58 protein-coding genes and 1 tRNA gene are annotated in these 57,671 nt (G+C 43.8%); 21 read left to right on the plus strand and 38 right to left on the minus strand.

Annotation, left to right across the window (positions count from 1 at the left end; all coding sequences use genetic code 11):
- Positions 1-216: 216 nt before the first annotated feature.
- From QHH00_04460 to QHH00_04490, 7 genes are all read right to left on the minus strand, one after another.
- Positions 217-1,329 (minus strand): SPFH domain-containing protein, encoded by a 1,113-nt coding sequence (locus QHH00_04460; GenBank protein ID MDH7508635.1) that lies wholly within the window; start codon positions 1,327-1,329, stop codon positions 217-219.
- Between the two features lie 41 nt (positions 1,330-1,370).
- Complete coding sequence (locus QHH00_04465; GenBank protein ID MDH7508636.1) at positions 1,371-1,862, minus strand: NfeD family protein; 492 nt, start codon at positions 1,860-1,862, stop codon at positions 1,371-1,373.
- Between the two features lie 115 nt (positions 1,863-1,977).
- Complete coding sequence (locus QHH00_04470) at positions 1,978-2,565, minus strand: hypothetical protein (GenBank protein MDH7508637.1); 588 nt, start codon at positions 2,563-2,565, stop codon at positions 1,978-1,980.
- Positions 2,562-3,563 carry a hypothetical protein gene (locus tag QHH00_04475; protein MDH7508638.1) on the minus strand — a complete coding sequence of 334 codons (1,002 nt, stop codon included), beginning with the start codon at positions 3,561-3,563 and terminating at the stop codon, positions 2,562-2,564. Before QHH00_04475 ends, QHH00_04470 begins: the two co-directional genes overlap by 4 nt.
- A gap of 2 nt (positions 3,564-3,565) precedes the next feature.
- Complete coding sequence (locus QHH00_04480; GenBank protein MDH7508639.1) at positions 3,566-4,309, minus strand: zinc ribbon domain-containing protein; 744 nt, start codon at positions 4,307-4,309, stop codon at positions 3,566-3,568.
- Between the two features lie 25 nt (positions 4,310-4,334).
- Complete coding sequence (locus QHH00_04485) at positions 4,335-5,447, minus strand: SPFH domain-containing protein (GenBank protein ID MDH7508640.1); 1,113 nt, start codon at positions 5,445-5,447, stop codon at positions 4,335-4,337.
- Positions 5,448-5,450: 3 nt separating this feature from the next.
- Positions 5,451-5,981 carry a hypothetical protein gene (locus QHH00_04490; protein MDH7508641.1) on the minus strand — a complete coding sequence of 177 codons (531 nt, stop codon included), beginning with the start codon at positions 5,979-5,981 and terminating at the stop codon, positions 5,451-5,453.
- 286 nt (positions 5,982-6,267) lie between these two features.
- On the opposite strand from QHH00_04490, the gene QHH00_04495 reads away from it, so the two are divergent.
- A complete protein-coding gene (locus QHH00_04495; protein ID MDH7508642.1) occupies positions 6,268-7,197 on the plus strand; it encodes a radical SAM protein in 930 nt (309 codons plus the stop codon).
- On the opposite strand, the gene QHH00_04500 is transcribed toward QHH00_04495, so the two are convergent.
- A complete protein-coding gene (locus QHH00_04500) occupies positions 7,157-8,125 on the minus strand; it encodes a prenyltransferase (GenBank protein MDH7508643.1) in 969 nt (322 codons plus the stop codon). The genes QHH00_04495 and QHH00_04500 overlap by 41 nt on opposite strands.
- A gap of 483 nt (positions 8,126-8,608) precedes the next feature.
- On the minus strand, positions 8,609-9,424 hold the full coding sequence (locus QHH00_04505) for a DNA methyltransferase (protein ID MDH7508644.1): 816 nt from the start codon (positions 9,422-9,424) through the stop codon (positions 8,609-8,611).
- A gap of 320 nt (positions 9,425-9,744) precedes the next feature.
- On the opposite strand from QHH00_04505, the gene QHH00_04510 reads away from it, so the two are divergent.
- The 7 genes from QHH00_04510 (at position 9,745) to QHH00_04540 (ending at position 16,768) form a co-directional block, all read left to right on the plus strand.
- Entirely contained in the window at positions 9,745-11,412 is a 1,668-nt protein-coding gene (locus QHH00_04510; protein MDH7508645.1) for a glutamate synthase-related protein, read from the plus strand.
- 333 nt (positions 11,413-11,745) lie between these two features.
- Positions 11,746-12,261, plus strand: coding sequence for a nitroreductase family protein (locus tag QHH00_04515; GenBank protein MDH7508646.1), 516 nt, complete (start codon positions 11,746-11,748; stop codon positions 12,259-12,261).
- Positions 12,262-12,403: 142 nt separating this feature from the next.
- Complete coding sequence (locus QHH00_04520) at positions 12,404-12,664, plus strand: sulfurtransferase TusA family protein (protein ID MDH7508647.1); 261 nt, start codon at positions 12,404-12,406, stop codon at positions 12,662-12,664.
- Between the two features lie 15 nt (positions 12,665-12,679).
- Entirely contained in the window at positions 12,680-13,048 is a 369-nt protein-coding gene (locus tag QHH00_04525; protein ID MDH7508648.1) for a DsrE family protein, read from the plus strand.
- Positions 13,049-13,066: 18 nt separating this feature from the next.
- A complete protein-coding gene (locus QHH00_04530; GenBank protein ID MDH7508649.1) occupies positions 13,067-14,233 on the plus strand; it encodes a cysteine desulfurase family protein in 1,167 nt (388 codons plus the stop codon).
- Positions 14,230-14,673, plus strand: coding sequence for a Fe-S cluster assembly scaffold protein NifU (gene nifU / locus QHH00_04535; GenBank protein MDH7508650.1), 444 nt, complete (start codon positions 14,230-14,232; stop codon positions 14,671-14,673). The genes QHH00_04530 and nifU overlap by 4 nt, the downstream gene beginning before the upstream one ends.
- Entirely contained in the window at positions 14,648-16,768 is a 2,121-nt protein-coding gene (locus QHH00_04540) for a thioredoxin domain-containing protein (protein MDH7508651.1), read from the plus strand. Before nifU ends, QHH00_04540 begins: the two co-directional genes overlap by 26 nt.
- A gap of 89 nt (positions 16,769-16,857) precedes the next feature.
- Here QHH00_04540 and QHH00_04545 read toward each other — a convergent pair whose 3' ends face one another.
- The 7 genes from QHH00_04545 to QHH00_04575 form a co-directional block, all read right to left on the minus strand.
- The gene (locus QHH00_04545) at positions 16,858-17,628 is read right to left on the minus strand and encodes an ECF transporter S component (protein ID MDH7508652.1); all 771 of its coding nucleotides are present in this window, start codon (positions 17,626-17,628) and stop codon (positions 16,858-16,860) included.
- Complete coding sequence (locus QHH00_04550; GenBank protein MDH7508653.1) at positions 17,625-19,094, minus strand: energy-coupling factor transporter ATPase; 1,470 nt, start codon at positions 19,092-19,094, stop codon at positions 17,625-17,627. Before QHH00_04550 ends, QHH00_04545 begins: the two co-directional genes overlap by 4 nt.
- The gene (locus QHH00_04555; GenBank protein ID MDH7508654.1) at positions 19,091-19,969 is read right to left on the minus strand and encodes an energy-coupling factor transporter transmembrane component T; all 879 of its coding nucleotides are present in this window, start codon (positions 19,967-19,969) and stop codon (positions 19,091-19,093) included. Before QHH00_04555 ends, QHH00_04550 begins: the two co-directional genes overlap by 4 nt.
- On the minus strand, positions 19,963-20,457 hold the full coding sequence (locus QHH00_04560; GenBank protein MDH7508655.1) for a DUF4430 domain-containing protein: 495 nt from the start codon (positions 20,455-20,457) through the stop codon (positions 19,963-19,965). Before QHH00_04560 ends, QHH00_04555 begins: the two co-directional genes overlap by 7 nt.
- Before the next feature lie 14 nt (positions 20,458-20,471).
- The gene (locus QHH00_04565) at positions 20,472-22,112 is read right to left on the minus strand and encodes a PQQ-binding-like beta-propeller repeat protein (GenBank protein ID MDH7508656.1); all 1,641 of its coding nucleotides are present in this window, start codon (positions 22,110-22,112) and stop codon (positions 20,472-20,474) included.
- Positions 22,113-22,244: 132 nt separating this feature from the next.
- On the minus strand, positions 22,245-22,829 hold the full coding sequence (locus QHH00_04570) for a hypothetical protein (protein MDH7508657.1): 585 nt from the start codon (positions 22,827-22,829) through the stop codon (positions 22,245-22,247).
- Positions 22,830-22,832: 3 nt separating this feature from the next.
- On the minus strand, positions 22,833-24,029 hold the full coding sequence (locus QHH00_04575; GenBank protein MDH7508658.1) for a methionine adenosyltransferase: 1,197 nt from the start codon (positions 24,027-24,029) through the stop codon (positions 22,833-22,835).
- A 152-nt stretch (positions 24,030-24,181) separates the two neighbouring features.
- Between QHH00_04575 and QHH00_04580 the strand changes: the two genes are divergently transcribed.
- Entirely contained in the window at positions 24,182-24,745 is a 564-nt protein-coding gene (locus QHH00_04580; GenBank protein MDH7508659.1) for a CBS domain-containing protein, read from the plus strand.
- A gap of 9 nt (positions 24,746-24,754) precedes the next feature.
- Here QHH00_04580 and QHH00_04585 read toward each other — a convergent pair whose 3' ends face one another.
- The 4 genes from QHH00_04585 to QHH00_04600 all read right to left on the minus strand — a co-directional run bounded on the left by QHH00_04585 (position 24,755) and on the right by QHH00_04600 (position 28,375).
- Positions 24,755-25,894 (minus strand): uroporphyrinogen decarboxylase family protein, encoded by a 1,140-nt coding sequence (locus tag QHH00_04585; GenBank protein MDH7508660.1) that lies wholly within the window; start codon positions 25,892-25,894, stop codon positions 24,755-24,757.
- Positions 25,895-26,078: 184 nt separating this feature from the next.
- Positions 26,079-26,990 carry a ribonuclease Z gene (gene rnz / locus QHH00_04590; GenBank protein MDH7508661.1) on the minus strand — a complete coding sequence of 304 codons (912 nt, stop codon included), beginning with the start codon at positions 26,988-26,990 and terminating at the stop codon, positions 26,079-26,081.
- A 25-nt stretch (positions 26,991-27,015) separates the two neighbouring features.
- Entirely contained in the window at positions 27,016-28,077 is a 1,062-nt protein-coding gene (locus QHH00_04595) for an MFS transporter (protein MDH7508662.1), read from the minus strand.
- Between the two features lie 82 nt (positions 28,078-28,159).
- Positions 28,160-28,375, minus strand: a complete 216-nt coding sequence (locus QHH00_04600; protein MDH7508663.1) for a hypothetical protein — start codon at positions 28,373-28,375, stop codon at positions 28,160-28,162.
- 84 nt (positions 28,376-28,459) lie between these two features.
- Between QHH00_04600 and rpe the strand changes: the two genes are divergently transcribed.
- The 4 genes from rpe (at position 28,460) to ileS (ending at position 35,110) form a co-directional block, all read left to right on the plus strand.
- A complete protein-coding gene (rpe, locus tag QHH00_04605) occupies positions 28,460-29,116 on the plus strand; it encodes a ribulose-phosphate 3-epimerase (protein ID MDH7508664.1) in 657 nt (218 codons plus the stop codon).
- An 86-nt stretch (positions 29,117-29,202) separates the two neighbouring features.
- A complete protein-coding gene (locus tag QHH00_04610; protein MDH7508665.1) occupies positions 29,203-29,382 on the plus strand; it encodes a hypothetical protein in 180 nt (59 codons plus the stop codon).
- A gap of 313 nt (positions 29,383-29,695) precedes the next feature.
- A complete protein-coding gene (gene fen / locus QHH00_04615) occupies positions 29,696-30,748 on the plus strand; it encodes a flap endonuclease-1 (GenBank protein MDH7508666.1) in 1,053 nt (350 codons plus the stop codon).
- Positions 30,749-30,862: 114 nt separating this feature from the next.
- Entirely contained in the window at positions 30,863-35,110 is a 4,248-nt protein-coding gene (gene ileS / locus QHH00_04620; GenBank protein ID MDH7508667.1) for an isoleucine--tRNA ligase, read from the plus strand.
- On the opposite strand, the gene QHH00_04625 is transcribed toward ileS, so the two are convergent.
- The 3 genes from QHH00_04625 to QHH00_04635 all read right to left on the minus strand — a co-directional run bounded on the left by QHH00_04625 (position 35,107) and on the right by QHH00_04635 (position 37,285).
- Positions 35,107-35,925, minus strand: a complete 819-nt coding sequence (locus QHH00_04625; GenBank protein ID MDH7508668.1) for a DUF126 domain-containing protein — start codon at positions 35,923-35,925, stop codon at positions 35,107-35,109. The genes ileS and QHH00_04625 overlap by 4 nt on opposite strands.
- Positions 35,922-37,091, minus strand: a complete 1,170-nt coding sequence (locus QHH00_04630; protein ID MDH7508669.1) for an aconitase X catalytic domain-containing protein — start codon at positions 37,089-37,091, stop codon at positions 35,922-35,924. Before QHH00_04630 ends, QHH00_04625 begins: the two co-directional genes overlap by 4 nt.
- A 75-nt stretch (positions 37,092-37,166) precedes the next feature.
- Positions 37,167-37,285, minus strand: a tRNA-Arg gene (locus QHH00_04635).
- 173 nt (positions 37,286-37,458) lie between these two features.
- Between QHH00_04635 and QHH00_04640 the strand changes: the two genes are divergently transcribed.
- A complete protein-coding gene (locus QHH00_04640; GenBank protein ID MDH7508670.1) occupies positions 37,459-39,060 on the plus strand; it encodes a hypothetical protein in 1,602 nt (533 codons plus the stop codon).
- Positions 39,061-39,144: 84 nt separating this feature from the next.
- On the opposite strand, the gene QHH00_04645 is transcribed toward QHH00_04640, so the two are convergent.
- The 8 genes from QHH00_04645 to QHH00_04680 all read right to left on the minus strand — a co-directional run bounded on the left by QHH00_04645 (position 39,145) and on the right by QHH00_04680 (position 44,841).
- Entirely contained in the window at positions 39,145-39,297 is a 153-nt protein-coding gene (locus tag QHH00_04645; GenBank protein MDH7508671.1) for a 30S ribosomal protein S27ae, read from the minus strand.
- A gap of 12 nt (positions 39,298-39,309) precedes the next feature.
- Positions 39,310-39,648 carry a 30S ribosomal protein S24e gene (locus QHH00_04650; GenBank protein ID MDH7508672.1) on the minus strand — a complete coding sequence of 113 codons (339 nt, stop codon included), beginning with the start codon at positions 39,646-39,648 and terminating at the stop codon, positions 39,310-39,312.
- Positions 39,645-40,139: a GTP-dependent dephospho-CoA kinase family protein gene (locus tag QHH00_04655; protein ID MDH7508673.1), complete on the minus strand. Its 495-nt coding sequence runs from the start codon at positions 40,137-40,139 to the stop codon at positions 39,645-39,647. The genes QHH00_04650 and QHH00_04655 overlap by 4 nt, the downstream gene beginning before the upstream one ends.
- Before the next feature lie 28 nt (positions 40,140-40,167).
- The gene (gene spt4, locus QHH00_04660; protein MDH7508674.1) at positions 40,168-40,353 is read right to left on the minus strand and encodes a transcription elongation factor subunit Spt4; all 186 of its coding nucleotides are present in this window, start codon (positions 40,351-40,353) and stop codon (positions 40,168-40,170) included.
- Positions 40,350-40,913: a DNA-directed RNA polymerase gene (locus QHH00_04665; GenBank protein MDH7508675.1), complete on the minus strand. Its 564-nt coding sequence runs from the start codon at positions 40,911-40,913 to the stop codon at positions 40,350-40,352. Before QHH00_04665 ends, spt4 begins: the two co-directional genes overlap by 4 nt.
- Before the next feature lie 117 nt (positions 40,914-41,030).
- Positions 41,031-43,169 carry a sodium-translocating pyrophosphatase gene (locus tag QHH00_04670; protein MDH7508676.1) on the minus strand — a complete coding sequence of 713 codons (2,139 nt, stop codon included), beginning with the start codon at positions 43,167-43,169 and terminating at the stop codon, positions 41,031-41,033.
- A 246-nt stretch (positions 43,170-43,415) separates the two neighbouring features.
- The gene (locus tag QHH00_04675) at positions 43,416-44,126 is read right to left on the minus strand and encodes an ATPase domain-containing protein (protein ID MDH7508677.1); all 711 of its coding nucleotides are present in this window, start codon (positions 44,124-44,126) and stop codon (positions 43,416-43,418) included.
- 1 nt (position 44,127) lies between these two features.
- Positions 44,128-44,841 carry a hypothetical protein gene (locus QHH00_04680; GenBank protein MDH7508678.1) on the minus strand — a complete coding sequence of 238 codons (714 nt, stop codon included), beginning with the start codon at positions 44,839-44,841 and terminating at the stop codon, positions 44,128-44,130.
- Between the two features lie 202 nt (positions 44,842-45,043).
- Between QHH00_04680 and QHH00_04685 the strand changes: the two genes are divergently transcribed.
- Positions 45,044-45,748, plus strand: coding sequence for a hypothetical protein (locus tag QHH00_04685; GenBank protein MDH7508679.1), 705 nt, complete (start codon positions 45,044-45,046; stop codon positions 45,746-45,748).
- 3 nt (positions 45,749-45,751) lie between these two features.
- Complete coding sequence (locus tag QHH00_04690; protein ID MDH7508680.1) at positions 45,752-46,342, plus strand: hypothetical protein; 591 nt, start codon at positions 45,752-45,754, stop codon at positions 46,340-46,342.
- Here the strand turns inward: QHH00_04690 and QHH00_04695 are convergent.
- Positions 46,296-47,486: an MFS transporter gene (locus QHH00_04695; GenBank protein MDH7508681.1), complete on the minus strand. Its 1,191-nt coding sequence runs from the start codon at positions 47,484-47,486 to the stop codon at positions 46,296-46,298. The genes QHH00_04690 and QHH00_04695 overlap by 47 nt on opposite strands.
- Before the next feature lie 157 nt (positions 47,487-47,643).
- Entirely contained in the window at positions 47,644-48,537 is an 894-nt protein-coding gene (locus QHH00_04700; protein MDH7508682.1) for a cation diffusion facilitator family transporter, read from the minus strand.
- Positions 48,538-48,737: 200 nt separating this feature from the next.
- Between QHH00_04700 and QHH00_04705 the strand changes: the two genes are divergently transcribed.
- Both QHH00_04705 and QHH00_04710 read left to right on the plus strand, forming a co-directional pair.
- On the plus strand, positions 48,738-49,676 hold the full coding sequence (locus QHH00_04705; GenBank protein MDH7508683.1) for a deoxyhypusine synthase: 939 nt from the start codon (positions 48,738-48,740) through the stop codon (positions 49,674-49,676).
- A complete protein-coding gene (locus tag QHH00_04710) occupies positions 49,673-50,671 on the plus strand; it encodes an isocitrate/isopropylmalate dehydrogenase family protein (protein MDH7508684.1) in 999 nt (332 codons plus the stop codon). The genes QHH00_04705 and QHH00_04710 overlap by 4 nt, the downstream gene beginning before the upstream one ends.
- Here QHH00_04710 and QHH00_04715 read toward each other — a convergent pair.
- Complete coding sequence (locus QHH00_04715) at positions 50,649-51,203, minus strand: hypothetical protein (protein ID MDH7508685.1); 555 nt, start codon at positions 51,201-51,203, stop codon at positions 50,649-50,651. The two genes, QHH00_04710 and QHH00_04715, sit on opposite strands and share 23 nt — an antisense overlap.
- Before the next feature lie 232 nt (positions 51,204-51,435).
- Positions 51,436-51,732: a PF20097 family protein gene (locus QHH00_04720; GenBank protein MDH7508686.1), complete on the minus strand. Its 297-nt coding sequence runs from the start codon at positions 51,730-51,732 to the stop codon at positions 51,436-51,438.
- A 183-nt stretch (positions 51,733-51,915) separates the two neighbouring features.
- On the opposite strand from QHH00_04720, the gene QHH00_04725 reads away from it, so the two are divergent.
- Positions 51,916-53,049 carry a DUF2117 domain-containing protein gene (locus QHH00_04725; GenBank protein ID MDH7508687.1) on the plus strand — a complete coding sequence of 378 codons (1,134 nt, stop codon included), beginning with the start codon at positions 51,916-51,918 and terminating at the stop codon, positions 53,047-53,049.
- Between the two features lie 107 nt (positions 53,050-53,156).
- Here the strand turns inward: QHH00_04725 and QHH00_04730 are convergent, their stop codons facing one another.
- Together QHH00_04730 and QHH00_04735 are read right to left on the minus strand one after the other, a co-directional pair.
- Entirely contained in the window at positions 53,157-53,609 is a 453-nt protein-coding gene (locus tag QHH00_04730) for a (2Fe-2S)-binding protein (protein MDH7508688.1), read from the minus strand.
- Positions 53,610-54,349: 740 nt separating this feature from the next.
- A complete protein-coding gene (locus tag QHH00_04735) occupies positions 54,350-54,742 on the minus strand; it encodes a DUF2127 domain-containing protein (GenBank protein ID MDH7508689.1) in 393 nt (130 codons plus the stop codon).
- A gap of 903 nt (positions 54,743-55,645) precedes the next feature.
- Here QHH00_04735 and QHH00_04740 point away from each other — a divergent pair.
- Positions 55,646-56,260: a GyrI-like domain-containing protein gene (locus tag QHH00_04740; GenBank protein MDH7508690.1), complete on the plus strand. Its 615-nt coding sequence runs from the start codon at positions 55,646-55,648 to the stop codon at positions 56,258-56,260.
- Between the two features lie 9 nt (positions 56,261-56,269).
- Positions 56,270-56,956: a DNA alkylation repair protein gene (locus QHH00_04745; protein MDH7508691.1), complete on the plus strand. Its 687-nt coding sequence runs from the start codon at positions 56,270-56,272 to the stop codon at positions 56,954-56,956.
- A gap of 355 nt (positions 56,957-57,311) precedes the next feature.
- Here QHH00_04745 and QHH00_04750 read toward each other — a convergent pair whose 3' ends face one another.
- Positions 57,312-57,605, minus strand: coding sequence for a YdhR family protein (locus QHH00_04750; GenBank protein MDH7508692.1), 294 nt, complete (start codon positions 57,603-57,605; stop codon positions 57,312-57,314).
- Positions 57,606-57,671: the final 66 nt, after the last annotated feature.

Consider the following 57,671-nt stretch of genomic DNA (forward strand, 5'->3'; position numbering starts at 1 on the left):
AAGATCTCACGAACGAGATTGGCGATGCACCCCACGATGAGGATGTTCTTGAACGTTTTCCTATTGTGGGCACATTAAAGGAAGACTGATCATATCTGCGGACTTTCGGAAATGAAGATGTCGAAGTCGCCATATCTAAAAGGAGAATTTCCAATGATTAATCGAGAACTAATCAACTCAAATGAGGGGAATTTCCCCTTCATTCCCTATCAGATTTTAATCGATCTGAATGCTTCGACCTTTGTCCTTTTTAGTGGCCTCTGCAATTGATTCGACTTCTTTTTTCTCCTTTTCCATCGCCTCTTCAAGTGATCTCAATTCCTTTTTGAGTTCCTCTGGTGTCGGTATCGGACCGAGGATATCGTCCACTCTTCCGACAGCTCTCTCTATGTCCTCAATCCTGCTCGCATCTCGCGGTGGCGTTTGTCTTGCCATACCTAGGTACTCAGATGCGCCCTCAACAAGTCTCGTTAGCTCAAACGGCAGGACGAACTTCGTCGCGGGACCGCTTCCGAGCTCTTTCAATGTATCGAGAGAAAGAACTGTCAACGCTTTTGAATCGAGCGGTGTTGCTCCTAGGGACAGAATCCTAAGCTTCTGGGCCTCTCCCTGGCTTCGCAGAATCGTAGCGAGCCTCTCTCCTTCTGCCTCAAGAATCTTTGCCTGTCTGATACCTTCGGCCTGGAGAATCCTTGCCCGTTTCTCTCCTTCGGCATTGAGGATCGCTGCTTTTTTCTGACCATCTGCTTTTAAAATAGCGGCTCGTCTCAGTCTCTCGGCCGACGTCTGCTCTTCCATCGCCTCTTTGACTTTACCAGCCGGATCGACCTCCCTGATCTCGACTGCCTCGACTTTTACCCCCCATTTGTCCGTTGCTTCATCGAGGACATCTCTCAGGTGGAGATTGATCTTCTCTCTGTTCGAAAGTATCTCGTCGAGCTCCATGTCCCCAATGATCGATCTTAGTGTTGTCTGTGCGAGATAGATCGTCGCCATTCGGTAATTAGTCACCTGGAAGAATGCCTTGGTAGGATCAATGACCTTGATATAAATGATGGCATCGACATTCGTAGGGGAGTTATCCTTTGTAATAACCTCTTGCCTAGGGACATCCAACACTTGTGTTCTCAGATCGATCTTGACAACCTCATTGATTAGCGGGGTTACATAATTGAAGCCTTGGTTGAGAACTCTTACAAACCTGCCCAGCCTCATGTAAATGGCCTGTTCATAAGGCCTCACGATTTTAATACCGCTCGCAAGGATCCCTATTGCTGTAAAAATCGCAAGTAACAAAAGCGATAATATGACCGCACTCATTACATCCATTCTATTTGCCCCCAGTTCCCAAATTTCTCAAAAATCTCCAATCAATTCACCTTCTCTTTTGTCTCATTCATCGACACCTTTTCATTGGCCAATTCCTCAACAAATACATGAACTCCCTCACTATTCTTAACAACGACGCGCGCTCCAACAGGTATGATTTTTGACGCAGTCGCGCTCCAGATATCGTTCTGGATGCGTACTTTTCCTCGAAGATCGTATGGTGTCACCTCACGGACGACAATGCCGGTTGAACCAATTAATGAAGTTGCGACCGTTGTTTCAGGGGGTGCTGGGGGGGCCAGCTTCTGATAGAGCTTGATTGTAACAAGCGTCGTTGGGATGAGAACGATGACGGCCGCAACAGGTGCCCACCAGCTCAGTAGCCATTCCGGGGACACTAAACCGATCCCGCCGAGAACAATTAAGACAGTAGCTGGAACGAGGATAAAAGACCCTGGTGACGCCGCCTCAGCGATTAGCATAATAATGCCAATAACGATGAATGCAAGTGCCAGTATCGTACCTAGAGACATCGTTATTTTAATTGAGGTTGTGGTATTTAGACCTATGTTCCGTAATCTTTTCAAAGCTCAACTCAGACAGCCTTGATCAAGTCTCAGAGTTCATTTCCTGCATTTGTATCTCATTTCAAACGGCGAGGACGGGGCCAGAAGGAGTCTTGATAAATGGAAGATAAATGATTTTTTCATCTTTCACAATAAGAGAATAATCGAGATACTGGAGGACTCCTGGTTTTTCAGCTTCTATCGTCACGACGACAAAATCAGCAAGTTCCTGGGCTTCCTCTTTTGTCAACAGAACAGGCATTCGTGGAACACCGCCGAAATTCATTGTCGTATGATAGTGAGGCGGATTTAGTGTCAGGCGTGTAGAGAGTATTTTGAAGTCTTCTAAACTGACGTCGAAGGCGGGAATGAATACAAAGAGCATCCCAGAATCTCTATCGCCCTTGATCCACTGAGATAGGCGGAAAAAAGAGCCTCGCTCGACATTTTTTGATCTGATGGAGAAGTCGCAATAAAGTCGCCAAAAGGGCATATACATTCTTTCACCTGCAGTACCTGGAGCAAAGTCCGCAATCTCATAATCAATGCTCTCGATGCCATGATTTCTCGTATGCATCATCTTACAGTTATCGCAGAGAAAGATGCGCTCCTTGTTTTTCATGCGGATCGGCGTTCCGCACGACGGACACTTGATCTGCACAATTTTCATCTATACACCCTCTGAAACTTCCGCGTTACCTCTGAAATCTCCTTCAAAATCTCTCCTGGTGAATGTGACCTCTCGCTAAAGTCCCCGACAATGATCTCGGAGCCTCGCCTAAAGAATCGGTAGAAAACATAAAGAATGGCAACGCCTGCTCCGATTGCAGCTAGCGCTATGCCGGGGTCTGCCTGTGATATTAAGATCCCTGCAGCCGCGATCAAACCTCCTATAGATGCACCAGCGGTAACGGCGAGACTTTGAAATATGGGATCTCCTGGTGCTCTGCCAGAAATGATCTTACCAGTCACACCGTCGATCGTACAGACGTACATGCGATCTCGGTACTCGTAGCGAACGACCCAAATCGGATAATACGCGAGAAAAATTCTCCTGGGAAGAACGTGAAGTCGCTCAAAAGTGATTTCTGTCAATCGAGTGCTGTCACGCGCTCGAGAGAAAGCATCATCCTTTGCATGCTGCAGTGCATCATCCCTACTCGTTGTTGATTCGAAAGTTGGTATCATTTCGAAATCTTCAAAACTTGTCTCACCGGATAAGTTTCTCAAATTCCGTATGCCTAAATCTCCTGGATCGCAAGCGATCTCGGTGAAAACATATTCCTTCATGATCATGATTTCCTTTGGAATCCGCTCTTTGCGCATGTTTCCCTTTGAATCGGTATGAATGTGTTCCTCATATCCACAGATCCATCCTGCGACTTTCAGATCAATATTCCAAAAAGGAAGATAGATTGGGTAACACTCGACAACCTTGCCCGATCTCTTGAGATCTCTTGCCTTAAATCCTTCGGACCACCAGCGTTTCGATTCTAGGACAACGGAGTCCTTTGTGATTTTATTTTTAAAGGCTATTGTGTATACACCGCTATCCCCCTCGATAAAGAGCGCTGAATCACAGTAATCACAAATCACAACATTTTCGCCTTCGCTGGCGTTGATCGTTCCGCCACAGGCTGGACAATTGAGGCTAATCGTGATATCCATGTTCACATTCTCCTTGCCACCACTAGTGCCGTAAGAAATACACTGATAAGGGTTACTCCCATCAACATGAGTGCAACCGGAAGATTGAATACCGCAAGAAGCCCCTCAGCGACGAATGCAATAAACCCTACTGTTGCAACAAGCATATAACCCATCGAACTTCGAGCAGGAAAACTCGAGGAGAAGACCTCACCCGATGAGCCATCTATTACTACATCATACTTCTTTCCATCAAAAATGTAATCGATTCTCCATATCGGAAAGAAAACTAGCGCTTGTTCCACACGCTCCCCAGGGAGGCTATTGAGATACGACAACATCTCAATATCTAGATTAACCAATTCTGCCCCTTGCTTATCGAAAGAGGAGTCGAAAATTCTTAGGTCCCCCGCGGGGATTTTCAGGCGATGCAATCCTGGCAATGTCGTGGATGCAGCAGGTTCAACGAAGACTTGTTCTTTGCCATTAACTCTCCTCTTGAACATATAAACGGGGAAGTATGCGTTCTTGACTAATGCGATCTCCGCTTTTTTGTCGAGGTCCTTGGCTCTTGATGGTCCAGCTGCCCACCGTCTAAAAATGCCAATTGCATCATTTTCCCTGACCGCGAAGGGAATAATGTAATAGAACCCAGCGCCAGACTTGTCGATATATATTTCAGTCCTACAAAAAGCACATTTTGTGAACTTCGTCCCAGCGTCGATGAGAACTGCAGCGCCACATTTCGGACACTTGATTGATGCCATCGATGTCCCTTTGTTTTCTAACCAATCACAGTGGCTTTCCGCATTCTGGACAGAATTTCGAAGTTGCAGGAACTTCGGCACCGCAATTTCCGCATTTTTTCATCGAAGAAATGTTAACGCCACACGACGGACAGAACTTGGAACGGGGTGGTACGTCAGCTCCACAATTAGGACACTTTGAGGTTTGAGTCGACGTCAAGGGCGATCCACACTCCGCGCAGAATTTGTTAGTGGCGAGGTTCTGAGTACCACATTTCGGACATCGAATCGCAGCTTGTGGCGGTGCAGCAGGTGGAACCTGCTGCGACTGGCGCATCGAATCAAGCATCGTCCATCCCATACCAATTCCAGCACCTACACCTACTCCGGCTCCCGCCGCGCCGCCAGATGGATTCTGTGCAGCGTCCCGCATCGCCTGTCCGGTCTGATATTGGATATAATTGGCACCGAGCACCTGCATGGAGGATCTCGTATCGACGGCCTTTTGTACTTCTTCTGGAAGCGAAATATAAAGCCCCGATATTTTATCGATGAGAACGCCATAGAGGTCGAAATGATCTTTCGATCTCGAAAGGATGACTTGCTCAATTGTCGTCAGGTTGCTTGCAATATCGGCGACGCCTAACCCCTGGTTTTTCATGTCCCCTAGAACGTCATATACAAGGACGACGACTTGCTCCCTGATTCTCTCCTCAACTTCAGCGCTCGTTGCAAAGTTGAGTGTGCCTATAAATTGATTCACAAAATTCGCGGGAGATGATATCTTGTAACGAAATTCACCAAAAGCTCTCAGATTGACAAGACCGAATTCTTTATCTCTGAACGGGTACGGCTGCTTGCTTCCGAATTTACCATCGAAAACTCTCTTCTGAAGATAAATGACTTCAGCCTGCTGCTGCACGCCTGAAAGAAATTTCACAATCGGTCCGACGATAGGGGCGTTAATGGACGTAAGGGCGTACCTATCAGGGCGATCAATATACGCGAGTACTTTACCATCTCGGAAGAAAACCGCTATTTCATCTTCTCTCACAACAATATTATCGTTAAATCGGATGTTCCTTGGCATCCTGAACATAATGTTGTTTCTCTTGTCAGCATCTTCCCATTTGAATGTCTCAGCGCCAATGATACTCATTGATCACACCTCGGTACCTTCAACAACTCTCAGGCGGCTGCGAAATTGATCTTCAAAATCGGCAGCTTTGCTCTTAATATCCGTGATCATTCTTTCAACCTTCTTCATCTCCACATTCATCGTATCTCTTTTCAAATCATCAATGTCACTAGATATCGATGATTGTAGTTCCAGCATTCTCAAATCGTATTCGTAAAGCGTATTGAGCTCTTCTTCATGAATTGTTATATCTGATACCAGACCTGAATATCCCGTTTCCGCGTAAGAAACCAATCCTTCAAGCTTCTTGAACTGGTTAATAAGGCCCCCGATCGCATCAAGTATCTCAAAGGATTGGTGTTGCGCCAGAAAAGATCTACATTCCTCGAGCTCTTTGCGCTGCTTTGCAAGCTTATCGGCCAGCTGTCCTCTTAACATTCTGTCTGCATCTCTCAGATCTTCTCGAAACCTATAACCCCTAAAACCTGGGATATAGCTTTGAATTCTCTTGAGGAGACCACGGTCTTCCTCAACTCTCCTCCGGATGTCTGTCATCTCTTTTTCTCCTGAATGTTACACAAACTATTGAGGTTGTAGCTTAAATACATTGTTAAAGGCACTTTATAGCGCCTCAAGCGATCCCTGATGTTTCTGATATCACTGTTTGCATCTTGGCTAGGTATTTAATGTAATATCGATGTGATCGATAAAGTGATTCACGTGATGTTCTCAGCAAGGCGGTATGGAATTGATCACCAATTTAGGAAATTGTTATGGTTTTAGGAGATAAGGGGGATTACACTGGAGAGATTAAATAGATTTTAGAGATTAGGTAGGTGTGATGAATCGTGTCGGGAAGCTCCGCCAAGTAGCCTACTATGGATTATGGTTCTTGAAGTCAAAACTGGGATCAAGAAAACCACTCGTCAATACAATGATCATCAATTATGAGTGCAATCTTCGATGTAAACACTGCAGTATAGTTGCTCACGCTGAAGAACTGCCTGGACCAAAATCAATGAGCTATGAACTTGCAGTAAAAGAGATGAAAGAACACTTTGAGAATGGTGCCAGAATACTGTTTTTTGAAGGAGGGGAACCAACATTATGGCGTGATGGCCGTAAAGGACTAAAAGACCTTATCATCGCAGGAAAAGAAATTGGTTATTTTGTCGTCGGCTATACCACCAACGGGACGCGTGAGATTGATGAAACGAGTGACGTGATTTCGGTCAGTCTTGATGGGCCTAAACCGGTTCACGAAGAGATTCGTGGACATGGGACATTTGATTCCCTCATGAAGAATCTGGAAAGAACGAATCATTCGAACATTTTCGCCAACATGGTCGTTACGAAGATGAATATGAATTTTGTGAAAGAAACGGTTGAGGTGGTCTCGGAAAACCACAAGATACGGGGTATCATGATTAATTTTCTCACTCCGCCACCGTACTCCATTGCCCTCGACATTCAGGAGAAGCGGAAGATAGTCGATCTCGCTTTAACGATGAAAAGACAGGGGTACCCAATCCTCAACACTGATAGGGCTTTGAAGGAATTGCTGGAGGAGAATTACTCGCAGAAATGTCCCTATTGGGTATCAGCATTCGTTCTGCCTGATGGTTCCAAGTATTTTGGATGCCCGCTCCAGAACACGAGTTCATGTGAGCAGTGTGGCTTTAACGCCGTGAGGGAGTACCGACTGATCACTGTTGGCAATCTGCAGACCATTACCCAGATGTCACGTAGATTCGCAATATCGAAGCAATGATTATCAACAACTGGAATGAGAAAGAGAGCATGAACGCGAGAGGTGCGGGTCTTACATATCTGAAACGGTCACTTTCATTGAAAAGCGTTCTCGAGATCTTGTATGAAAAGGGGATTGAGAGGAATACCAGTAGGTAGAAAATGCTTGATATTGCAATATTGATCACCGATATCAGATAAATGAGAAACATAATGATGACTACTAACTTCGACGCGTTTCTCAGGCCAAGGCGAACACAGAGGTCCTTCTCTCCTGCCTCGAGATGCGCTTCATACCCTGACATCTCGTCGACCAACCGCATATTCATGACAAGGAGGCCGACTGAAAGTGCGACCAAGAACGCGTCATAGCTAAAGAACCCGGTGGTGACAAAAAAAGAAAAGAAAGAAATCATAAAGAAAGAGAGGAAGACGTCGAACTCACCAAGGCCGCGTGCTCCAAGGTTCATGGGTGGGGCTGTATAAAAGTAACTTAGGAAGAATGCGATGAGGCCGAGAAGGATGACAATAATACCTCCGTGGATGACTATTGGAATTGAGAGAAGGATTGCTAAACCCGCCAGAAGAGCCATGAGTGTTTTGCCCTCTGATTCAGTAACATAACCGAGGTCAAACGCATTTCCAGACCAGTATAACTTACTATTCAATATCTCCTTCGCCCCTCTTTCAAATTCCTTATCTCTTGAGAAAAATCTTGAGGAGTCAGCGCCACTCTTATGATCAAAGTAATCATTTGAGAGGTTGACAAAAAGGGCTAAAACAAAAACATCGAGTACAATGAAAACACCAATTACGACTTGAGGGGTGTGAACCAAAGCGGTGAAGACACCGGTAAGCGATGCAAGGACAAACGGTAGGGTATAGGTGAATCGGAAGACGTTTTTCAGCCATTCCCATTTCGTGATCGAAGATGTTCCTACGGTGTCCATGTCCCCCGCTCCCTTATTCCAATGTTATGCGATATTCCTCTCTCAATTTCGGTGAGGGTTGGGAAGTATCTTGTTACAATAAATAACCGTTTCAACTACTACTGCAACTTGCAATCAAACTATTAGATTTGTCGGAGCATTATGGTTCTTTTTGTTAGAAATACCGACGGATTTATTGAGTTGCAAAAATGAGTCATTAATAAGTCGCGGCACTAATGTCCATCGTGAGCGGCCACTGTGTATCCAAACTAATTCCCAAATAGTGTTGGCGATCATTTTAGCGAAATGATTCTTTAGAGTTTCGTATAATTTCATGATTAGGAGCTTTCTTACAATTTCCATAACGTTTATTCGTAATTCTTCATTCGCGTTATTTCGCATAGAAGTAGATCAGATAGATGGTGGTAAGGCTTGTTCAATGTGACATTAGGTCAATTTTTTCTTTCATCATTTTTCTTGAATGCGCTTAATATTGCGAACAAATCATGTTCTCTTCTTTTTGAAGATTAATATATATTCGTGATCATTTTTCGGAAAATACGCGACGGGATAACCATACACAAGACGACCGCCGGTGCTGTAGTTGAGAATGTAGATATTTATATTAATGAGTTCTAAACCAATTTTCTTTGCAATCTGTATATAATCCGAATGGATTGGACATTTTGCATTTTTTTTGAAGAGATCCTGCGTATTCACTATCGCATACTTTTCAGGTTTCAAAACGCGCATCATCCCTTCAAATGCTCTCTCCATTTCGCTAAGGAATGTCGAATAATCATGAATATTCCCTAACTGACCAGGATGTTCATGATTGTAATTCACCACGTCAAAATATGGAGGAGATGTAACAATGAGATCGATCGATTCATCGGGCATTTCCTCCATGATCTTTCTGCAATCTTCCTCGAGAACTAAATGGGTGGTATCAGGTAATGAATCTGTTTGGGCATCCCTTAGTCGCTCAATCGTAGTCATTACGGAAAAAGGGTTGATATCGATACCGGCACTGTTTCGCCCCAGTTGGAATGCGACAACATTCGTGGTCCCAGAACCACAGAAAGGATCGAGAACTGTTTCCCCAGGATGTGAAAATAATCTGATGTATTTCTCTGGAAGCTCAGGAATAAATCGCGCAGGGTGAGAGTCTTTCCAGACATGTCTTTTGTTTACATTGAGAACAGTTGACCCGAGCTGACTTATTTCTTTACGGCTAAGGCAGTTTAATCGTGTCGGTTTACATGAGCATGTTCGCTTCGTTGGAAGCCAGCTATAATCTTGATCTGTAAGAATTTTCATGGTCGTATCGAATTGATGATCAAAGTGCTGAATTTGATTTTTTCGGTTGTGTTAAAAAATTACGGATTTTTAATATGAAAACCAAACAGATATCAGGAGGCTGACTGAAAACTAATTCTAACTTCCTTCTTTATCTCCCAAAGTGATCTTTCCTTGTCCCTTCATCTCGGAAAATAATTCAAGAAAAACGCAAAGAGACGAGTTTTTTCACCATTCTTTAATTATCCTTTTTCAAAAGATACAAATATTATTACGATATTTTCCGACTCCATACCATTGATATGATAAGACATGACACGGAAAGAGTATGAGGTGAAAGCGTGAGCGCGATCGAAAATGCTAGATCTACGACTGGAACACGAACACGTGTTTCTGATGTGAGCCCATTGAGTGGCATGTGTCCATTGTGCATCGAAGAATGCCAGACTCTTTGCGAGGTTGGGAAGTCTGCTTTTAGGGGAAGAGAAGTTCTCTACCCCAGTCCTGAGTATTTCGGCGTCAGTACAGCGGCATCAAACAAGGATTTCATGCTTGACTGGTCGCATTTTCAGATACTATCGGAGCTTATTGGTGCCTGGGGTATAGATCCTATACCGGACAAGGCATTCTTTGAGAATGCAGATGTTACGACTGCTGTTGCCACGCATTCCAAGAAGCCGATTAGACTTAAGGTACCAGTTACGATTGCTGGTCTTGGGTCAACTGCTGTGGCAAAGAGAAATTGGGACGGTCTTGCAAAGGGTGCCGCACTCTCCGGTACGATACTTGTTATTGGTGAGAACGTATGCGGTATGGATCCCGAAGCAACATACACCAATGGAAAAGTTGCCGACTCACCTGATCTCAGGAGCAGAGTAAAAGCATATAAGGAGCTATGGGACGGTGTACACGGGGAAATAGCAGTACAGACGAATGTTGAAGACCAGAGGGGAGGCGTTGATGACTACGCGCTCTCAAAGCTTGAAGTTAACGTTATTGAAAGAAAATGGGGCCAGGGTGCAAAGTCTATTGGTGGCGAGGTGAGACTCTCATCAATCGAGCGGGCAATTGAACTCAAGAAGAGAGGGTATATTGTTGTTCCTGATCCTGAGGATAAGGCTGTACAAGAGGCGTTCAAATCTGGTGCTTTCAAGACGTTTGAGAGGCATAGCAGAGTGGGATTTCCCGATGCGAGAGCCTTTATTGAAGACGTTGAGAGGCTGAGAGAGAAGGGCGCAAAGTATGTGTTTTTGAAGACTGGAGCCTACAGACCAGAAGTTGTCGCTTTTACAATGAAGGCTGCTTCTGAGGCAAAGATCGATTTGATCACCTTCGATGGTGCTGGGGGAGGTACAGGGATGAGCCCTGTTCCAATGATGAACGAATCGAGTACTCCGACGATCCACTTGGAAGCTCAGGTTCTCAGGTGCGTCCAGATCCTCAAGGAACAAGGTAGATTCATTCCTGATATCGCAATTGCAGGCGGATTTGTTAACGAGACACAGATTTTCAAGTCGATTGCGATGAGCAATCTTGGCGATGGACCCGTCGTAAAGGCAATTGCAATGGCACGAGCCCCGCTCCTCGCTGTTATGAAGTCAAATTACTTCACGCGCCTCGCAGAATTGAAGAAGTTGCCAAAGAATTTTGCTGATGAATATGGAGACAATCCAGAAAACTTTTTCATCGCTGCCCGGGACATCGAGAGGAAGTTCCCTGATCTAAAACTCGGCAAAGATATTCCATGGGGTGCAGTTGGACTTTACACATATTTCGTAGACAGATTGGGTGAGGGACTGAAGCAGTTGATGGCAGGCTCAAGGAAGTTCAAACTCCAGTACTTGAGCAGAGACGATATTGTCTCGTTGACGGAGAAGGCTACGAAGGTCACAGGTATTGAAACGCTTGAAGGAATGGCTGAAAGGGTCATCCCAATGATCCTTGAAAACTGGGAGGATGTTAGCAACAGAGATGTGATCAGAATTAGCCCCCAGATGGTGCGACATTAATAAGACAGAAAAAGATCATTTTATATTAACATTTTTTTATTTTTTCTTATCTCTCTAAATGAAAGGCTTTAAGAAATCTATGTTAATCTCAGTGGAGAGGGAATTATTTTATCATTAAGTGCGCGAACAGTTGGTTGATCGAAAAAATTATTACTCCAAATTCTGATTTCGAGCTACAGTGTCTGCCTTCGTTAAACAGCAGAAAAATGCAACAACAGAGTTTTTAGTGGAATTTTTCGAGAAATCAGCTACTATCCCGTTTTTTAATCAAGACGCTAGTGTTTCGGAGAGGTTTTTGTGAGGTAGTTTGCGCGTAATAGGGAGTGATCTTCCGTGGATGTGTATGAAGCGATAAAGACAAGACGAAGCATAAGGAAGTACAAAGGTGACATTGTTCCAGAGAATGTTCTCAAAAGAATCCTTAATGCAGCAAGGCTGGCACCGACAACCGAGAATTTTCAGCCATGGAGAATTGTTGTTGTAAGCGACGAGGATATAAAAAGAAAATTGGTGTCTGCCTGTAACAATCAAAAATTCATTGCGGAAGCACCGCTTGTCCTCGTTGCATGCGGTCTTCCAGATGAAGCTTATCCGATGCTTGGTGGATACATGAACAGTTATCCAGTTGATGTGGCAATTGCAATGACTCATCTCACCCTGGCTGCGACGGCAGAAGGTCTGGGAACTTGTTGGATCGGGTCATTCAAGGAAGAAAAGGTAGCAGAAGCGATCGGCGCACCTCCAGAAGCTAAAGTAGTCGCAATAACCCCACTGGGATACCCTGCTGAAGATGGTGAAAAAACTGAAAGGAAGAATTTAGACGAACTCGTATCATATAACAAATACTGATCAGACCTACTATGAAATGAACTTGTGGTCTGCTTCCAAGGGATTTAGGCGAATAATCTTCAGGTTTTAATTTAGCCGAAATAGTTCGGGGAATTTATAATAAATGACTTTATCGATTTAAACGATAGTTAATTGAGGAGAAATGACAACCACTTCTGGCAAGAATTCTTGCGAAATCAAAGTCGATAAGACACTCGACTGTATGGGCCTCTACTGTCCAGTTCCTATTCTTAAGACAAGAGAAGAAATCGAAGGCCTAGCAAGCGGGCAGATTCTGGAGATTCTAGCAGATGATCCAGCGATAGAGGAAGACATTTCAAGATGGAGTAAGAGGACAGGCAATGAGGTTGTATGTATTGAGAAGAAAGAGAACGGTTTAAGAATTCTTGTCAAGAAAAAATAGAAGGAGTTGGTCCAAATGGTTACAAAAAAGAAGATATTGTATGTGCAGACATCGGGAATAGATCGACCCGAGAGGCTCTATGCGCCATTTATTTTGGCTACGACAGCAACCGCGATGGACATTGATGCAACGGTATATTTCTTGATCAAGGGCGTAGAGGGTGTGAAAAAAGGAGAGGCTGAGAAAATCAAGATTGGAGACTTTCCCTCATTAAAAGAAGTCATGGATCAGGCCCATAAGAGTGGTGTAAAAATGTTCGTCTGTGATCAGAGTACACAGCTCCTAGGTTTATCAAGAGGAGATTTCGTTGAATATGCTACGGTCGTTGGCGCAGCTACATTGAATGACCTTTTGTTGGATGCTGATGCTGTTATCTCATTCTGAGAGGGTTTTGCTTTGAATATGGTCTATATGGATTATGCCAGTTCGTCACCCGTAGATCCCCGCGTCATTGAAACAATGATCCCCTACTTTTCCGAGAAACACGGCAACCCCTCATCCGTTCACCAGGTCGGTAGAGAATCATTTGAGGCGCTCGAGGATTCAAGGAAGAAAATCGCGAGTTTGGTTAATGCGGAACGAGCAGATGAAATCGTATTCACATCCGGTGCGACAGAATCAATAAACCTCGCAATCAAAGGAATTGCATTTCGCCAAGCCAACAGAGGGAAACATATTATAACGAGCGCAGCAGAGCATATATCGACGATAAATATTTTGAAATTTCTGTCCACGAAGGGATTCAAGATCACGTTTTTGCCCGTCGACGAATTTGGGTTTGTCGATCCTGTTGCTGTTAACGACGCAATTACCAAAGAAACAGTACTCATTTCGATTGGTTACGCCAATGGTGAGGTGGGATCCATTCAGAATATCGGCGAAATCGGCAAAATCGCAAGAGACCACGGGGCTAGTTTTCATGTTGACGCAGTAGCGGCTATCGGTAAGTTAAACATAGATGTGCGCAAGGAATTCATCGATTTATTATCATTTTCCTCTAATGATATTTATGGCCCGAAGGGAGTAGGAGCTCTCTATATCAGGAAGGGGACGAAGATTGAGCCCGCGATCCATGGGGGTGGTCAGGAACGAGGGTTGAGATCTGGAACTGAAAATCTCCCCGGCATCGTTGGATTTGGGAAAGCAGCGGAGATTGCGATGAGAGAAATGGAGGCAGAGACGGAACGGTTGACGCGCCTCAGGGATAAATTAATTGAGGGGATCCTTGAGAAAACCGAAAAGGCTTGGCTCAATGGACATCCATCAAAAAGAATTTCCAGCAATGCAAATTTCAGGTTCAAATATATCGAGGGTGAATCTCTTGTGTTGCGTCTCAGTGATTTCGGAATTGCGGCTGCAACGAGCTCTGCTTGCACCTCGAAGACCCTTGAACCCTCTCATGTTCTGCTCGCAATGGGTGTTCCAGCGGCAGACGCTCAGGGAAGTCTGCTGTTGACAATGGGCCGATGGACAAGGGCTGAAGAAGTGGAATATGTCATAGAGAACGTACCAGCGGCTGTTGATTTTCTAAGAAAATTGTCTCCGCTGGTTCCACAGCAGGAGGTATGAATGTGTATAGTCGGAAGTGTATGGAGCACTTCAGAAATCCAAGAAACGTTGGAACGATTGAAAACCCAGACGGGGTTGGTCGCGTTGGAAATCCAGTATGTGGAGATTTGATGGAAATTCAGATAAAGGTCGAAAATGATACTATTTCCGACATAAAATTCAGAACATTTGGCTGCGGAGCTGCTATTGCTACGAGCAGCATGATCACAGAATTGGCCAAGGGAAAAACACTGGAGGAAGCACTTAAGATCACAAGAGGAGATGTCGCTGACGCACTTGAGGGGCTTCCACCGATAAAAATGCACTGTTCGAATTTGGCGGCCGATGCATTGCACGCCGCAATCATGGACTATTACAAGAGAACTGGGAAGAAGCTCGAAAAGGATGATGTGCAAAGAGTAGAAGGATTTCATGATGGAGAAGAATCAACCGAGATTTAATCGCTTGGCAGGTTCGAACAGTTCATATCTAAGACGTCATGCAACCAACCCCGTAGATTGGTATCCATGGAGTGATGAAGCTTTCGAGAGAGCCCGGGCTGAAAACAAACCAATTTTTCTCTCTATAGGATATAATTCTTGTCATTGGTGTCATGTAATGGAAAAGGAGTCATTCGAAGACATCGAGGTCGCTCAATTAATGAATGACTCTTTTATCTGCGTGAAGGTTGATAGGGAGGAGCGACCTGATATTGATAACATCTACATGAGCGCCTGTCAATTGATGGGAGGAGGTGGTGGTTGGCCTCTCACCATTGTAATGACTCCAGACCTCAAGCCGTTCTTTGCTGCAACATATATTCCAAAGGAAAGTGCATATGGACGAATTGGCTTAAAGGACTTGATCCATGCGCTTAACCGGATCTGGAAAACAGAAAGAAATAAGGTCGAGGCGGTCGGTCAAATGCTTGTGGATATGCTGGAAACTGTTTCAAAAGGGGGACCCCCATTGGATCTTTCTGAAGAAATACTTCACGAGGCTTTTGGATCGCTTCAGACCTCATTTGACGATGAGTATGGAGGATTTGGGACAGCGCCAAAGTTTCCCACACCCTGCAAATTGATATTCCTCATGCGCTACCACGCAAGAACAGGAGAAAAAGAAGCATTGGAAATGGTGCTTAAGACGCTCAAGAACATGAGATATGGTGGATTGTACGATCATCTTGGTTTTGGATTTCATAGGTATTCAACAAATAGAAGATGGCGAATCCCTCACTTCGAAAAGATGTTGTATGATCAGGCATTACTTGCACTTGCCTATTTGGAAGCGTTTCTTATAACGGGAGAAAATGAATTTGAAAAAACCGTTAAAGAAGTCTTTGATTATGTGATTAGAAATCTACGTTCGCCGAATGGCGCATTTTTTTCATCGGAGGATGCTGATGTCGACGGAATCGAGGGAGGATTCTATCTATGGAGGTTGGAAGAGGTAGAACAGGTGCTTAACGAAGAGGAATTCACCGTCGCCAAACGAGTTTTCGATATTTCGAACGAAGGTAATTTTGTTCTGCATGATGGCAAGATGATTAGTGGTGCAAATATCCTTTATATGATCGAGTCCTTTGACAAAGCGGCAATTTCTTTGAATATGACACCCGAAAAATTTTGTGAGATTTTCGAGAACTCACGGGACAAACTTTTTAATGCGCGAGGCAAAAGAAAAAGACCAGAGAAGGATGAGAAAATTCTCGCCGATTGGAACGCCCTAATGATCGTCGCGCTAGCTAAGGCCGCATCAGTCTTTGATGATAAGGAGATAGGGGCTGCAGCAAGGGAAGCTGCTGACTTCATCATAAAGGAAATGATTGATGACGATGGAACACTTCATCACTCATATGCCAATGGCCAGTTATCAGACGTGTGCTTCCTCGATGATTACGCATTCTTTATTTGGGCTCTTCTTGAATTGTATGAGCTCACTTTTGAACCACGATTTTTGAAATTGGCGAATGATCTCACAATCAAAATGAAAGATCTCTTCTGGGACGAAGAAATTGGCGGATTTTTCACGACTGCAGCTCATGCGCCAAACATCATTGTAAGACAGAAGGAAGGGTATGATGGATCGATTCCATCTGGCAACTCCGTCGCATCTTCAGTCCTTGTGAGGCTCGGACATTTATTGGACAATGAAATGTATATGGAACTTGCGAGACGCACTATCTCAGCGTTTTCGCCACAAGTCCTGTCTGCGCCCGACGGCTTTCCTATGATGCTTACTGCCCTGGAATTACTCTTAGGACCGCGTTTTAGAGTCATGGTCGTCAAATCTGAAAATGATGTAATCCAGTCTGAAAAAATCATTAGTGTACTCAGGAGGAAATACCCGCCGAACATTGATATCCTTTACTGTGATTTGCAATCACCATTCTTCACTGAGTTATCGGAGATCGCTCCAGCAGTAAGAGATGCGATTATGCTTGATCGCAAAACAAAAGTATATGTCTGCTCAGAAGAGTCTTGCTTCGAACCAACAACAGACCTAAATGCGGTCATAGATCTCGTTGGAGGAAGGAAAGCTGTCAATATCTGAAATAATGATTGCTTGATCTATTCATGAATTATTCTTCGGCCAACAATTTTTCGGTCGAACAGAATGCAGAGTTGATTAGCTTGAAATGATCATTTCGCACCAACGGCATCTCCACTTTCATTTATTTTGATATCCGCGATACTTTCCTTTACACTTGTGTTTCCAACGAAGACCACGCGGAACCTTTTCTTAAATCTCCTGAATGCGAAAAGGACGGGAGATCCGAGAACGAGGGCAAAAATCACATTGCCAATCGAATGCAAGATGCCAAATGGTAACCCCATAGAAAATACTAGAAGGAATTTCGTTGTATCGAGCCCATAAAGCCATATCCAGCTACTAAAATCTAGAAGTGTATTGTAAAAAATCCCAAAAACAGCACCGAGGGCTGCGAGACCCCAAACCCCAAGATTTGGAAAACGTTTTCCGATCAGACCAGCGATCAATCCCACTGCCCCCCATCCGACCATTTGCCAAACGGTCCAGGGCCCCTGCCCAAGGAACATATTTGAAACAATGGCGGTCATGCTGCCGACCATGATCCCCGCGAGAGGGCCGAAAACAATGCCAGTTGCAGCAATCAAAAAAGTGCATGGTTGAATATTTGGCAACGCTGCGAAGGGAATTCTCGATGCCGCAGTGATTGCTGATAGGATGCCTATTAACGCAATCTCTTTCGAGGAGACTGACGATTCTTCGAATTTGATGAAAATGAGAAGTATCATGAAAAAAATAAATGACGTGGTTAGCAGGGTCGAATATAGTCGTAGACCTATGGGATCGTAAATTGTCAACAGAATTAACGAGGCAAGACTCACTATTGCCCCCGCACATACAATTAATTTTACAACACCTCTCATGATGCAATTATCCCTCCATTATTCCCCGTGACCGCTGGATAGATATGATCAATTGGAATCTCGTATAAACGTCCGTCATGCAGTTTCAGAACTCTGCTTGCGTACTCAGCAATAAACCTAAGATCGTGTGTGACGATGATCGTTGTGACCCCCTCTCTCTGCAGCGATTTCAGAATCTGGCCGAGCTTTGCCTTATTCCATTGATCCAATCCCCGTGTAGGCTCATCAAGTGCTAATATCCTCGGTTTTGCGACGAGTATTGAAGCCAATGCTGCCCTCTCTCTTTCACCGCAGCTCAGATCCCGAGGAAAAGTCTTGCGATATTTTGATAGATCAAGGATGGAGAGAGTCCACGAAATCCTTTCTTCCCATTCGGTTTTTGCTATTCGGAGATTTGTAAGTGTAAATTCGAGCTCCTTTTGCAAATTCTTCTCGAATAAATAGTCATTAGGATTTTGGCTGAGATATCCGATCAAAGAAGCCAATTCCGCAGTCGACCGCCCTGAAACATTCTTTCCGAAGAGGTAAACAGACCCCTTCTCCGGCTTTAGCAGACCATTGAGGTTTTTCAAAAGTGTTGATTTTCCGCTCCCGTTCGCTCCTGTGATAGCTAGTATCTCGCCCTTCCTAGCAGAAAGATTCAAGCCTCTTAGTACATGAGAATTGCCATAGGAAAACCAAATATCATTCGCCTCGAGGATCACTTCTTGATGTGGGTTAAGTTGATCCACCGTTCTTGAAAACGGATAAATTATTTTTTCGCGTTTCAGGTACGGTATGGCCTCCTCTCGTTTGCCATCGAATTCAACCTTTCCGTTTTTCATGAATATCACTCGATCGGCATATTGGAGACATCTCTCCAGCCTATGTTCAACGAGGATGATTGTAATACCCATCGAAACGTTGAGATTCTTTATTGATTCCAAGAAGGCCTGAGCATTTTCTCCATCTAGTTGAGATGTGGGCTCGTCGAGAATAAGATACTTCGGTTGCATCGCGAGAATAGATGCCAGTGCAACTTTTTGCTTTTCACCACCGGACAGTTCAGGAATAAAGCGGTTCCCGAAATTCCTTAAGCCAAAATAAGAAATATATTGTTCGATCCTTTCCCTTATTTTCTCAACCGGCAAGCCTATATTCTCCAATCCAAAAGCAAGTTCATTCTCAACATTTGTCATGACGAGCTGATTTTCTGGATCCTGGAATATCATTCCGATCGTGCCAGCAAGTTTTGATGGTGAAGTCTTTTTCGTATCAATTCCATCGATCGTAACGCTGCCAGAAAAAGTTCCTCCGTAAAAATGCGGTACTAGACCGTTGAGTGTCCTGCATAGCGTTGATTTTCCGCATCCTGACTTTCCCACGATGAGTATGAATTCGCCCTCACGAATTTCAATTGATATGTTTCTAATAGCTGGTTCAGATGAATCTGGGTATGAGAAAGTAACGTTCTCGATCTGTATCATTTCCGACCTCCGAGCATGATTGGTGAAATACTTCCGATTAGGAGGGCAAGGGCAACAATATCGTTGAAAGAATATCTGAGTGTGGCACCACTGAGATAATCTGCATTCCCATAGCCGAGAACAAATAGAGAAATTCCTAAAACCACTGAAAGACCAAACGATGACGCCATTAATATTTCACGTCTTGTCATTCTCCGCTCGCCAAAATTCGTCCTCTTTGTTGCTCCAAATCCTCTAGTTTCCATCGCCTCGGCAACCGAGATTGATCTTTCCAGTGAATTGAGCAACAATGGCATTATGACTGCAGCGCGTGATTTGATTTTATCGGCAAATTTTCCTTTCTCAAATTCCATGCCCCGTGCCTTCATCGAGTCTATTATATTGCCAACATCGGCTGCGATGGTTGGATACATTCGTAAGGAGAGGGAAAGACTTGATGTGATCTTGTAACCTAATTTTGACATCGCCCGGAGGGCTTCATCAGGATGAATCGCATAGGTGAGAATTGAGAATGCAGAAACTGCAAGAAAGAGTCTCAGGCACATGCTGATCGCAAAAAATATTGATTCAGTTGTTATAACAACCGGTCCAAAATTCAGGATTTTGTTGGAACCGCTTGAGATCAGTATATTGAATAGAAAAACAAAAAGAGCGATATAAACAGCGTATTTAAGAATGCTGAGTGTCGATTTGAATATCTTCGCTATATAAGTAACGAGAATGACAAAAACGAAGAGAAGAGCAAGATAGAGGATATCTGAAATAAGTATGGAAAAAATGAATATCACTAGGACGAACAATAATTTCAGCCTTGCATCCAGGGAGTGAATTCTCGACTCTACAGATTTGTAGGGAAAGATCATGATATCTACCATGAAGGCTCGGCAAATCTCCACTCTACAATATCTCCATTGTTGAGACGCCACTGGTCACAGGCTTTCGTAGCATATTCACCATTTACCCAATACTGCCAGCCACGACCAGGTCTTTCATTCTTCACACCAGCAATCGCTTCAATAAAATTACCCATTCCCAAATAATAGCGGATATCGAGTGTAAATTCACCTATTTGCGCGGCTTTTTGTGTCAGTTCGAGCACATTTGAAACATTTGAAATATTTTTGAAGACCCAGACAGTACGGCCATTGTTTTCTTTTGAGTCGACGATCATCCATTGTCCATTAGCCTTGTCCCATATTGTCAAATTTCCCGGCTGGATCGTACCTTCAGGTCCATTGAAATCGATAACTAATGTCGCTGTAATCTTTTCTGTACTCCCCCCGTCACTAAGGCACCCAGAAAATAGAAGGATCGCCGCTATGGCGGCGATTACAACGCCTTTTAAGATGAACCGGTTTTCCATGTGGACTCCTAGCCTTATTTCCTCCTTTTGATTACTACCAAGGTGACAATTGCAGCTATTGCAACTAACAGAGCAGCAACAGGCAAGATAAGGCCCTGATCGCCACTCCTTTCTGTTGGAACTGAAAGTGCATAGACATGGCCATTGTCAGAAGCGACAAATACCATATTGTCCGTAATCGTTGGTGAGCACATTGAATACTGAGAGGGTCGAAGGGTTTCATGCCACATGACATTTCCTTCTTCGTTGAGGGCGTAAACTTCACTTGTGTTATATGAAACGACATAAATTGTGTTGCGACCAATCGATGGTGAGCCCTTCAGCGAAGCACCGAGATCCCTTTTCCATATGACCTCTCCATTCCTTGATATCATCGTGACGCCGTCACTTGATGTGACTACGATGCCACTCGAAGTGAGCGCAGGCGAGCTCGAAGTAGCGTTAATGTCAATATTCCACCGCAATGTCCCATTGTAAAAGACTGCCGCAACTCCTCCATCTATAGGCACGTAGTTTTCGTAGATAGCATAGGTAACGATGATCATTTCATCCGTTAGCAATGGTGCAGACCTTATTCTCCCCCCTATTGTGATATTCCACAGTTCGCCAGATCCATCCGATGAGATTGCGTGCAACCTTCCGTCCTCCGATCCAATGTAGATTGTGCCGTTCTGGGCGGACGGTGATGAAAAATAGATAGAGGACGCGATTTTATTGTCCCAGAGGAGGGAGCCGTTTTCGGCAAAGGCATATATCTTGCCATCACCGCCGCCCACTATGATTTGATTGCGATAGAAGATTGGTGACGAAGTGATACCAGCAATGGGATTCGCGATTTGGGCACTCCACTCAAGTGATCCATTATGGCGATTCAAGGCGTATATCTTGCCATCTGTTGAGGGGACTACAATCAAACTGCCAGCAACCACTGGTGTAGCAATTTGATATCCTGCCGCATCGATATCAGCTTGCCAGAGAATATTTCCGGAAAAATCAATACAAGTGACTTTCGGTGCGGACGTGTATTCAAAACTTGTCCAGTCATAAATGCCTGCGGTCACGACAAAGATCCGATCATCGCAAGTGACGATTGAACTCGAAATTCCCCCATTCGACAGATTCAAATCCCATACAATCCTGCTCTTTTCGAGGGAAATTCCATCTGAATATCCCGTATTCATCAAATCATGCCTGAAACTCGTCCAGGGGTAACGATTATTAGGCGTCGCAATAGGCGACACACAAGAGTAATCAGGTCGATCCATTACGTAGCTCCATGCAACAGCTTCAACATCAGAGGCATGCAGATCAGCTGCTCCCATCGTTGATAACTGCCAACTATTCAAGGTTGAATTCCAGATCCACAAATGCCACCATTCGTAGGGCCAGTTCCCAAGTATCCCATCAAAACCATTAACAAAAACCCCGTAAGGAGATTCCATGTAGTCGACCTCAATGTGCAGCCTGTCAGCAGCTTCCTGCGTTAGATTGAAAACATTCATCCCCTCAGAAACAGGCACGTCTGCCCAAAGAACACGTCCGTTTCCGAAATCAATCAAAACAGGACATCGGTGCATCTCATCTGCGGCTTGCGCAGCAAAAATGCCTGCTCCAGATAATACAAGCATTGCGACGATAGCCAGTTCCCATTTCATTTAGCCACCTTCTCATCCTGGATGATTAATATTGGATGTATCATCCCACTATTTAGGACAATTCTATTCTTATATTTAGTCGTTTCTAGCAGAAATCAATAATATTCTAAGGAGAAAAAGTAAAAAATCAAATCATAAAAGGTCAAATGCGGCTGTTAATGCCCCTATTTCCGCGAGTTGTTTATCTGATGATCTTCCCACGATGATCACATCTCCTTCATTAAGCTGGAAAGTACCTCGCAGCAATTTTGCGATATCTGGTCTTTTCGAATCGAGATCGTAGTCGTTTGGGATTATGAGGCGTCCCTCTCTGATAACGATCGTTGTGGCACCATCCGCCCCTGCTTTCACAGCTGAATCACGCTGTTCAATACCAGACCTCACCTCGTGACTCTTTCCAGCGACTTTCACTGCCACGCCATATTGCCCCATTGTAATCTCGGTTGGTTCCAGATGTCTGATTTCAATTGGTATCTTCTGTAAAAACTGGAGCCCCTTTGAGGTGATCTTGACGCCGGAATGTTTAACATCTACAAACTTCTTGGCTCTGAGATATTCAATGATCGTTCGCATACTCCCTTCACCTATGGCAACCAATTGCGCCAGTTGTCTCCTGCCTAGTCGTTCCCCATCGGATAGCACTTGCAGTGTCTTGTACACGTGGTAATCTGAGAAACGATGAATCGGACCGTATTTTGGAGTGGGAATGATTTTCATACACTAGAATACAGAGATCTGACCATTTACTATTTTTTCTGTTATTTTGTCGATGTTCGCGAGCCAATAGGAAGTGATGCTCTCCGCCTCTTTTTTCAATTTTTCGAAATTCGCATTGTTGTCGAGGATAAGCTGCACACTTGCAGTATGGGGGTCATAAATCGGTCGTCCAATCTGGGAAAGAAGGCGCACTCGGGCTTCGAGAATATCTCCACTCCCTATCTGAGCAATTTCCTCTGCGATCTGCTTTGCAAGAATATTATATAACTTTCCTACGTGCGTCACGGGATTTTTACCTGCAGATGCTTCCATACTCATTGGCCGATATGGCGTTATAAGTCCGTTGACCCTATTACCGCGTCCGACCGAACCATCATCACCATTCTCCATTGAAAGACCAGTAACTGTGAGATAATATATACCCTCCTTGTAATTGTCTGCTGCGTTAATTGTGACATCGACCTCACAATTTGTGAATTTGACGGCGTGATCCGCAACCATCTGGGTCAATTCCTCAACGACACTTTGATAATGATCTGGATCATCAACATACCTGTCGACCATTGCGCAGGCAATTGTAAGTGAAATCCTATTGTTTATTCGTGACGCCATTACCTTTACGTCCTCACCAGTTTCCCTCAATTTTTTCTTAACAGGCCCATTGATAAATTTCTCTATTTCAAGAACAACGCGCTCTGTATCGCTCAACGGTGCATAACCAACACCAAAAGACGTATCATTTGCTAGGAGTTTTCTTGTTTCGTAAACGCTCGTGAGGTCGATGCTCCCTTTTCCAATTCTGCAATCGAGCATGACGTCAGTTGTTACATCCAAATTCGGGAAGTGCTGTTTCAAATAATCTGAAGCAGCCTTAATTGCAGTATGCCTGATAGGCAATCGTTCACCATTAACCTCCGTTGTCGCTCTCCCGACGAGCAGGATATATACTGGCTCGAGAATTACCCCTCCTCCAAATTTCGGCGCTGATTGCCCACCCACTATTTGCGTCTCATCAGTATTGTGGTGAAGAATTCTTCCGTAGCGTTCTATATACATTTTGCACAATGCTCTGCTTACCGATTCAGCTAAACCATCTGCCACACTATCTGGGTGGCCGATTCCTTTTCTTTCGACGAGCTCAACTCTCTGTCTTGATACCGGCGTGTAGTCAATTTGTTCAACGACAATGTTTGGTACCATTAACCATCACCTTTTTTATTAGCCCTTGAATACGCGATTTGCGATCATCAGTTCGTGCCAATCGCGAAGTTAACGCCGCAACAGGATTTCGCATTTAAATACATGTTTGATGCAATTATTCAAATAGGAATAATCTCCTTTTTTTTCTTATTATGAAATTTCCTGATTCCTCCGAAATCAAACAGCTGCGAAAATCGCTAGATCTAACGCAATCCGAACTCGCGAACCTTTCAAATGTCAGCCAATCGACGATAGCCAAGATTGAAAGGGGAAGAATATCTGGCAGTTACGAAATAATGGTCAGAATATTCAGTGCTCTTTATGAGGAAATGAATAAACGTAGACAAGGCAAGGTCGCCAAGGATGTTGCGTCTAAGAATGTTGTGGGAATAAATATTGGAGAGAAAGTCAAGAAAGCGTCGGAAATGATGAGAGAAAAAGGATTTTCACAGCTTCCTGTCTTTGATGGAGATAGACCTATCGGAAGCATAAGCGAATTTGGAATTCTCCGCTTTCTAAAAGAAGGTGTGAGCATGAAAGATCTCGCGGAAAGATCTGTTGAGTCTGTCATGGATGAAAGCTTTCCTATCGTCAGTGAAGAAACCCCCCTTGAAATTGTGACCTCACTCTTGTCATTTTCAAAGGCGGTGTTGGTCGCGAGGAGGGGGAAAGTCACTGGTATTATCACAAGCTCTGATGTATTGAAGCTTATCTAGACTAAAGAGCTAGCTTGGTTGAAAGTCACGTGCAACTGCATACATAGCAATGATATTCTCAGGCGGGGTATCAGGCTGAATATTATGAGCCGGGGCAAATATCCAACCTCCACCTGGTGAAAGAATTCTCATTGTTTTACGAACACTTTCTTTAATATCATTTACAGAACCAAATGGCAATAGCCTTTGGACATCAATTCCTCCATGGAAGCAGATTCGGGATCCAAATTCTCTCTTTAGCAATTCGGGTGCCATGTTTTTTGCAAGGGGCTGTATTGGGTTCAGAATGTCGATTCCTATTTCAATGAAATCATTCACATAGGAATAAACAGAGCCACATGTGTGATAGAAAAACTTCGCCTTTGTTATCTCTTTTATTTCTCTGACGTAGCGAGCCGTATAAGGTTTGATGAATTTGCGATAGTCTTCCAACGAGACAAAACCACCAGTTTGCATCCCCATATCATCATAGTACACCGCCACATCTATGTAGTCTCCCACTTCGTTGTAAAATGATTTACACACATCAATAGCCACATCGGTGATCTTGGTCGCAAAGGCATCATAGAACTCGGGGTTAGTTCTCATGTCAAGCAACCACTTATCAAATCCACGCAGTCCCGCATACATATGGAAAATCCGACCAGCATATCCCGGGTGCGCAAATATCGCATAATCTGTCTTGGTGTACAGTTCCTTCGCTTCCTTTCTTTTCCCCTTTGTAAAAACTGGGTCATCTGGGTCTGGCCAAAACGGATAATTTTCAATATCTTTAATGGACTTAGCGTCTCTCAACGGCGCCAGTTCATCTGGGATACTCTTATATAGCCCAGATGGTTTTAGAATTAGTCCCCATGAATCCCTATAAAGACCGTTAGCAAGCTCTTCTAACGGTTTTCCCCCGATGCTGATATGACGGATATCAATATCAAATCGCTTCAAAATCCTCTCATCAATGTTTTGTACACAGCTTAATCGCGTATTGATTTGCGGTTCGATCGGATCGGTGATTCCCATCGCGCGACAAAGCGCTTCGTATCCAAATGGACGACCCATCACAATTCCAGATACGACGCCCCCAAAATCCAATGGTACTCGATCGGGTTCCTTCAAATTGATAGATGCCAAAACCCTTTCTCTTGGTGTCATCTGAGTCATCTACATCAACCTGCTTTAACTACTGCGAATGTCGTTTGATTACATCTATTTTCTGAAGGACTATTGTAGTTGACCCACTCCAATTATAAGAAATTCCACATTATCCGGCGATGGACAATGCGATCATGTTTATCACAAAGCCGGCGATGTTCTCGTGCATTGTTGCCTTCTTCAATTATTCCTTCCTGCGCTTCACAGTGACTTCCAAAAGATCTTCTGTAATAAAACTATTTGAAAAAATCGCACGGGCTTCTTTCTCAAGGATCGAAGCGTCTTCATATCTATTACTGATATGATTTAGGTAAAGAACGCCAGCATGCGCCTTCAACGCGATCAGTGCAGCCCCTTCTGCAGTTGAATGACCGTATTCATCAGCTTGTTCACGAAGCGACGAGTCGAGGGTAGCTTCATGTATGATCAAGTCTGCGTTTTCAGCAGCCTCAGCGAATCTGTCACAAGGTCTCGTATCACCTGATATGGCGATTTTGATGCCTGGTCGTGGTGGACCGGTCACCATTTCAGGAGTTATCAACTTCCCATTAAGCTCAATACTGCGACCTTCCTGTAGCACCCGGAAAAAAGGTCCCTCCCTCAGACCTAACGCCTTGGCTTTTTCTGGGAGAAAACGTCCAGGTCTATCCGTTTCCTTTAGAATATAACCATAGGCGGGTACAAGATGATCGACTTCGATCGCATGTATGTCGTATCCGTTAAAGTGCAAAGATTCACGAGGCTTCAATTCCACCGATGATATTTCAAATCCTGGCGAGAAGTACCCTAAATTTGCAACCTTGCGAACGATTTCGTCGATACCTGGTGGACCAAAAATCTCAAGTTTCTTTTTGCGACCAACAAAGTTCATTGATTGAATAAGGCCAGGTAGGCCAAGGAAGTGATCGCCGTGAAAATGAGTGATAAAAATCTTCTGAATCTTCATAAATGAGGCGTTTGATAACATGAATTGTCTCTGCGTCCCCTCTCCACAATCGAACAGGATGATTTCGGATCCGATCTGGAATGCAGTTGCCGGGAGGTTTCTCTTCGGTGTAGGCAATCCTCCGCCAGTACCGAGGAATATGATTCGCACATTTGCCCTATTGGTCAGGACGGGATTAATCCTTTGCGGGGACTTTCATCCGATTGCTTGTTGCAAATACTATAAGTCCACTGATAGCGAGCATTGTCGCGATATACATTGAGCCGTGGTATCCGAATTTGAATGAAACGACACCTCCAAGTGCTGCTCCAATGATTGCTGAGATCGAGAGGAATGACTGGAGCATACCTGCACTTGTTCCCTTTTCCTCATTCCTCTCCATAACATATTTTAGCGATCCAACATACAGACATGACCAAGCAGATGCAAGCAAGATTTGCGCCGGGACTATTTGCCAATAGACTGTTGCAAGTGTGTATGATGGGAAGGTAGCCGCTGAGAGGGCGAAACCAGCAATGACTAATCTGTTCGAACTGTAACGATCCAAAAATTGCATGAAAATGAATTGACCAATCGAGTTCACTGCATAAATCGCCCCGATGAAGATCGGATCTGCCCCTAAATCCTCGAGAAAAATTGGGTAGGTCACCCAAATCATATTCGCACCTACATGTCTGAGCATGACTGAGAGACATACAGGGAGATTCCTCTTGATCACTGTCACTGGAAAAAGCGGTATTTTGTGTAATGATTGCTTTCCAAACGGTAAATATAACGATAACGCAAATGACGCGGCCAAAAGTGCCGCACTTGCCAAGAAGATTTCATAATATACCCCGATGATTCCTGCGAGGAAAACTCCAAGTCCAAAACCTAGGCTGCCGTAAGCACTGAATTTTCCAATTTTTTTCCCTGATTCATAAACATAGGCAATAAGTGCCGAAGGAAACATGCCGGCACAAACGCCAAGAAAGATTCTAACTAAAATCAGAGATATTGTGTCTGTAGAAAATATTTGGATTGCACAAGCTATCGATGAAAGCAAAAGACCAGATATGAGAATGAAACGCCTGCCGTATACATCAGAGGCCCTCCCAAAGAAATATGAAGATAAAAAAACTGATGCGTTATATGACGCCACGATTATACCTATTTCAGCATTCGTTGATCCAAATTCATTCCGTGCCAGATTCGGAATGAATAGAGAGGCAGCGGAGAGCCCTGCGCTGGACAGCATCTGGATTGTTGAGGGCTTCATTATCGGTGTGAATTCCTTTTCGTAATTAACTCTTTCGCTGGTTATTATTATCCTCTAATTCTTAGCGACCAAGCATTTCGAGCTCTCGCTCACGTCTCGTCGCCTTCTTGAATTGTTTGTAATGGTCTTTGCAGAGGTGCACCCTTCTGCCCTCCATTTTGAGATTCAGTCCAGCTTTTTCTGCGAGCTTTGAGGACACGGAACGCTCTCCCGGTTTTGTACAACCAGCGACGCCACAAATTTCTTCTTTACTAAGTTCTTTTTCTCCTACTGTCATTAATGAGGCATCTGCTGAGCTGTAAAAAGACTTTTTGAAGGAAAGTGGCAAATATTATTACGAGGGTTGTTGATACAAAACTGGATGATAAAGATTGCTCCTTCAATTCTATCAGCGAATTTTTCAAGATTGGGAGAAGAGTTGAAAAGAGCAGAAGATGCCGGTGCTGATTGGATCCACATAGATGTTATGGATGGTCATTTTGTCCCAAATATCACAATAGGTCCTGTCGTCATCAAGTCTATTCGTCCTTCGTGCTCCCTTCCATTCGACGTCCACCTTATGGTTGCCTCCCCAGAAAGATTCATTGATGAATTCGCAAGAGCCGGGGCCGATCTCATTACTATTCACATCGAATCAACCGAATCAATTGAGAAAACTCTGAGGCAAATCAAGTCACTGGGCAAAAAAGCTGGATTATCATTAAATCCTGCAACACCTTTTGAAACAGCAAAAAAGTACATGGAACTTGTCGATTTAGTTCTTGTCATGACGGTTCAACCCGGCTTCGCTGGCCAGAAATTCATGCCCGAAGTCATCCCAAAGCTGAAAGAGATCCGCCAGTTTATCGATCACTCGGGTCTTGATATCGAGGTAGAAGTAGATGGGGGGATTAACAGGCAAACGTGCAACGTTGCAGTCAATGCCGGTGCAACTGTCCTTGCGGCAGGGAGTGCGCTTTTCAGTGCTAAAGACATGAAAGAAGAGATAAGGATCTGGAAAGAACTCGTGACACGTTAAGCGTTCATGTTTTGATTTCTTTACTTGGCAAACACCGACGTAATTTTCAGAAAGATAGATAAAGAACCCTTTCTATCCCCTGACGGATGTCTGAATCGAATGGATTTACGAGTAGGGGTTTTCTTATATTGCTCACTGTAGTTTTTCCATTGCTCTTTCTCGCTGCAGCCATCTATTTGGGCTCAAACATCTGCGTGACAATCGCGATCATAGCATGGATCGGGATTGGTCTCACGATCCTCTACCTACCTCATTTAAAGGAATAACCATCGTTGACAATTCGTACTTATTGTCCTTTTTCTGTGATTTCCTCAACATAAAAAAATTTCCAGATGGTTTTCGAAAATCCACATTATAGGTATGGAAAAGATATCCCTATAAAAGGAAGTATTTTCTGATCGGTAATCTACCAAAAAACTTGTTTGGACATAAAGGGTATTTTGCGCGGAAAAACATCGAAATTGATTCTTCTTGAATGAAATCTAGATGCTGAAATGCAAAACAGGGCGTTTATTCTATTTGCAACAAAACAAAATTCCAAAGATATATGTTCGAATGAAGTCATATTGAGAAACGGTATTGGTCAAGGTAGATAGTATGGGTGTCAATCTTTCAGAGATTGTTCCAGTCGATGTATTGGCTCTCGATGCCTTATCAGGTAAACGAATTGCGATCGATGCTTATAACGCGATCTACCAGTTTCTTTCGGTCATACGGCAGCCCGACGGCACACCACTCATGGACTCAAAAGGAAGAATCACTTCACATCTAGCTGGATTGCTCTATCGAAATGCGAACCTTTTGGAAGCGGGTATTCTTCCAGTCTATGTATTTGATGGTATTCCACCTGAAATGAAAAGCCAGACAATTCTGGAAAGAAGCGAGAGGAGAAATAGGGCGAAGAAGGAATGGGAGGATGCATTACGAAGTGGCGATTATGCCAAGGCTTTCTCAAAAGCCACTCAATCGACGAGGATAACAAATGAAATCGTTGCATCGTCTAGGATTCTACTTACATATCTCGGGATTCCGATCGTGCAAGCGCCCGAAGAGGGAGAAGCCCAGGCGGCGTATATGGCATCAAAAGGAGATGTATGGGCCGCGTCGTCCCAAGACTTCGACTCATTACTTTTTGGTGCACCGCGACTTGTGCGAAACTTAACATTGACGTCAAAAAGGAAATTGCCAGGTAGGGAAGATTTCAAGGAAGTCAATATCGAACTCATTGAATTGCAAAAAACGCTCGAGTACCTCGGCATTTCCAGAGATCAACTCATCGACTTGTGCATATTAATGGGGACAGACTATAATGAAGGCTTGTTTGGAATCGGTCCTAAGAAAGCGTTGAAATTGATCAAAGACTATGGAAATTTAGAAACTGCGTTGAAAGCCATTGGCGCAGAAATTCCCAAGTATGATGCCATTAGGAGAATATTCAAAGATTTTGAAAAAACTGATCAATATTCTATCGAGAACAAGGCGGCTGAAAAATCAAAGGTAATTGAATTCCTATGTGAAGAGCATGATTTTTCGAGAAATCGAGTCGAAAATGCTCTCTCAAAAATTGACGCAGCCTGGACAAAAATAAAAACTCAACAACGTCGGCAACAGAGTCTCGACTTATGGAGTTGAAGATAGAGCATTCATACGAGTCTATGTAGTATGGGGAATTCTTTTAAATGCCATTTTACCAGGTTACTTAATTTTAAAAAGGTCGAAGGATATTTGGTCAGTGAAGTGACACCGATGATTAAGCAAGTTCAACAAAATTACAATCCAGCAGAAATTGAACAGAAAGTAAAGGAATACTGGGAGATCACAAACGCGTATAAGAAAACAAAAGAGCTTCGATCAAGTGGTTCGGATTTCTATTTTGTTGACGGCCCTCCATACACGACTGGATCAATACATCTTGGGACAGCATGGAATAAAATCATTAAAGATACTGTGATCAGGTTCAAAAGGATGCAGAAATTCAACGTAAGGGATCAACCCGGCTACGATATGCACGGACTCCCGATTGAGGTAAAGGTCGAGCAGTCGATTGGAATAAAGAGTAAGAAGGAAATTGAAGAATACGGAATCGATAGGTTCGTCAGTACTTGCAAGGAATTTGCTCTCGATTTTCAGAAAAGGATGACTGAACAGTTTAAGGAGCTTGGCGTATGGTTAGATTGGGAAAACCCATATATGACGATCAAGCCAGAGTATATAGAGGCAGCTTGGTGGACTCTCAAGAGGGCATATGATCAGGGTCTTTTAACGATTGCACACAGAGTCTTATCGTGGTGTCCGCGGTGCGAAACAGCGCTCGCCGAAGCAGAAATTGAGTACTGGGATGAAAAAGACCCATCAATTTATGTCGAATTTCCTTTGAGGGACGAAGAGGATGTTGCATTGCTCGTTTGGACCACGACTCCATGGACTCTGCCTGCGAATATGGCCGTCGCAATACATCCCGATTTCACATATGCTAAGGTCAAGTACTTCGGACCTGGTGGTGAAAGTAAAACGATCATCGTTCTTGATAGTTTAGTCGAAGAAGTTGCCGCCCTTTCAGATTATGAAGAATTCGAAGTATTGGAGACCATTGAAGGGGACGATCTAATTGGATTAGAATACATACCTCCCTTTTACGAAGAGATGCCGTATCAAAAGAATGTAGCGGGTAAATGGGTTCATAGGGTAGTGCCGTCGAAAAATGTGGCCGCCGAAAATACAGGTCTCGTTCATATCGCTCCAGGACATGGTCCAGAGGATTTTGAGATCGGAATGGAATTCGGTCTGGAAGCATTCTGTCCAGTTGATGGCACTGGTAGGTTTACTAAGGAGGCAGGAGACTGGCTCGCAGGAATGAATGTAAGAAAGTCCAATGCGGTGATCATTGAACGTCTCAGGGAAAAGGGTTTACTATATTATGAAGGAACGATCGACCACCGGTACGGCCATTGCTGGAGATGTGACTCCCCCATCATATACAGAGTGACTGACCAATGGTTCCTCCGAGTGACTCAGATCAAGGAGATGATGCTTGAAGAGATTGAGAAGATAAGATGGACTCCTGATTGGGCCGGCTCATCGAGAGAGTATGATTGGACTCTGAATGCGAAAGACTGGTGCATCTCGAGGCAGAGATACTGGGGGATTCCCCTCCCTGTATGGAAATGTGGATGTGGGGAGATGAAGATCATCGGAACGATATCCGACCTCAGAGGTGCAAAGGGATACAGAGACGGCATGGAGCTTCACCGTCCGTGGATTGATACCGTAATCTTAACATGCGAGAAATGTGGCGGGGAGATGAGGCGTGTTCCTGATGTTCTTGATGTCTGGTTTGATTCAGGTGTATCAACATGGGCGCAGCTCGGTTTCCCCGGGAATCGGAAAGATTTCGATAGATGGTGGCCAGCGAAGTGGATTACCGAAGCGCATGATCAGACAAGGGGTTGGTTCTATTCGCAGCTCGCCGCTAGTTGCATCTGTTTTCAAAGGGCGCCATACGAGTCCGTCCTCATGCACGGCTGGGTCCTGGACCCCACAGGACAGCCGATGTCCAAGAGTAAGGGGAATGTCATAGAACCTTCAGCTGTCATTAAAGAATACGGCGCAGATGCCTTGAGATTTTATATGATGAGGACAAACGCACCTTGGGAAGATATTGCGTTTCAGTTTGAAGGAGTCAAGAACGCGAGAAGAACACTTAACATTCTTTGGAATGTCTGCAATTTCGCCACCTCATATATGGTAATTGATAACTTTGACCCCTCATCCGTGAGTAATGAAATGCTAAAAGACCATTTACGAACAGAAGACCTGTGGCTTATCTCAAAATGTGAGAAGCTGAAGAACGATGTCACCCGATATCTCAATTCATACGAATTGCATAAAGCATGCAGGGCACTCGAAGACTTCATTTTGGAGGATGTCAGCAGGTGGTACGTGCGACTAGTTAGAGACAGAATGTGGAAAGAGGAGGGCGATTTGGATAAACTCGCAGCGTACAGGACACTCTATGATGCGTTGATGACCACCGTTAAACTGATTGCGCCATTTTGCCCACATATCGCGGAGGAAATTTACCAACATCTTGACGGCTCACTTGAAACTGTGCACATGCTAGAATGGCCAGTTCCGGACATGACAAAGACAAATGATCGATTGGAAACGGCAATGAGAACCGTTCAGGAAATCGTTGAGATCGTAACAAGAGAAAGACAAAGCAAAGGCGTAAAGTTGCGATGGCCCCTAAGACGGTTGATTATCAAGCCAGCAAATAAGGAGATGATGGATTCAATCAAATCACTTGAGAGCGTGCTCCTTTCGCAAGCCAATGTTAAGGCAATAGAGTACGTCGATCCAGATCATGAATGGGAGGAGCTGATTTTGAATGTAGTTCCGAACCCTCATGCCATCGGAAAAGTCTATAGACAGTGGTCAAGTAAGATTGCCGTACTCTTAAAGAGCAGACCTGCAAAACAAGTGAAAGAGAGCATTGAGAAGGGGGAGTACTATCTAGGCATAGAAGGGCAACTTATAAAGATCGAGCCGAATATGGTCTCATTCACCGTATCACTTCCCCCTGATGTGGTAAGCGCAAAATTCTCTGAAGGTGAGCTATATATCGATTTCAAAATCACGCAGGACATAGAGGCAGAGGGATTCTCGCGTGAATTGATTAGAAGAATTCAGCAGATGAGAAAAGACGCGAAATTAGATATTGAAGAGTACATCAGAGCTCAAATAAGAGCACCGACGAAACTTATTGAGTTCTTCAAAGTCCATATGCAGTATATTATGGGCGAAACGAGAGCCAAGGAGCTCGAATTTGTCGATGAACCAAAAGGCGAACTCGTCAGAGAATGGGACATCGAAGGAGAGAGTGTTGTCATTGGCATCACTTCGATGCATATAAGAGACGCTATGAAGGAGTTCATGAAAATCCCTGGCCTTACAAAAGAAACAGCAATTGCGTTAGTGGAAAGTGGCTTTAGAAATCTGGAAGAACTGAAAAAAGCGAACGAAGAACGTCTCTCCAGCATTAAAGGGTTAAACAAGAACGATGTGAGGAAGATACTTCATTTCTTCACAAAAAAAGAAGTTGCTGAAGGTGAGCCTTGCCCTAGCTGCGGCGCACCGATCAAGCCGGGGGTAACGACTTGCCCTTCCTGCGGCAGATCGATCAGCACTGAGGAAGAAGTAATGCCAAAAGAGCGGTTAATCGCTTATTTGCTTAGGATCCCCAGGATGAATTCATTAAAGGCTGAGATGCTGTATGACGCTGGGTTTAACACCATTGAAAAGATCAAGAAAGCAACCAGAGAGGAGCTCAGATCGCTGAAGGGTATCGGTGCGAAAACAGCGGATATGATATATCAATATGCTCAGTCAGGCGGATTTGAAAAGAATATCACGTGTGGCAAATGTGGATCGGAGATTAGGCCTGATGCTCTCGCTTGTCCTTCATGTGGGACGAGCGTTCCTGTCGAAGGTGAAGAGATTGAAGAAATTGAAAAGCCTGAGGTTAGGGAAATCGAAGGCCTCGCATTGGAGAAGACTTTCACCTATCTTATCAAGGAGGAAAAGTCAGATAGATCCTACGAACTGTTCACGAAAGCACTCTCTAAGGGGTTCAAAGGATTCTGTGTGACAAGGAATTATCCATTAAAGATCAAGACGAAGTACGACTTGGGAGACACCCCAATCATCTGGCTTTCTAATGTAGGGAAGGACAATAGTCTAAGGCCAAAGGATCTTGAGAAACTAAGTGTCTCTCTGGAACAGTTCCTTTTGTCAACAAGTAATGGCATTATACTTCTCGACGGGTTGGAATACTTGATCACAAATAACAATTTCCTGACTGTGCTGCGATTTATTCAGTCTCTCAGAGACCAAGTTGCGATTAGAGAGGCGATACTTCTTCTTGCCCTCAATCCGTCAACGCTTGAACAACACGAATTGAATCTGCTAGAGAAGGAAGTTGATGTAACGATCTAAAACGCATGGCTATTACAATTTCTCGCACCTCCGCTGTTTGCAAGAAGCGACGATACGACTTTATCTAGCCCGGGGACTATTTCGTATGAAGCCAGTTCGTTTGGAAGAATCCAGCGATATTCAGTGTGTTCCCAATCAGTAGTTATTTTTGATTCGTCAACATCAAACAAATAGGGGTGGATCGTCCAAAGGACATCCCCTGATCTGATCATTAATGGCTCGCCAGTTTTTACAAGCTTAGCGCTATTGACACCTAGTTCTTCCAATATCTCCTTAAATGCAGTTTCCAAAGGCATTTCGCCCTTTTCGACAAAACCGCTGACACCTGCCCAGTATCCTTTAAAGGTTCCCACCTTCTCACTGCGCCTCAGTATCAAAATGCGATCCTTTCTTTTCAAAATACATGACACGACATGTTTTTCAGCGACCCTAGGGATTTCGACGGTGCCGTTATTCCCATCGACAAGCGCACGATCCCCATCTCTCAATAGGGACAAATCGATCTTGTCTACGAGCGGTAAGCCTGCCATAACAGCGCCGGTTGCCACGATTGGTTCGGCTTTTTCATTAATAATTGCAGCCGGAGAATTGCCCGCTCTCTTTAGCTCCAAAATCGTATAAGAACCAACAGTGCTACCCTTCCCCACAGGAAAAACTAGTACCCGACCAGCAATTTGTCTACCTTTCAGTTCTTTAGGAGTCAGCAAAGAACCTGATTTGGTGTCAACCCCTCCGAGAAAACTGAACGGACAGTGAATGAGGACAAGGTCGCCCTCCGCTTTGCCCTTAGAGATGCCCCTACCTTTTAAAATCAAGTTATCATCCCCAGGAGTTCGACACAGTCAGCACATTTGACCTTTTGCGCGCACAATGTTGGAAGATAATTGCAAGCCTTTGCCGAATTAGTCGCAGTGCATGAGTACATGTCTTCAATTGGAGCAACTACCATGCATGTATCACAAACGACCTTTCCAAATTTCTCGAGAATTTCAACTTCCTTTTTGCATCTTTCTTTAACATATCGCGATGTGCAAAACCAGACATCAATGTCCCTTGTCTTCCTCCTCGATTGCAAGAATTTCGCGAGAACTTTCATCTCCCCAATCGACAAATGCGGACAGCCCAACGCGATGAGCTCAGGCTCTTCCCCAGTATTAAGTGATTCACATGCATCATGAAGTTCTTTCTCACCGATCTCAATTTTTTCGAGCGTATCAACATCATAGCGATCTGCGCCGGGCGTGACTCCCTCAATATGAAAAATGGCAATAGAGCCAGATGCCGCCATAGCAGCCGCAAGAGTCTTGATTTCATCTTGAGAAGGTCGTATACCTCTGAAATATGGGACACCGTTCGATACAATTCTGCCAACGGCGTGGCCAAGCAAGGAGTGATTAAAAACCCCATCTCCAACATCTGCCTCGACAACTACCGTGGGCATTCGATTTTCATTGAGGTGAAGCCCATAATGCGGTGTCTTTCCGATAATCGCTGCTGCAAGGGCACCAGGTCCTCCTTCCCTGTTCGTTCTCGCTCCGATAACAGAATTAACATAAGAGAGTGCAGAGGATTCGGCCCACGCAACGATATCTCCCATCCGTGGCACATTTGTGGTCAAATAGGGCGTACAAGTACAGCTGATTTCGATTCCCATTCTTCGGTAGCATTCAACGATATCGATTTGTTTTCGCGCGAATATACTCGAAACCCCCATTTCCTTCCACCGTGTCAAATCCATACCAGCGGGATTGAGAGTCGTATGGACACTTACTCTCGCATTACTTGAGATGTCCAAAAGAAAATCAAGACCTCCCTCACCTATTGTCTTGTATGAGACGCCCGAAAGATGTGCTGAAGAGATAGGAACCAACCGATCCGCATCGTACACTGTGCCGATCGCCACGAGCAACTCCATAGCCTTTTGATAACCGTATCCTTTCTCTCCATCGAGAATGGCTTCTTCCTCTCTCGTAAGGTACATGCAAGCAATGCGTAGAGATCTGCATTTTAAAACATTTTGCGTCAATGGACGACCGATCATATTGAGATGTAATAGCGGGCCTGCCGGGAATTTCATCCCCTTTTCAAAGGAGAATTTGAACCCGAGTCTGAGGCTTTCTCCGTAGAAAAGCTACACCGGAGGCCTCTGTGATATCCAAGCTACACTACAGGCCCTTTCACACACCGATAGGTAAAACCAACAATAAACCTTTTGAATTAATGAATAAATATTGAAAAGGTGTAACAAACCTTCCGTGTGACCCAGTCCAGATCTTTAGAGTCTGATAACAGGGCGGGACGATGCACAATGATTATTACAGATAACAGTGATTGAGCCTTTGGCACGCATGAAACTTCCATTTAAGTGGCTCAGAGATAAAGACCGTCGAATCATCGTGATTATCATCTTATCGCTCATAATTGTAGATTTTCTATTGATTTATTTTAATGTCAGTTCAGCGACTGAGGACAGGGTCGTTGAAATCAAAAATGCACCGTCGATTATTTTGGACGTTCAACGTATTGGTAATAATGGTATTTTAATCAGGACGAATTCTTCGATTTATCGGACAGGATATGACGCTCTCGTCAAATTCGATGTTTCAGGAATCCCGATTGATTGCGTAACTGGAAGTGCCACTGGTGCTGTGGCAATTGCAAATGATCATGGAGAAGTCCATTATTATAAACCGGGAGAGATCCAGCCACTTTTTCGCGTCAATCTTAATGGCAATGTTGACCTATTGGGAATTCTTGAAAAATACGCGATGCAGGTGTATACTCCATCGCAGATTGCGTGTCTTGTAAGAAATGAATCTGGAACCTATCTCATGCAACTTTCCATATCTTCCGGTGGGGGAGTTCTCTGGAATTACAAATTCGAGGGGGATGCCGTTTGCTCATCAGTATCCAACTCAGGTAAAGGTATCGCCGTTGGTCTTGATAACAACACTGTTTACGTATTCAAGAGCACGGACAATAGAATTCGTGCAATCTTTCATTTTTCCGAGAAGATCCGCGAATTAGCGATTTCTTCGACAGATCTTCACCTAGGGGTCTTATTCGGAGATGCGGAGAGATATTTAGCAAGCCTGGATCTTTATGAAAAAAGGATTCTCTGGACAAGAGAGGTACCGGTCGATTCCGAGGGTCTTCAAGTTCATGGTGATGGCGAATGGTATGCATTAGTCTCCAGTAACATGATTTTAGCAATTAACGGTACATCAAGCAAACCATTGCTGCATTCATCATCCCTGGTAGAGTTTGCATTGCCCACGGTCGCTGACGAGTTTTTCATCTCAACAGAGGACAAAATTGAGAAGTATAGGATAGGTCGAAATAGTCCGATCTGGCGAGCTGATATTACGGGAGTGGAGCATTCGAGCCTGTTAACTGATGCTGCTGGATCAGTACTTATTGGGTGGGGCGGGGATCGGTATGTCGTCATCGACGATTCAATAGGCATTTACGGCAACAGCATGTTATGGCGTCTCATCGGCTTTCTCCTAATTGGTGAGGCAATTGCTGTTCCTCTTTTTGTCTGGCGAAGAAAACTTGCTAAATTAGACAGACACGCATTTATTGTGATACTAGCAGGTGCGTTGAGTGGTGCTATTGCTGGGACAATTATCTCAGACCCAGACCCAATCACGTTTTTCGGTGGTATAAATTCGTATCTAGCAGTCGCCGCATCAATCGCCGCCTTTTCTGCATTTTTTTCGTGGAATGCCGAAGGTGGAATAGGGGGTATCGTTTACGGAGTTGCGATCGGATTGGTCGCATCGATTCCGATTGCAATTACCGCATCCTTTGTTCTGTGGACACTTGGCTTTGAATTTAGTAGCGGTGGGATTTTATTCTCAGCTGCACTCAATGGCTTCATTACTGGGTTCAAAATGGCGTTTGTCGGAGCGATTGTCGGCTTTGTCTATCATTATTTCTCGAAGTAACAGGAGTATAGTGAAATTAAGGAAATGCGCTCGAGCGCGCACTATCTTTTTCAAATCCCTCTATCGTTCCAGAAAAAGTCACATTCATTTCTTCTTGAATTCCGTATAACCGCATTTCCCACAGGATATCCTATCCCCGTGCTCCGCGAGGAAAACCCCGGGACCACACTTCGGACAATGCCTTTTCTTCCGTTCCAATTTCCCGCCGCTGATCTGATAATAATCTTTCTTTGACATCACTCAATCCTCCTATTTCTTTGCTGTGGCAGCCGGAGCCGCTGTTTGTGCTTTCTTCTTTTCTTCCTTTTGTATGAGCTTATTTCGCACGAGTAAGTGCTTGCTCTCATGTTTTTTTGCTGCATCAACAGAACCGTATACCTTTGCGTAACCTCTTGTCTCTGTCTTTCCGAATTCAGTCCTTGCACTCGCAATAACGACTCGCTCCTTTTGAACATTGAGTAATTCAGCGAGTTTCGATTTAATCGCATCTCTCGATGGTGTCGGCTCTCCTTGGTGATCGACCCTGAAATACACTTCTATCCGTTCCTGCAGAACGTTCTCCTTCTTGCTTTCAATTTCAACCTTCAATTCCATTCCTCCATTGCGCAAATAAGTGCTTTTGCTTTCTTAGATATTTGATTATTGATTTTTACAAGAACCATCCCCTTATCAGGAAGCCCGTACAAAAGGCATGACCCTTCTGGTGCATAGGCAGCACAGACTAAAGCAGCAAGATCCTCCTCGCCATCAACAAAAATCTTGGTTCGCCTTTTCTTAATCATCGCACCCTTTATCTCAGTAATCAGTTCGGTAGTGATATGCGCAGGTGGGTTCCTTACACAGACAGTGTCTCCATCAAGGGCTTTAATCAATTCTTCTAGGGCAATCACCTTTTCCCTCTTCGTCTTGAGGTCAAATATCAATAAATCTGGTAGTATTCCTTTATCTAAAAGGGTAAGGGTTACAATATCGCCTACAGTGATAATTTTACTACATCCCTTGACTTCGACGGCAAGAGATTCTTCATCAATAATCTCCCCAAAAGGCATATGCAGTTGCTCTCTCATCGCTTCTGGCAAGATCCACCCCCTTCGAGGTAATCGAGGTTCATCGGACCCTGAGGGCGAATTTTCCATTGACATTTATGCCCATCCTCTTCGCGATCTCAGATTTTGTATGATCTATGATAATTACATAGCCCTGCCATTCTTCCGATGTTGGATTTCCGCAAAGCGGGCAGGTTTCCTCCTCTGTAATGTAGTTACAATGTTTGCATGCTCGTTGAACCTTCATGAGGCACCTCCCTTCTTCTTTCGATCTTCCTCGATCCATTCAAATTTTCCCAGACCCGGCTGTCTCATCGTCAGGCCTATTTTACTCTCCCTTGGAGATTTCTCGTTTAAACTCAGTGCTACGATTCTTGCCCGAACTTTATCATTGAGCCTCAAGTCTCTTTTTGTATCCTTCCCGATCAGGCGTTGATTGTCTATATCAACATCAATCCTATCATCTGTAATCTGGCTAATATGCAGTAATCCATCCAGTGGACCGAATCGGATAAATGCACCAAATTTCATAACTTCGCAAACAAATCCTTCCACAATTTCATGAAGTTGCGGCCTAAAAATGAGTGCTTCGAACCGGACTTTTTGATAGACCGCACCATCTCCATGAACCACTCGTCCAAGTCCAACAGGCTCAATGTTTTTTATAAGGACAGTAAACGAATCATTTCCTTCGATCTTCCCTTCGAAAGACTCGCACGCTAATTCCTTGATAACTTTGTCCATGTCTTCACCGAGTCGATGTGGTGGAATTCTGACCACTTTCTCCCGGGTTGTTAGCAAATACATTATAAGTCCCTCTTGGCTAGTTCGGCATAACTCACCCTTTATTTAAATCTTGAGCCCCCATCAATATGCTATTATCTATCTGGACAAAAATTGGGAAAAAGGAAAAGTTTTTTGCTCTCAAACGACAAAGAGTGCAGCGAAAACCAGGGTGATCGTTGAGAGCAGCTTTACCAGCACATGCAAGGAAGGCCCTGCTGTGTCCTTGAACGGATCGCCCACCGTATCCCCGACAACAGCGGCTGCATGAGCAGGCGTTCCCTTGCCTCCATGATGGCCCGCCTCGATGTATTTTTTGGCATTGTCCCAGGCGCCACCGCCATTGTTCATTAGTGTTGCCATTAGTACACCTGCAATTGTTCCAACCATGAGCAGTGCTCCGACGGCTTGGACGGTCTCTGTATATCCTAGAAACCTCAGGATTAGTCCGAAGGCAACAGGGACTACGACAGGAAGTATACCTGGCAGGACCATTGCCTTCAATGCACCCTTTGTGCTGATATCGACACATCTTGCATAGTCCGGTTTGGATTTTCCTTCAAGAAGACCGGGGATCTCCCTGAATTGCCTGCGAACCTCGTTGATCATATCGTAAGCAGCCTTTCCAACGGCCCGGATTGCCAGCGATGCAAAGAGGAAGACAAGCATTGCACCAACAAATGCACCAATGAAAACTGGCGGACTTGCGATATCGACGTGGAAGACATCTGCTAGAGTCAAGGTACCGGAACCGGGCACGACTGCATTCATCTTATCGTTCATCAGCTTCGCGACTTCTTCGAAATAGGCTGCAAAGAGCAGGAACGCAGCGAGAGCAGCGGATCCCATTGCGTAACCCTTCGTAAGCGCTTTCGTAGTATTTCCGACGGCGTCAAGTTTGTCTGTTCTCCTCCTGATGTCCTCAGGTTGGTCGGACATTTCAACGATTCCGCCGGCGTTGTCTGTGATTGGCCCAAATGTGTCCTCAGCAAGAATGAATGCACAAGTCGCGAGCATACCCATTGTAGCTACAGCGGTGCCGTATAGTCCGTAAATAAAGGATTCAGAGCCATCAGGTGCAGCCATCATTCCGAGCTGATACGCAGCGAGTAACGAAATGCCAATCGCAACAACTGGCATAGCAGTTGTCTCAAGCGCGACCGAGAATCCTGTGATAATATTCGTCGCGGGCCCTGTCTCTGACGCCTTTGCGATCTCCCTTACAGGCCTCCATTCACCTGCAGTATAATACTGGGTGATGTACACAATAATAATGCTGAGAGCAATGCCAACAAGTCCGCAGTAGAAATACATAATGCTGCCGAGCATCTGATCTACCGCGATATAGAAGAAAATCGCCGCAAGAACGCAGGTGAGATAATATCCTCGGTTGAGTGCACTCATCGGCCTCTCATTTTCATTCCTCAACCTGACAGCCATGATACCGATGATAGCTGCAAAGACACCAAATGCTCGAACAACGAGCGGGAAGAAAATCCAGCCATATTGCTGCTGTCCAGTTGTCTGTTCTATGAAGAGAAAGATAGATAGTCCAAGAATCATCGCACCAATGTTTTCTGCTGCAGTTGATTCGAAGAGATCGGCACCACGACCAGCACAGTCGCCGACGTTATCGCCGACAAGATCTGCTATAACTGCTGGGTTCCTCGGATCGTCCTCGGGAATGCCCGCCTCTACTTTTCCGACAAGGTCAGCACCAACATCCGCGGCCTTTGTATAAATACCGCCGCCTAGCTGAGCGAATAATGCAGCAAAACTTGCACCGAATGCGTATCCCACTGCATAAAATAGTGCCTCTTTCAAACCGAAGAAGGCATCGTAGAGGAAGACGACCCCAGCAACGCCGAGTAGACTCAACGATACGACCGCCAATCCAGATACTGCTCCTCCGCGGAATGAGATAATCAGTGCCTCGTTGAGCGATCTTCTCGCACCACTCGCCGTCCTAATGTTTGAATTAACAGATACGTACATACCGATATATCCAGACAGTGCAGAGAAGAATGCCCCGAGGAGGAATGCCATTCCAACTTCGAGTCTGATACCCAGCGATATAATGATTGATAGTATAACGCTGATAATCGCGATCGTCTTGTATTGCCTCGCAAGGTATGCCATCGCTCCGACCCTAATCGCTTCCCCGATTTCTTGCATTTCTGGCGTGCCTTTGTCCTTTCTGAATATTCCCCACGTAAGATAGCCTGCGAATAGGAGTCCAATGATGCCTGCTAGCGGAATAATGTATAGCAACGGATCCATAAACGAACCTTCCTGGTAATTTTGGCGGGTAATTTTTGTTCTCCTATAAATCGTTTGTTCTTTTAATAGGGATCTGCGACGATGATCTTATGGCACGTTTCTTGCGGACTTATATATTTTTTGTCAAGACAGCATTGACTTTTTTTACCCTTTATTTATAATTATTATTATGTATTAAACATAACCTTGCGGAAGATATCTTTAGCAAACCATAGATCTTCGACATCCAATCGACATGATTTCCCTTCAAAATCTCGCCTTAAGTACGACGATCCCATCGGATCTCGTAATATCAATCGATTGTCTTCCGGTCAAGTGATTAGTCCCCCTCATTTTCAAGACCTCGAGGTACTTTCTTCGTGTGCCAGCCTCCTCTGACAACATCAATAAGATAATGCCGTCAACAGCATATGCAATTTCGGCTGGATATAGTTCATTTGGGTTAACTTCTCCCGTTACTACTGTTGTTACACTCCAATTCTTCAACATATTTGTCATATCAAAAAGGAATGTCCTGTAGTCGCTTTTGATCATGCTGCCAACGACGGTGACAGGGTCGATAACGATTCTCTGTGGGATAAACTCGGCAATTTTATTCTCAATCGTGTCCAATATTTGATCACCGTCCATTTTTCTGAGGGTTGAGCCGAGATCCATGTAAATAATCTCCTCTCCGAAATATTCGGGCCTAACAAAATCGAATTGAGAAGCAAACCTTAGCATCCATTGAGTTGGCTCACTTAGGGTGGTTATGTATAGGCCACGTTCTCCGAGCTCGGCGCCCTTGCAAAGGAACTTCAGACCGAAAGTCGTTTTACCAGTCCCTGCGGTGCCTGAAACGAGTATCACGGACGGGAACGGAAATCCTCCCTCGATCATTTCATCGAGGCCAGGTATCCCGGTTGGAATTCTTACCAAACCTTGCACTTTTTTATTAGAATTTTCAATAACACTCATTTTACAATCCCCCAGATCCTCTACCTGGTTCGACCCGCTCGTTGTTCGCTCCACGCGTGCCAGTTTGTAACCCAGCCAACAACTGATAATTCTCAATTTTTAGTTCCCTTTTACAGAAACCCCTTGCAGTTTCGTAAAGAAGCGGATACTTTTCACTGTCTATAACGATCGGAAAGAATATATCGTTCACTGTCGACGTCAGATGAACAAAATTCCTCAAGAAATTTTCAACGACAAGATACCCATTATAATTTAGGAGTGTCGCGACGTTGTCAATGAGTACAAAACCGCATGATTTGAGATCGACACATCCTTGTGGATCGTCACAAGAAAAGTTTGAAATCACATCTGGTAAAGCATCGATTCTGAATGGTTCCTTGATTAGATTGATTCCAGCCGTCAAGACCTTCCGATCTGCAGAAAAGTCGCTAATGACATCGAGGAAGGTCAGTCTATCAGTGTTGACTCTGTGCATTTTAAGGAGATAAACGAAATATTGATATGGCCTGTCAACCAAGATAAGGAGACCTCGCATTTTCATAATGTCGGCTAACGCTTTGGTCAAGATGAGATTGATCCGCATAAGCTGAGTGAATTTAACGTCAAAGAGAATTGGCATACATTCCCTTGACCTATTTATCTCTGAGGCAAGTGATTGGGCAAGTGCAATATCCTTTGCATTCATTCCTCTCGCAAGTGATGTTAGAAATTCCAATGCCTTAAAAAGATTCTTTAGTGATTTTCAAGATTGATAGAAAATCATCCAGCTTGAAGTCAATTATTGCCCAGCTATAAATAACAAGCCAATATCACTTGCCGATGCCCAACGAGTATCGATATTCTCTTCTAGCCAATTCCAGTAAAAAATGCCGTCCAGTCCGAAATCGATGTATATTTGTAAAGCTTTTTTCCTACGAATGCAATTGAGCGGCGACCTGCTTGGACTTGTCCTCGTTTACCTCTATGTTTTTTTGGTTGTTGTATTTTCTATCATTATGAGAAACAGATGGGACGGAGACGCAAGAAGGAAGTTTGTACATATTGCTGTAGGAAATATCGTCTTTTTCTGGTGGATTTTCGACAGCGCGTGGGTCATGGCTTTTCTCGCGGCTGCTCCCTTCGTCCCATTGCTGCTACTCGTCTCACCTTATTCTCCAATTCCAAGGCTTCGCGAATCGATTCTCGGCAAAACTTCAGAACAAGGACATGGACTCGGCCTCGTCATGTATGCAATTTCTTGGACAGTTCTTGCATACGTTTTCTTCCAAGATAGAATAACTGCATCGATCGGAATTGTTGCAATGTCGTATGGTGATGGCCTCGGGGGGTACATCGGAAAAAGGTATGGAAAACGGAGAATTTTTAGAAATAAGAGTCTCGAAGGGTCTTTTGCTGTTTTTCTAGCAACAGTCATATCGACTTTCCTGATAATAGAGTATTACAGCTTCCTATCCCAGAATGGCTTCTTCAGCGCTGTCATTCCGGGACTGCTGGGAGTAATTCAGATTTCACTCATCACTGGAATACTTGTGTCTATTGTAGAGTTGATCACGCCCGGAGAAATCGACAACCTCGTAATTCCGCTTTTGACCTCAGGATTACTCTACCTTTTGGGGATATAGTCAATGCGATGGATCGTTGTTGACGGAATCGACGGTTCAGGAAAAACCACTCACGCCGTCTGGATTAAGGAATATTATCATAAAAAAGGTGAATCGACTTTAATCTACTTTCACCCATCTGACCGGCTCCTAGGCAAGATTTCGAAGGCGGCACTTAAAAAATCAGGGAAGATAATGCAGATTGTTGCTGCTGTTTTTTTTATTTTCGATGTTTTATGGTCATTAGGGTCGATGAAAAAGGAATCGAGACGATATGACAACATCGTTTTTGTCAGATATCTCATGGCCACAGCATATCTTCCTGAACGACTTATGAAATCAGGCTATGAATTTTTCAAAAATCTTTTGCCAATCCCAGAAAGACTGTTGCTCATCGATATTGACCCCGTAATTGCCTACACGAGAATTACCGCACGGCAAGATGAAATGGAGATGTTTGAATCTCTTGACCAACTCAAAAAGATACGCGAAAGAATGCTGATGCTCGCTAAGGATAACTGGTATGTCATTGATAATAGTTGCTGTGACGAAGTATCCGTGAAACGGCTCACTGAGATTTTGGAGTGCTGGGACCGGGAGAAGCAGATTCCATGAGAAATCTAACAAGCCAAATTGCCAAAATAGCGGACACCGCGAGCGCGATGGTGAAAATGTAGATTGCTTCAATCCCACTCACAACGTAAATTGGCGCGGCAACAAGAGGGGCGAGCGAATAACCAAAGAACCTCGCGCCATTGAAAAGCGATGATGTCGTGCCCCTTTGCCCTGGCCTTATCTCAACGGAAAGCGTAAGCAACGGTGCCCAGACAATCGCTGTTCCTGCGCCCAGAACGACTAACGATGCAATGATGAGATATACTGATTGTGCATAACTTAGCATAATCATGGAAACCACGATCAATACATACCCAATTGTCGGCGTTGCAAATCTTCCAATCTTGTCGGTGAGTCTTCCCCCGATCGGTGCGGCCAAGATCCCAGCAATTCCTGTGGTGGCCATCACTGTTCCAATTTCGCTTTCAGATAGCCCCAGCGGAGGAAGTGACAAATGGTCAGACATGAAGGAAATCGTGCTGATGTATCCTAGAAACGTCAAGAAGCCGGTAATAGAAAGGACGAGAACACTTTTCTCGCCTATCGCTCTTTTCAAGTTCCTCAAGATTTCTCTCGGTGTCTGCGATCCCTTAACAAAAAGAACATCTCTAAATTGCCTATCGAAGAAAATCGCCACAAACATAACGAGAATCGCGATAAAAATGAATACAGCCCGCCAACTAATCAATACAATGAAACCTGCAATAAATGGACCAAGAGCAATCCCCGCGGTCGTTGCTGCGCCCAGGTATCCCATCGCCTTTCCCCTCTCTTCATACGGCACGATGTCTCCAAGAATTGCGACGAGCACAGGATTAACAAATCCATAACCAAAGCCTTGAACCGTTCGCGAAAGTAAAAAAACAGGGAGATTTGGGCTTAACGCACACATCATACTACCAATCGCGTAGAACGAAAAACCGATGAGAACGGTTTTCTTCCTATCATAGACGTCGGAAATCGTACCCGAAAAAAGGGTGAATAGTGCAAAGGGGATCATGAAAAAGGAAATTGAAAGTAGAACCGATGGTGCCGATGCATTCAGCTCGCTTTTCAAAGTCGGAACAAGCGCTAGTACTGCGTTACCCGAAACGGGACCGATGAATGAACCCAGATAAACAGCAAGTCTTTTCGGATCGGCCATTTTTCAGGAGATGCAGTTTCTCATATATCAACGAAGTGTACAGGGCAAAAAGATAAACGCCAAAAGTTGCTCTTAATATCGAGTGATTAATAAAATAAAAAATAGTTCTATCTTGGAAAATAGTAAGTAATTGATGATTTCTCCTTACCCCCCTTTCTTAGTTTTCCTTTTTTTCACTAGGTATCGGCGTGCCATGCCAGTCCAGCGGTTCGACGTGAATAAGAACGCTCGTGTTAGGTAATCTCCTGGAAATTTCTTGCTCCAGATGGTCGACGATCTTATGTGAATCCTCCACGCTCATTTCTGGTTTCACAACAATATGCATATCGATAAATCTCTGATTTCCTGCTTTCCTCGTCCTCAGCGAATGAAATTCAATATAGCTCGGCATATGCTCCAATAACACATTCCTGATGACCATTTCTTCTTCTGCAGGGAGCTTCTCATCAACGAGGCCTCGTGTCGACTCCTTGAAAAGACTGTATGCTGCTTTAAGGATGAGAATAGCAATCCCAATTGCAATTAATGGGTCGAGGATGGTTATTCCTGTCATTAATATTGCGATCAAACCAAGAAAAACCCCCAATGAGGTAAGAACATCAGTCTTTAAGTGAAGAGAGTCCGCCTTTAATGCAATCGAATCTTCGTCCTCAGCTACTTTTCCCAAATAACGCGAAACGAAAAGGTTGACAATAGCCGAAATTCCCATAATAACAATGCCAATTTCAATGAATTCTACACCAGTGCCGCTAACAATTTTCATTCCAGATTCATAAATAATGATTGCCGACACGAAAAAAATCAGTAATGCTTCAATGATGCCTGCAACATTCTCATATTTTCCATGGCCGTATGCATGGTCGGAATCAGCTGGCTTTATAGCTTTCCTAACTGAATAATTTGCGACGATCGCAGCGATGAGATCCATAATTGAGTGCAAGGCTTCAGAAATTATGCTGATAGAGAACATCACAGTCCCTGCTATTAATTTCAGGCACACTAGTGAAGCATTGCTAACAATTGAAATCCTTGCAGCCTTAACTCGTTTCAAGATTATCGTAGAGCTGAGAAAATAAAATATACTTAGGTTTTTCCCGGCAGAAGAATCAAATCTAATTTTAGTGACATTTGATAGGATAATAATAGGAAATACTTCCATCGCTTCCGAAATTATTTCTACATGTTATTTGTTGAAAGGACGTCATAAACAATACAAAAAATCAAGAAAGGTGGAGTGTTCAGACAATGCCGATGGGTAGGCCTGTTAAGGATATAAAACTCAAAATACCAATGACCGTTAATCAATTGATCCTCGAAATGCAAGACTCTGGAGGATTCACTGCCAAGAAATTGTCAGACGCAGTCGATATCATTGAAAGAATGTTCAGAGATAGTGAATGTACCGTATTTCTATCATTCCCTGCGTGTATTATGGCGACCGGTACAAGGGGAATCATGGTAGAGCTGGCAAAAAGAAAACTCATTGATGTGATCATAACAACGTGTGGAACCATTGATCACGATCTTGCAAGATGCTGGAAAAGCTATTATCACGGGGATTTCTTCATGGATGATGCCGAGTTGAGAAGAAGGGGAATCAGCAGATTGGGAAATGTACTCGTCCCAGACGAAAGCTACGGTCTAATCCTTGAGGAGAAACTCACTCCGCTATTTGAGGAAATACTCGGAAATAAAAATTCGATCTCGACGAGAGAAATTATCGATGCTGTTGGCGAACATTTGGATAACCAAGATTCATTGATTTATTGGTGCCATAAGAATCGCATTCCGATTTTTGTTCCAGGAATTACAGACGGCGCCTTCGGAACACAGCTTTGGATGTATTGGCAGACGCATAGGAAATTTTCGATCGATTTGTTCAAAGATGAGCAGGATCTTTCGGACATTGTATTCGAGGCGAAGAAGGCAGGGGCAATTATTGTAGGTGGTGGCATTTCAAAACACCACACGATCTGGTGGAATCAGTTCCGTGGCGGACTTGATTATGTTGTGTACCTGACAACGGCTCAAGAATATGATGGCAGCCTATCTGGTGCGAGAGTACGAGAGGCGGTATCTTGGGGGAAAGTCAAGGAGACAGCTGACGAAGTCACGGTCGAGGGCGATGCAACAATAAGCTTTCCGATTATCGTTGCAAGTGTCCTAGAGAGACTGGAGGGGCTGAATTGAAAAAGGTCGTCGTCATCGGTGGCGACGGTATTGGTCCCGATGTAGTATCTTCAGCGGTAACTATTCTTAAATCTCTTGCCCTTCCGATTGAATTCATAGAAGGAGAGATGGGATATGAATGTTTCAGGAGAAAGGGAGAATATCTCCCACAACCAACACTCGATTTGCTTGAGGAATCAGATGCTTGTCTTTTCGGTGCCTTGACAACTCCTTCAGATCCTGGTTATAAGTCCCCGTTGTTGTTCATCAGGCAATATTTCGATTTGTACGCAAATGTCCGTCCGTTCAAACGACTTGTCCCTTCGATTGGGCTTGTCGATATGGATCTTGTGATTGTTCGTGAGAACACTGAAGATGTTTACACAGGCATAGAGAGAGAGGTGAGTGATGGTGTGGTTCTCGAGCGTAAGATTACCGAGAGAGCGTGCAGACGAATTGTTAGATTTGCAATTGGTCTTTGTGAGAAGCAAGGAAGGAAGAGAATCACATGTGTCCACAAGGCCAATGTGATGAAAAGATCCGACGGTCTTTTTAGAAAAGTCTTTTTTGAAGAGGTCAGAAATACAAAGCTCCTCGCAAATGAAATGCATGTGGACGCAATGGCTGCTGCTCTCATCACAAAGCCATACGCGTACGATTGCCTCGTGACCCTCAATCTCTACGGCGACATTCTTTCCGATGAGGCTGCGGCGCTGGTAGGCGGACTTGGACTCGCGCCCTCTGCGAATATTGGAGAGAAATTCGGCCTATTTGAACCATGTCATGGGTCAGCACCAGATATCGCAGGTAAGGGGGTCGCAAACCCAACTGCCGCAATCCTCTCATCTGCACTCATGCTAAGGTTTTTCGGCGATTGTGCATCCGCTTTGAAAATAGAAAGAGCCGTTTCTACGGCGATTGAACGCGGTATCAGAACCCCGGACATCGGAGGGACATATACCACAAAGACTTTTACCGAGGCATTAGTACGGATCATTGAGGAGATCGAGGATTGAAATTGGCCCTTAATTGTTCAGTCCTCAATTTTCCGGCAGCGAATGAATTCAGGAAAAATGAGGTCATCTTTTCGAGTTCCCATGAAAAGAATCCAGAAACGTTCGTCTTTCTTCCGATCTGATATATCTGGAAGTTTCGTATTTCAATTATGAGCAAAATGCCCAATAGCCCTAGCATGAAAAGGATTTCAACAACAGAGGCGACGCCCAGGTACTCGATCTGGATTGCATCCATTGCAATGTGGATTCCCCATGCGAGGAGAGGGATCGCAAATCTGAATGACGCAGATAATGGTGCGACAACAAGTATCGCCATAGGGCTATGGAAGGCCGATTTCCATTGGATTGGCGAGGAAAGCAGCACCTCCTTGTTCGCAATATTGAGAATACCGTTCTTGCTGACAAACTCTGGGATACCAAAGATATGATCGATATCGATAAAGACTCCAAAAAGAAGCGCCACAAAAGCCTCGTTCCTATCGAGATCGAAAAGATGAATCATCAAAAGGACAATCAAAAGGTGTGTAATCATCAGCATGTGCTTCCCTTTGTTCAAATTATAACTGTTGCATCATTCAACGGAAGATTTATTGTTGAGAAATATAAAAATCCTAAAGGCTCGATTATCAATTTTGATATTTAATGTATCCATTTTGAATCACTACGTTTAGCCAGCAAATAAATCCAAGAGTTCACGATAGTCGGCGAAGATTCTTAGACGTATTTCTTGATTTCTATGCAAAAATTCGATTCCTCAAAAATTCTCAGTACTGAAGGATAATTAGCCGGCACTTCTGGCAGCGATATCCTAGTAGGCTAAAAGCGAGTTCCTTTTCGCTGATTTCGAGTTTCTCAATACTGGTCCTGATAAAGCGCCACTGGATACCGCATTGCACGAGAGGATAACATGAAGAAAAGACTGTTGACCGATACCCCGAGGTGATGTAGCCGCGCTCCATCTCCTCGTCGCACTTCGGACACTTCATATTTGTATATTTCTTTGAAGGATTATATCTTGATTTTTCCTCATAGTCGACAGTAGTCGTATCTTGATTTACCATTAGATTTGAAATTGAAGGAAGCATCGGATCTGAGATTATTAGTCATGAAATATGAGTGCATTAGATCTCCCGCTAGCACGATCATATCTAAAAATGCGATTGCTTCCTTGATCTGGTTTTAAGTAAAGCAACCCCGCAGGAGGGGACGATGGTTCCTTTCATTTCCATCGGTTGTGAGTTCTCATGTTGCGGATATGGCCCATTACAAAGAAAGCTTTCAAGTCTAGTAGCACATTCGCCACCATGATGAGAATAGGTATTGTCGTCCATGGGCCCGAAGCCATTGACACAGGGTTGCTGCAAAAAGTGTTGGAGATCGTGAAAGAAAAATCAGCAACAGCAAAAACGATCATGAGCGGCTTCACTGGTGTCGCGGCCGTTATCGATGGTGGCCTCGAAAATCTTATCGGCATCGATCAATGCGTACTGCCATCCGAAGCCCTTTTGATGCTAGATAAAGAATCAGATGCATTGATTCTCCTCAATTACGGTAAAAATAGAGAATCGATCATCCGTTTTGGAGAGATTGTTTACTCACGAGTCAAAGATAAAATTGAGAAACCTATGTACCAGATCGATAATGGAGTCATGATCAATTGGACAGATGCCGAGATACCTATTATTGCCGAAATTGCAGAGAAACTTGGTCTCGAAAAGATTGGAACTCCAAAGACTTCGATCTCGGGTAAAGATGAAAAATGGAGAACAATTAAGGGTATTATTCCAGGTGAGAACATTTGGATAAACGGAATCGTCATCGGAAGAGCGATCTCCTCAGAAGTCGCAATTGCGAAAAATGATGATGGACGACTGATTGCGAGAGGCATCCATCTAAAACAGAGCGGTGTCGAACGGTTGAGGAATTTCGATCCGTTTTCAGCACGGGTGAGAAGCGGCGTTATTAGACGAACAAAGGCCACTCCCCGCAGTATCACGAATGAAAGAAGAAAAGGAATCTATTTGATTGATCATTCGGCTGAAGACGCAATTTATTCATGCCGATACGCAAGATTTGTGATCACTGTCGGTGATGATACGAGCAAAACAGCATCGAGTGTCCTCTACAGATTCAGCGTTCCTATTGTTGCTATCACAGATGGAGATGAAGATGGTATTTGCGAGGAGAGATTATTTTACCCGGGATCGATCCTAATGAAGCTAAAGAGCGGATTCGATGATCTGGTCGGAAGCGAATTGAGAAGAATTGTTTTCCAACACGGCAATGTGATCGACGACGAAGATATGTCACCAGAGAAGGTTGCTGACATAATCCGAAAGATTGCTGGAGATTCACTCATTGCCGAGGAGAGATTTTGACCAATAATACAGATTTATTGAATTCGCAAATCATGTCAAATTCATCTACTTCGAGGTCAAATACTAAAGAGAAACAGGTGATGAACTGATAAAGGCTTGAATCGGGATCACGCTTCTTTTTTTAGTTTTGCAAGTTCCTTCTCAATAAAAGGTTTGTAATTACGCGAACAGCATCTTCCTGCGGGATTTGTAAACTTGCAGAAACCACCTCCGCCAATCCCAGTTATTTTTTTTACCTCCTCGAAGTTTCTTGCACCATTAGCAATCGCCTTTAAGACTTCTTCCTCAGTTACCTGCTTGCAATAACAAAGAGGACGTGGTGAGTCTTTTTCCTTGAACGTAACTCTTGTTTTGACGTCAGCTTTCCTTAGAACTTTACTGGATGATTGGTTGAAGTATACTACATCACATTCAGGATTTTCACAAATATAAAATCTTTCTTCTCCAAGTGGCCATGTAGTCTCCTTCGCATGAATGATGACTGTGATCTTTTCGACTTCTAGTCCTTCATTAGTACAATTCGGGCATGTGGGCATAATGAGTTGTATAGGAACTGTCATATTTACTACTTTAATTGCTCTGAACCGAATCTAAATCATTCCAAATTTTCGAATACATGCTATTATCAATTATTGAACATCCTTGCTAATCCAATTGTGGTTATGAAAATTGTTCCTTGAAACTCGAGGATCAACCTTCAAAACATTCCAGGTATCAATTTTGAGAAGCCTCGTTGTATCAATTGTTTTCCTTCCCGTGAATTGGCGCAGGAATTTGAGATTAGATTTTCATTTAGCTTTCTGGATCCATGGGTCTGAGTTCGTTCATTGGGTTAACCTATTATAGCAGATCTCTTTGTATGCCGCAAGTGCAAAGTCTGGTTCTGAAACTTATTGATGTTCCGATTGGAATCTGGTTGTTCATATGGTTTTTATTAATTTGTATTGTATTAGAAATCAACGACAGTCTTAAATAGTTGATAATTTGGCTTCTTCCTAAATCACTTCGGTCACAATTTGACAGCTTTTTTATTCCTGTCTCACGTAATTCTCATCCCAGCAACTTTAAGATGATCTATACCGAAGCGTTTTTCAGTGAGCAATAATAAGAAAGTCTCGACGAAAGCTGACTAGTTCATTTATGTGGACTGTCTCTTCGAGAATCCACGAGGAAAATTGCCAATAGATTATAATTTTCCGAGGGGGAAGTCGGTGGCTTCCATCCGTCAATTCCCATTGTCAATACCTCAAACGCCAAACAAACTACATTCTGTCGACATTTCGATGCAGTCTTTCGTAGTTCAGCTCTTGGAAATTTTGGTTCTGATGGCAAATATCACCACAAGAGTTATCGCTGGAACGATAAGTCCAATTGCAGCTGTCAATTGAATGGTTGCCCCCCATACGTCAAAGAGTATTGTCAAAATGCTGACCATAATCGTTATCCATAATCCCCATCGCCTCATCAACAATAGTCCAAAGCCAGCTATGAACCCCAGAATTCCAAGAAGGAAGAACATCATGCTTATTACTTGAATAGTTGTCGAAGAAACTTCGACGTCCAAAAGGCCACCTGGAGTGGTGGCATTAAGATATCCAAAGACAAATCTCAAAAATGACTGAATAATCCACATGAGCGCCACGATGCATACGAGCGCAGTCGGTTTTTCCGTTGTCTTTTCTTTATTTTCCATGTAACACCATTGAGTTGATTCAAACTCGGTCGTCATTTCTAAACTTTACGACCAACAAACCAACCATGTGATATTGGTTGTTCCAGCTATTTAACATTCCGATAGGCAAAAGATTGCTTTTTTTTCTGATAAGACTTTTTCATTCTCCTCGCAGTTTCTGAGATATTCTGTACGAGAGAGATCATGAATGGATTCGAGCGTTTGCTACTTGACAATGGCTATTTCTGAGATTGTTATTGGAATTCCTGATGCATCCAATCGGCGCATCTGGTTGACTTTTGAACCGATCGAAATAAGTTGTACCCAAAACTCCCAATAATACCGCATCCTCTAAACAGATCAGCGATTCTTCAATTGATTTTCTCCATTCACTTCTTCATTTCCTCCTTTATTCATATGGCGCTCCAGTGTAATACCTACATTCTCTCACTAGCCAGAGCAATAATGAATGTCCATTGTATTTTGGTGTCGGATAGCAGTGGTTTTTACTTTGAATTAGAATCTACTGGCCTGTGCGTAAAGGCGTGAAACAATAATGGAATTGAAACTTACGTGTCCAGGACTTCAGATCTTAATGATCCGATCGGTTGGATGAAAAAGATCTAAGTTCGAATTCGAGTTTCTGAAATCTGCTGGAGTAAAAAATGATAATTCATATCATATTGGTTAAAACATAGATACAACTTTCTTCCAGACGATAAAGAACTTCAGGGAAATCAATCTCCAAGACTTCACTTCGATTCTGGCAGTCGAGTTAAAGGATTTTTATACCGACTTATTTATCAAATATCTTCCTTCATGTGCGCTCAAATTTCCCATGATTTTTTCGCCTTCTAAAGCACGAATTGAACAATGAAAAAATTTATATATAGACATTTTTTATCAACAACAGGAGATTAAATTTTGACCTTATCAAAATTAGATTTGACTGTGAAATACAGGGAATATTATACAGCGGAATCAATGCCGGAATTGGTTGAGTTTGGCTGTGCGCAATTTTTAACGATTATGGGAAAGGGTGCTCCTGGCAGCAATGAATTTACGAACAAGATGGAGGTTCTCTATTCCGTCGCGTATGCTGTGAAAACCTTTTACAAGAAACAAGCTAGTGATTTTGTAGTCCCAAAACTTGAAGGTCTCTGGTGGGTTGAATTTGAAAAGCCAGTCTTTGAGGTCTCCCGTGACGAATGGTTTTGGAAGCTTCTTATCCGCATGCCAGAATTTGTGACTTCCGAGACAGTTGAAAAAGCGAAGGTCGAAATCATGAAAAAGAGAAATAGAGAATTGATCAAGGAAGTGCGATTTGAAGAGATGATCGAGGGAGAATGCGTTCAGATTATGCACGTTGGACCTTACTCAACAGAACCTGAATCGTTATTGAAAATAAGGGAATTAATGGAGGAAAACGACCTAGTAGAAAATGGGCCTCACCACGAAATCTATCTTTCCGACCCGAGACGGGTTCCTGTTGAGCAAATAAAGACAATATTGCGGCAACCCGTAAGAAAGCGGGCATAAAGGGGAAAAATGGAATATTTGAGCATACTTGAGGAATTAAAAAGGCTGTCTAACCCAAATGCTGTAAAAGGCATGGCACGGTTTGGTATCAATCCAGAGAACACTTACGGCGTTTCCATCCCAACCCTAAGGAGGATGGCTAGAAAAATTGGAAAAAATCATTTTCTCGCTCTGCAACTTTGGTCCTCAGGTATCCACGAAGCGCGAATACTTGCGAGCATGATTGATGATCCAGATCAAGTAACAGGAAATCAAATGGATCTGTGGATAAGAGATTTTGACTCATGGGATGTATGTGATCAATGTTGTATGAATTTATTTAGTAGGACATCCGTGGCATGGGAAAAGGCAGTAGATTGGACTGATCGCGAAAGCGAATTCGAAAAGCGCGCAGGTTTCGTCTTGATCGCGTGTCTTGCATGGTATAATAAGAAAACACCAGATAACGACTTTATGGTTTTTCTACCTCTGATAAGAAGGGGAGCTAGTGACAACAGGAATTATGTCAAAAAGGCAGTCAGCTGGGCGCTGAGGAACATTGGGAAAAGGAGTCTGTATCTGAATAGTAAAGCAATTGAAACAGCAAAAGAGATTCAATCCATGGATTCAAGAAGTGCCAGGTGGATCGCTTCAGACGCAATTCGAGAATTGACGAGTGAAGGAGTTAAGAAAAGGCTGCGGGCAAAAGAAAAATGATAGCAAAATCCAGAGCTCCACGACGATCTGTGAATCTGGCATTTTAGATCAGACTGGCATTACTAATAAATCAAAAGAATGCATAATCCAAATAGATATCTGATAGATTCACTGCCAAATTCATTGTCTCTATTTCGAGTTTCTATATTCACAATAAGAAAAAAGGCGCAACTAACACATGGTGCGAGGGTTGGGGATTCGAACCCTTGAACCACTGAGGACAGAATCTTAACTCCTGATGTCAATAAAAATTAATGAGCCCGTCGATGAGTTGCCGCTTCTGATCCTATCCCGATCGATTCAGGTGATGGTTGGTTCGTGGAGAAGATTGGCTTTCGCTTGACGATTCTCCGAATCATGGCCTGTCATGGAGAACCAGATCAACGTGGAATAATCGTATGGTCGGCGGTTCGTGGGAGCTTTGCACATTGCCAATGCTCTTCACCAGGGCTGAGCTCATGAACGCCTCAGCGGACTCCAGGGAATCGAAAATATGAATGCCACCAAAATGACCTGTCTTATCATCATGGATGTAATATTTCTGCACCAGGCCGGGCACGGAACGGTACAGGTCGGCCCTCGCCTTGAAGTTACTTATGACATCTTCCTTCGGCAGGTTGCTCTTGAACAGGATGAACACCACTTCCATGGAATGGCCTCCCGTTTGTATGATATTGGGAGATTAAAATAGTTGTCGGATGATTCGTTCCTTTAC

The organism is Methanomassiliicoccales archaeon, from assembly GCA_029907465.1.
In the GTDB taxonomy this organism is placed as follows: Archaea; Thermoplasmatota; Thermoplasmata; order Methanomassiliicoccales; family JACIVX01; genus JACIVX01.

Coding starts and splice junctions, on each gene's coding strand:
- QHH00_04460 (MDH7508635.1), bottom strand. CDS start 1,329: ATGGATGTAATGAGTGCGGTCATATTATCGCTTTTGTTACTTGCGATT.
- QHH00_04465 (MDH7508636.1), bottom strand. CDS start 1,862: ATGTCTCTAGGTACGATACTGGCACTTGCATTCATCGTTATTGGCATT.
- QHH00_04470 (MDH7508637.1), bottom strand. CDS start 2,565: ATGAAAATTGTGCAGATCAAGTGTCCGTCGTGCGGAACGCCGATCCGC.
- QHH00_04475 (MDH7508638.1), bottom strand. CDS start 3,563: ATGGATATCACGATTAGCCTCAATTGTCCAGCCTGTGGCGGAACGATC.
- QHH00_04480 (MDH7508639.1), bottom strand. CDS start 4,309: ATGGCATCAATCAAGTGTCCGAAATGTGGCGCTGCAGTTCTCATCGAC.
- QHH00_04485 (MDH7508640.1), bottom strand. CDS start 5,447: ATGAGTATCATTGGCGCTGAGACATTCAAATGGGAAGATGCTGACAAG.
- QHH00_04490 (MDH7508641.1), bottom strand. CDS start 5,981: ATGACAGACATCCGGAGGAGAGTTGAGGAAGACCGTGGTCTCCTCAAG.
- QHH00_04495 (MDH7508642.1), top strand. CDS start 6,268: ATGAATCGTGTCGGGAAGCTCCGCCAAGTAGCCTACTATGGATTATGG.
- QHH00_04500 (MDH7508643.1), bottom strand. CDS start 8,125: ATGGACACCGTAGGAACATCTTCGATCACGAAATGGGAATGGCTGAAA.
- QHH00_04505 (MDH7508644.1), bottom strand. CDS start 9,424: ATGAAAATTCTTACAGATCAAGATTATAGCTGGCTTCCAACGAAGCGA.
- QHH00_04520 (MDH7508647.1), top strand. CDS start 12,404: ATGACAACCACTTCTGGCAAGAATTCTTGCGAAATCAAAGTCGATAAG.
- QHH00_04525 (MDH7508648.1), top strand. CDS start 12,680: ATGGTTACAAAAAAGAAGATATTGTATGTGCAGACATCGGGAATAGAT.
- QHH00_04530 (MDH7508649.1), top strand. CDS start 13,067: ATGGTCTATATGGATTATGCCAGTTCGTCACCCGTAGATCCCCGCGTC.
- nifU (MDH7508650.1), top strand. CDS start 14,230: ATGAATGTGTATAGTCGGAAGTGTATGGAGCACTTCAGAAATCCAAGA.
- QHH00_04540 (MDH7508651.1), top strand. CDS start 14,648: ATGGAGAAGAATCAACCGAGATTTAATCGCTTGGCAGGTTCGAACAGT.
- QHH00_04545 (MDH7508652.1), bottom strand. CDS start 17,628: ATGAGAGGTGTTGTAAAATTAATTGTATGTGCGGGGGCAATAGTGAGT.
- QHH00_04550 (MDH7508653.1), bottom strand. CDS start 19,094: ATGATACAGATCGAGAACGTTACTTTCTCATACCCAGATTCATCTGAA.
- QHH00_04555 (MDH7508654.1), bottom strand. CDS start 19,969: ATGGTAGATATCATGATCTTTCCCTACAAATCTGTAGAGTCGAGAATT.
- QHH00_04560 (MDH7508655.1), bottom strand. CDS start 20,457: ATGGAAAACCGGTTCATCTTAAAAGGCGTTGTAATCGCCGCCATAGCG.
- QHH00_04565 (MDH7508656.1), bottom strand. CDS start 22,112: ATGAAATGGGAACTGGCTATCGTCGCAATGCTTGTATTATCTGGAGCA.
- QHH00_04570 (MDH7508657.1), bottom strand. CDS start 22,829: ATGAAAATCATTCCCACTCCAAAATACGGTCCGATTCATCGTTTCTCA.
- QHH00_04575 (MDH7508658.1), bottom strand. CDS start 24,029: ATGGTACCAAACATTGTCGTTGAACAAATTGACTACACGCCGGTATCA.
- QHH00_04580 (MDH7508659.1), top strand. CDS start 24,182: ATGAAATTTCCTGATTCCTCCGAAATCAAACAGCTGCGAAAATCGCTA.
- QHH00_04585 (MDH7508660.1), bottom strand. CDS start 25,894: ATGACACCAAGAGAAAGGGTTTTGGCATCTATCAATTTGAAGGAACCC.
- QHH00_04595 (MDH7508662.1), bottom strand. CDS start 28,077: ATGCTGTCCAGCGCAGGGCTCTCCGCTGCCTCTCTATTCATTCCGAAT.
- QHH00_04600 (MDH7508663.1), bottom strand. CDS start 28,375: ATGACAGTAGGAGAAAAAGAACTTAGTAAAGAAGAAATTTGTGGCGTC.
- rpe (MDH7508664.1), top strand. CDS start 28,460: ATGATAAAGATTGCTCCTTCAATTCTATCAGCGAATTTTTCAAGATTG.
- QHH00_04610 (MDH7508665.1), top strand. CDS start 29,203: ATGTCTGAATCGAATGGATTTACGAGTAGGGGTTTTCTTATATTGCTC.
- ileS (MDH7508667.1), top strand. CDS start 30,863: ATGATTAAGCAAGTTCAACAAAATTACAATCCAGCAGAAATTGAACAG.
- QHH00_04630 (MDH7508669.1), bottom strand. CDS start 37,091: ATGTACCTTACGAGAGAGGAAGAAGCCATTCTCGATGGAGAGAAAGGA.
- QHH00_04640 (MDH7508670.1), top strand. CDS start 37,459: ATGAAACTTCCATTTAAGTGGCTCAGAGATAAAGACCGTCGAATCATC.
- QHH00_04645 (MDH7508671.1), bottom strand. CDS start 39,297: ATGTCAAAGAAAGATTATTATCAGATCAGCGGCGGGAAATTGGAACGG.
- spt4 (MDH7508674.1), bottom strand. CDS start 40,353: ATGAAGGTTCAACGAGCATGCAAACATTGTAACTACATTACAGAGGAG.
- QHH00_04665 (MDH7508675.1), bottom strand. CDS start 40,913: ATGTATTTGCTAACAACCCGGGAGAAAGTGGTCAGAATTCCACCACAT.
- QHH00_04670 (MDH7508676.1), bottom strand. CDS start 43,169: ATGGATCCGTTGCTATACATTATTCCGCTAGCAGGCATCATTGGACTC.
- QHH00_04675 (MDH7508677.1), bottom strand. CDS start 44,126: ATGAGTGTTATTGAAAATTCTAATAAAAAAGTGCAAGGTTTGGTAAGA.
- QHH00_04685 (MDH7508679.1), top strand. CDS start 45,044: ATGCAATTGAGCGGCGACCTGCTTGGACTTGTCCTCGTTTACCTCTAT.
- QHH00_04690 (MDH7508680.1), top strand. CDS start 45,752: ATGCGATGGATCGTTGTTGACGGAATCGACGGTTCAGGAAAAACCACT.
- QHH00_04695 (MDH7508681.1), bottom strand. CDS start 47,486: ATGGCCGATCCGAAAAGACTTGCTGTTTATCTGGGTTCATTCATCGGT.
- QHH00_04705 (MDH7508683.1), top strand. CDS start 48,738: ATGGGTAGGCCTGTTAAGGATATAAAACTCAAAATACCAATGACCGTT.
- QHH00_04715 (MDH7508685.1), bottom strand. CDS start 51,203: ATGATTACACACCTTTTGATTGTCCTTTTGATGATTCATCTTTTCGAT.
- QHH00_04720 (MDH7508686.1), bottom strand. CDS start 51,732: ATGGTAAATCAAGATACGACTACTGTCGACTATGAGGAAAAATCAAGA.
- QHH00_04725 (MDH7508687.1), top strand. CDS start 51,916: ATGTTGCGGATATGGCCCATTACAAAGAAAGCTTTCAAGTCTAGTAGC.
- QHH00_04730 (MDH7508688.1), bottom strand. CDS start 53,609: ATGACAGTTCCTATACAACTCATTATGCCCACATGCCCGAATTGTACT.
- QHH00_04735 (MDH7508689.1), bottom strand. CDS start 54,742: ATGGAAAATAAAGAAAAGACAACGGAAAAACCGACTGCGCTCGTATGC.
- QHH00_04745 (MDH7508691.1), top strand. CDS start 56,270: ATGGAATATTTGAGCATACTTGAGGAATTAAAAAGGCTGTCTAACCCA.
- QHH00_04750 (MDH7508692.1), bottom strand. CDS start 57,605: ATGGAAGTGGTGTTCATCCTGTTCAAGAGCAACCTGCCGAAGGAAGAT.